The 57,671-nt window shown below is 38.5% G+C and carries 58 protein-coding genes, 1 tRNA gene and 1 pseudogene; 37 read left to right on the top strand and 23 right to left on the bottom strand.

Going from position 1 to position 57,671, the window contains the following annotated elements:
* Window positions 1-6 precede the first annotated feature (6 nt).
* From sufD to D3P12_RS00290, 4 genes are all read left to right on the top strand, one after another.
* The gene (gene sufD, locus D3P12_RS00305; protein ID WP_118193112.1) at window positions 7-1,308 is read left to right on the top strand and encodes a Fe-S cluster assembly protein SufD; all 1,302 of its coding nucleotides are present in this window, start codon (window positions 7-9) and stop codon (window positions 1,306-1,308) included.
* 10 nt (window positions 1,309-1,318) lie between these two features.
* Window positions 1,319-2,542, top strand: coding sequence for an aminotransferase class V-fold PLP-dependent enzyme (locus D3P12_RS00300; protein WP_118193111.1), 1,224 nt, complete (start codon window positions 1,319-1,321; stop codon window positions 2,540-2,542).
* Window positions 2,543-2,560: 18 nt separating this feature from the next.
* Entirely contained in the window at window positions 2,561-2,980 is a 420-nt protein-coding gene (locus D3P12_RS00295; protein ID WP_118193110.1) for a SufE family protein, read from the top strand.
* A 107-nt stretch (window positions 2,981-3,087) separates the two neighbouring features.
* Entirely contained in the window at window positions 3,088-3,558 is a 471-nt protein-coding gene (locus D3P12_RS00290; protein WP_118193109.1) for an Lrp/AsnC family transcriptional regulator, read from the top strand.
* Here D3P12_RS00290 and ung read toward each other — a convergent pair.
* A complete protein-coding gene (ung, locus tag D3P12_RS00285) occupies window positions 3,555-4,220 on the bottom strand; it encodes a uracil-DNA glycosylase (RefSeq protein ID WP_118193108.1) in 666 nt (221 codons plus the stop codon). The genes D3P12_RS00290 and ung overlap by 4 nt on opposite strands.
* A gap of 123 nt (window positions 4,221-4,343) precedes the next feature.
* On the opposite strand from ung, the gene D3P12_RS00280 reads away from it, so the two are divergent.
* Window positions 4,344-4,880: a DUF2892 domain-containing protein gene (locus D3P12_RS00280; protein WP_118193107.1), complete on the top strand. Its 537-nt coding sequence runs from the start codon at window positions 4,344-4,346 to the stop codon at window positions 4,878-4,880.
* On the opposite strand, the gene D3P12_RS00275 is transcribed toward D3P12_RS00280, so the two are convergent.
* Entirely contained in the window at window positions 4,877-6,667 is a 1,791-nt protein-coding gene (locus D3P12_RS00275) for an ABC transporter ATP-binding protein (protein WP_118193106.1), read from the bottom strand. The two genes, D3P12_RS00280 and D3P12_RS00275, sit on opposite strands and share 4 nt — an antisense overlap.
* A 117-nt stretch (window positions 6,668-6,784) precedes the next feature.
* Between D3P12_RS00275 and D3P12_RS00270 the strand changes: the two genes are divergently transcribed.
* The 7 genes from D3P12_RS00270 (at window position 6,785) to D3P12_RS00240 (ending at window position 12,276) form a co-directional block, all read left to right on the top strand.
* Window positions 6,785-7,879, top strand: a complete 1,095-nt coding sequence (locus tag D3P12_RS00270; protein ID WP_118193105.1) for a Glu/Leu/Phe/Val family dehydrogenase — start codon at window positions 6,785-6,787, stop codon at window positions 7,877-7,879.
* Window positions 7,880-7,918: 39 nt separating this feature from the next.
* Window positions 7,919-8,866 (top strand): transcription antitermination factor NusB, encoded by a 948-nt coding sequence (nusB, locus tag D3P12_RS00265; RefSeq protein WP_118193104.1) that lies wholly within the window; start codon window positions 7,919-7,921, stop codon window positions 8,864-8,866.
* Between the two features lie 43 nt (window positions 8,867-8,909).
* On the top strand, window positions 8,910-9,362 hold the full coding sequence (locus D3P12_RS00260) for a DUF1573 domain-containing protein (RefSeq protein WP_118193103.1): 453 nt from the start codon (window positions 8,910-8,912) through the stop codon (window positions 9,360-9,362).
* A 17-nt stretch (window positions 9,363-9,379) separates the two neighbouring features.
* Window positions 9,380-9,691, top strand: a complete 312-nt coding sequence (gene yajC / locus D3P12_RS00255; RefSeq protein WP_118193102.1) for a preprotein translocase subunit YajC — start codon at window positions 9,380-9,382, stop codon at window positions 9,689-9,691.
* 89 nt (window positions 9,692-9,780) lie between these two features.
* Window positions 9,781-10,728, top strand: a complete 948-nt coding sequence (locus tag D3P12_RS00250; protein ID WP_118193101.1) for a YbbR-like domain-containing protein — start codon at window positions 9,781-9,783, stop codon at window positions 10,726-10,728.
* 1 nt (window position 10,729) lies between these two features.
* Entirely contained in the window at window positions 10,730-11,332 is a 603-nt protein-coding gene (gene coaE / locus D3P12_RS00245) for a dephospho-CoA kinase (protein ID WP_118193100.1), read from the top strand.
* Window positions 11,329-12,276, top strand: coding sequence for an MBL fold metallo-hydrolase (locus D3P12_RS00240; RefSeq protein ID WP_118193099.1), 948 nt, complete (start codon window positions 11,329-11,331; stop codon window positions 12,274-12,276). Before coaE ends, D3P12_RS00240 begins: the two co-directional genes overlap by 4 nt.
* On the opposite strand, the gene D3P12_RS00235 is transcribed toward D3P12_RS00240, so the two are convergent.
* Together D3P12_RS00235 and D3P12_RS00230 are read right to left on the bottom strand one after the other, a co-directional pair.
* Complete coding sequence (locus D3P12_RS00235; protein WP_118193098.1) at window positions 12,273-13,013, bottom strand: ZIP family metal transporter; 741 nt, start codon at window positions 13,011-13,013, stop codon at window positions 12,273-12,275. The two genes, D3P12_RS00240 and D3P12_RS00235, sit on opposite strands and share 4 nt — an antisense overlap.
* Window positions 13,010-13,588 carry a phosphatase PAP2 family protein gene (locus D3P12_RS00230; RefSeq protein ID WP_118193097.1) on the bottom strand — a complete coding sequence of 193 codons (579 nt, stop codon included), beginning with the start codon at window positions 13,586-13,588 and terminating at the stop codon, window positions 13,010-13,012. Before D3P12_RS00230 ends, D3P12_RS00235 begins: the two co-directional genes overlap by 4 nt.
* Window positions 13,589-13,798: 210 nt before the next feature.
* Here D3P12_RS00230 and glmM point away from each other — a divergent pair, with 210 nt between their 5' ends.
* From glmM to D3P12_RS00215, 3 genes are read left to right on the top strand one after another with little or no spacing between them, the layout of a single operon-like run.
* Window positions 13,799-15,184, top strand: coding sequence for a phosphoglucosamine mutase (gene glmM / locus D3P12_RS00225; protein ID WP_118193096.1), 1,386 nt, complete (start codon window positions 13,799-13,801; stop codon window positions 15,182-15,184).
* 16 nt (window positions 15,185-15,200) lie between these two features.
* Window positions 15,201-16,343, top strand: coding sequence for a cysteine desulfurase family protein (locus D3P12_RS00220; RefSeq protein WP_118193095.1), 1,143 nt, complete (start codon window positions 15,201-15,203; stop codon window positions 16,341-16,343).
* A gap of 58 nt (window positions 16,344-16,401) precedes the next feature.
* The gene (locus D3P12_RS00215) at window positions 16,402-16,623 is read left to right on the top strand and encodes a hypothetical protein (RefSeq protein WP_118193094.1); all 222 of its coding nucleotides are present in this window, start codon (window positions 16,402-16,404) and stop codon (window positions 16,621-16,623) included.
* Between the two features lie 55 nt (window positions 16,624-16,678).
* On the opposite strand, the gene accD is transcribed toward D3P12_RS00215, so the two are convergent.
* Window positions 16,679-17,521, bottom strand: coding sequence for an acetyl-CoA carboxylase, carboxyltransferase subunit beta (accD, locus tag D3P12_RS00210; RefSeq protein WP_118193093.1), 843 nt, complete (start codon window positions 17,519-17,521; stop codon window positions 16,679-16,681).
* A gap of 139 nt (window positions 17,522-17,660) precedes the next feature.
* Between accD and fbaA the strand changes: the two genes are divergently transcribed.
* The 3 genes from fbaA (at window position 17,661) to D3P12_RS00195 (ending at window position 20,141) form a co-directional block, all read left to right on the top strand.
* Window positions 17,661-18,740, top strand: coding sequence for a class II fructose-bisphosphate aldolase (fbaA, locus tag D3P12_RS00205; RefSeq protein ID WP_118193092.1), 1,080 nt, complete (start codon window positions 17,661-17,663; stop codon window positions 18,738-18,740).
* Window positions 18,741-18,862: 122 nt separating this feature from the next.
* On the top strand, window positions 18,863-19,060 hold the full coding sequence (locus D3P12_RS00200; RefSeq protein WP_118193091.1) for a cold-shock protein: 198 nt from the start codon (window positions 18,863-18,865) through the stop codon (window positions 19,058-19,060).
* 133 nt (window positions 19,061-19,193) lie between these two features.
* Window positions 19,194-20,141 carry a fumarylacetoacetate hydrolase family protein gene (locus D3P12_RS00195; protein ID WP_118193090.1) on the top strand — a complete coding sequence of 316 codons (948 nt, stop codon included), beginning with the start codon at window positions 19,194-19,196 and terminating at the stop codon, window positions 20,139-20,141.
* A gap of 14 nt (window positions 20,142-20,155) precedes the next feature.
* On the opposite strand, the gene murI is transcribed toward D3P12_RS00195, so the two are convergent.
* Both murI and D3P12_RS00185 read right to left on the bottom strand, forming a co-directional pair.
* The gene (gene murI, locus D3P12_RS00190) at window positions 20,156-20,986 is read right to left on the bottom strand and encodes a glutamate racemase (RefSeq protein WP_118193089.1); all 831 of its coding nucleotides are present in this window, start codon (window positions 20,984-20,986) and stop codon (window positions 20,156-20,158) included.
* Window positions 20,979-22,403 (bottom strand): glycoside hydrolase family 125 protein, encoded by a 1,425-nt coding sequence (locus D3P12_RS00185; RefSeq protein ID WP_118193088.1) that lies wholly within the window; start codon window positions 22,401-22,403, stop codon window positions 20,979-20,981. Before D3P12_RS00185 ends, murI begins: the two co-directional genes overlap by 8 nt.
* A gap of 147 nt (window positions 22,404-22,550) precedes the next feature.
* Between D3P12_RS00185 and aroQ the strand changes: the two genes are divergently transcribed.
* A complete protein-coding gene (gene aroQ / locus D3P12_RS00180) occupies window positions 22,551-22,976 on the top strand; it encodes a type II 3-dehydroquinate dehydratase (protein ID WP_118193087.1) in 426 nt (141 codons plus the stop codon).
* Here the strand turns inward: aroQ and D3P12_RS00175 are convergent.
* Together D3P12_RS00175 and D3P12_RS00170 are read right to left on the bottom strand one after the other, a co-directional pair.
* Window positions 22,973-23,998 carry a glycosyltransferase family 2 protein gene (locus tag D3P12_RS00175; RefSeq protein ID WP_118193086.1) on the bottom strand — a complete coding sequence of 342 codons (1,026 nt, stop codon included), beginning with the start codon at window positions 23,996-23,998 and terminating at the stop codon, window positions 22,973-22,975. The genes aroQ and D3P12_RS00175 overlap by 4 nt on opposite strands.
* On the bottom strand, window positions 23,991-24,881 hold the full coding sequence (locus D3P12_RS00170; RefSeq protein ID WP_245977353.1) for a lysophospholipid acyltransferase family protein: 891 nt from the start codon (window positions 24,879-24,881) through the stop codon (window positions 23,991-23,993). The genes D3P12_RS00175 and D3P12_RS00170 overlap by 8 nt, the downstream gene beginning before the upstream one ends.
* A 54-nt stretch (window positions 24,882-24,935) precedes the next feature.
* On the opposite strand from D3P12_RS00170, the gene D3P12_RS00165 reads away from it, so the two are divergent.
* Together D3P12_RS00165 and D3P12_RS00160 are read left to right on the top strand one after the other, a co-directional pair.
* The gene (locus tag D3P12_RS00165; protein ID WP_118193085.1) at window positions 24,936-25,541 is read left to right on the top strand and encodes a WbqC family protein; all 606 of its coding nucleotides are present in this window, start codon (window positions 24,936-24,938) and stop codon (window positions 25,539-25,541) included.
* A 60-nt stretch (window positions 25,542-25,601) separates the two neighbouring features.
* Window positions 25,602-26,234, top strand: coding sequence for a hypothetical protein (locus tag D3P12_RS00160; RefSeq protein ID WP_157970230.1), 633 nt, complete (start codon window positions 25,602-25,604; stop codon window positions 26,232-26,234).
* Here D3P12_RS00160 and D3P12_RS00155 read toward each other — a convergent pair.
* Window positions 26,231-28,447, bottom strand: a complete 2,217-nt coding sequence (locus D3P12_RS00155) for an FUSC family protein (RefSeq protein WP_118193083.1) — start codon at window positions 28,445-28,447, stop codon at window positions 26,231-26,233. The two genes, D3P12_RS00160 and D3P12_RS00155, sit on opposite strands and share 4 nt — an antisense overlap.
* Before the next feature lie 388 nt (window positions 28,448-28,835).
* Between D3P12_RS00155 and D3P12_RS00150 the strand changes: the two genes are divergently transcribed.
* The 6 genes from D3P12_RS00150 to D3P12_RS00125 all read left to right on the top strand — a co-directional run bounded on the left by D3P12_RS00150 (window position 28,836) and on the right by D3P12_RS00125 (window position 36,264).
* On the top strand, window positions 28,836-31,406 hold the full coding sequence (locus tag D3P12_RS00150) for a phosphoenolpyruvate carboxylase (RefSeq protein ID WP_118193082.1): 2,571 nt from the start codon (window positions 28,836-28,838) through the stop codon (window positions 31,404-31,406).
* Window positions 31,407-31,454: 48 nt separating this feature from the next.
* Window positions 31,455-32,006 (top strand): hypothetical protein, encoded by a 552-nt coding sequence (locus tag D3P12_RS00145; protein WP_118193081.1) that lies wholly within the window; start codon window positions 31,455-31,457, stop codon window positions 32,004-32,006.
* Window positions 31,996-33,027: a Gfo/Idh/MocA family oxidoreductase gene (locus D3P12_RS00140; RefSeq protein ID WP_317124647.1), complete on the top strand. Its 1,032-nt coding sequence runs from the start codon at window positions 31,996-31,998 to the stop codon at window positions 33,025-33,027. Before D3P12_RS00145 ends, D3P12_RS00140 begins: the two co-directional genes overlap by 11 nt.
* Window positions 33,028-33,136: 109 nt before the next feature.
* A complete protein-coding gene (gene ppk1 / locus D3P12_RS00135) occupies window positions 33,137-35,215 on the top strand; it encodes a polyphosphate kinase 1 (RefSeq protein WP_118193080.1) in 2,079 nt (692 codons plus the stop codon).
* Window positions 35,212-36,090, top strand: a complete 879-nt coding sequence (locus D3P12_RS00130; RefSeq protein ID WP_118193079.1) for a Ppx/GppA phosphatase family protein — start codon at window positions 35,212-35,214, stop codon at window positions 36,088-36,090. The genes ppk1 and D3P12_RS00130 overlap by 4 nt, the downstream gene beginning before the upstream one ends.
* Window positions 36,091-36,179: 89 nt before the next feature.
* Window positions 36,180-36,264 (top strand) — tRNA-Ser (locus D3P12_RS00125).
* A gap of 100 nt (window positions 36,265-36,364) precedes the next feature.
* On the opposite strand, the gene arsB is transcribed toward D3P12_RS00125, so the two are convergent.
* From arsB to D3P12_RS00095, 6 genes are all read right to left on the bottom strand, one after another.
* Window positions 36,365-37,396 (bottom strand): ACR3 family arsenite efflux transporter, encoded by a 1,032-nt coding sequence (arsB, locus tag D3P12_RS00120; RefSeq protein ID WP_118193078.1) that lies wholly within the window; start codon window positions 37,394-37,396, stop codon window positions 36,365-36,367.
* 3 nt (window positions 37,397-37,399) lie between these two features.
* Window positions 37,400-38,014 carry an arsenate-mycothiol transferase ArsC gene (locus D3P12_RS00115; RefSeq protein ID WP_118193077.1) on the bottom strand — a complete coding sequence of 205 codons (615 nt, stop codon included), beginning with the start codon at window positions 38,012-38,014 and terminating at the stop codon, window positions 37,400-37,402.
* A gap of 19 nt (window positions 38,015-38,033) precedes the next feature.
* Window positions 38,034-38,498, bottom strand: a complete 465-nt coding sequence (locus tag D3P12_RS00110) for a DUF6428 family protein (RefSeq protein WP_118193076.1) — start codon at window positions 38,496-38,498, stop codon at window positions 38,034-38,036.
* Window positions 38,499-38,568: 70 nt separating this feature from the next.
* Window positions 38,569-38,901, bottom strand: a complete 333-nt coding sequence (locus D3P12_RS00105; protein ID WP_118196909.1) for an ArsR/SmtB family transcription factor — start codon at window positions 38,899-38,901, stop codon at window positions 38,569-38,571.
* A gap of 440 nt (window positions 38,902-39,341) precedes the next feature.
* Entirely contained in the window at window positions 39,342-39,638 is a 297-nt protein-coding gene (locus tag D3P12_RS00100) for a HigA family addiction module antitoxin (protein ID WP_118193075.1), read from the bottom strand.
* Between the two features lie 502 nt (window positions 39,639-40,140).
* Window positions 40,141-40,365 (bottom strand): hypothetical protein, encoded by a 225-nt coding sequence (locus D3P12_RS00095; protein ID WP_118193074.1) that lies wholly within the window; start codon window positions 40,363-40,365, stop codon window positions 40,141-40,143.
* A gap of 182 nt (window positions 40,366-40,547) precedes the next feature.
* Between D3P12_RS00095 and D3P12_RS00090 the strand changes: the two genes are divergently transcribed.
* The 6 genes from D3P12_RS00090 to D3P12_RS00070 all read left to right on the top strand — a co-directional run bounded on the left by D3P12_RS00090 (window position 40,548) and on the right by D3P12_RS00070 (window position 44,229).
* Complete coding sequence (locus D3P12_RS00090) at window positions 40,548-41,009, top strand: ASCH domain-containing protein (protein WP_118193073.1); 462 nt, start codon at window positions 40,548-40,550, stop codon at window positions 41,007-41,009.
* A 9-nt stretch (window positions 41,010-41,018) separates the two neighbouring features.
* On the top strand, window positions 41,019-41,786 hold the full coding sequence (locus D3P12_RS00085; protein ID WP_118193072.1) for an SDR family NAD(P)-dependent oxidoreductase: 768 nt from the start codon (window positions 41,019-41,021) through the stop codon (window positions 41,784-41,786).
* A gap of 58 nt (window positions 41,787-41,844) precedes the next feature.
* On the top strand, window positions 41,845-42,018 hold the full coding sequence (locus D3P12_RS00080) for a hypothetical protein (RefSeq protein WP_157970229.1): 174 nt from the start codon (window positions 41,845-41,847) through the stop codon (window positions 42,016-42,018).
* Between the two features lie 272 nt (window positions 42,019-42,290).
* A complete protein-coding gene (locus D3P12_RS00075; RefSeq protein ID WP_157970228.1) occupies window positions 42,291-43,184 on the top strand; it encodes a hypothetical protein in 894 nt (297 codons plus the stop codon).
* A 7-nt stretch (window positions 43,185-43,191) separates the two neighbouring features.
* Window positions 43,192-43,335 carry a hypothetical protein gene (locus D3P12_RS15420; protein ID WP_165438714.1) on the top strand — a complete coding sequence of 48 codons (144 nt, stop codon included), beginning with the start codon at window positions 43,192-43,194 and terminating at the stop codon, window positions 43,333-43,335.
* A 15-nt stretch (window positions 43,336-43,350) separates the two neighbouring features.
* A complete protein-coding gene (locus tag D3P12_RS00070; RefSeq protein WP_157970227.1) occupies window positions 43,351-44,229 on the top strand; it encodes a hypothetical protein in 879 nt (292 codons plus the stop codon).
* Window positions 44,230-44,699: 470 nt separating this feature from the next.
* On the opposite strand, the gene D3P12_RS00065 is transcribed toward D3P12_RS00070, so the two are convergent.
* The gene (locus D3P12_RS00065; RefSeq protein WP_118193068.1) at window positions 44,700-46,001 is read right to left on the bottom strand and encodes an ApeA N-terminal domain 1-containing protein; all 1,302 of its coding nucleotides are present in this window, start codon (window positions 45,999-46,001) and stop codon (window positions 44,700-44,702) included.
* Window positions 46,002-46,058: 57 nt separating this feature from the next.
* Window positions 46,059-46,547 (bottom strand): hypothetical protein, encoded by a 489-nt coding sequence (locus D3P12_RS00060; protein WP_118193067.1) that lies wholly within the window; start codon window positions 46,545-46,547, stop codon window positions 46,059-46,061.
* Window positions 46,548-46,600: 53 nt separating this feature from the next.
* Here D3P12_RS00060 and D3P12_RS00055 point away from each other — a divergent pair, with 53 nt between their 5' ends.
* Both D3P12_RS00055 and D3P12_RS15535 read left to right on the top strand, forming a co-directional pair.
* Window positions 46,601-47,029, top strand: a complete 429-nt coding sequence (locus D3P12_RS00055; protein ID WP_118193066.1) for a hypothetical protein — start codon at window positions 46,601-46,603, stop codon at window positions 47,027-47,029.
* Window positions 47,030-47,493: 464 nt separating this feature from the next.
* Window positions 47,494-47,607 (top strand): annotated as a pseudogene (locus D3P12_RS15535) (histone H1); the annotation flags it as partial.
* A 119-nt stretch (window positions 47,608-47,726) separates the two neighbouring features.
* Here D3P12_RS15535 and D3P12_RS00040 read toward each other — a convergent pair.
* The 4 genes from D3P12_RS00040 to D3P12_RS00025 form a co-directional block, all read right to left on the bottom strand.
* The gene (locus D3P12_RS00040; protein ID WP_118193064.1) at window positions 47,727-49,775 is read right to left on the bottom strand and encodes an ATP-binding protein; all 2,049 of its coding nucleotides are present in this window, start codon (window positions 49,773-49,775) and stop codon (window positions 47,727-47,729) included.
* An 8-nt stretch (window positions 49,776-49,783) separates the two neighbouring features.
* The gene (locus tag D3P12_RS00035) at window positions 49,784-50,248 is read right to left on the bottom strand and encodes a hypothetical protein (RefSeq protein WP_118193063.1); all 465 of its coding nucleotides are present in this window, start codon (window positions 50,246-50,248) and stop codon (window positions 49,784-49,786) included.
* Window positions 50,248-51,171, bottom strand: coding sequence for a hypothetical protein (locus tag D3P12_RS00030; RefSeq protein WP_118193062.1), 924 nt, complete (start codon window positions 51,169-51,171; stop codon window positions 50,248-50,250). The genes D3P12_RS00035 and D3P12_RS00030 overlap by 1 nt, the downstream gene beginning before the upstream one ends.
* An 87-nt stretch (window positions 51,172-51,258) precedes the next feature.
* Complete coding sequence (locus D3P12_RS00025; RefSeq protein ID WP_157970225.1) at window positions 51,259-52,440, bottom strand: hypothetical protein; 1,182 nt, start codon at window positions 52,438-52,440, stop codon at window positions 51,259-51,261.
* A 289-nt stretch (window positions 52,441-52,729) separates the two neighbouring features.
* Here D3P12_RS00025 and D3P12_RS00015 point away from each other — a divergent pair, with 289 nt between their 5' ends.
* Window positions 52,730-52,966 (top strand): winged helix-turn-helix domain-containing protein, encoded by a 237-nt coding sequence (locus tag D3P12_RS00015; RefSeq protein WP_394341510.1) that lies wholly within the window; start codon window positions 52,730-52,732, stop codon window positions 52,964-52,966.
* A 234-nt stretch (window positions 52,967-53,200) separates the two neighbouring features.
* Here the strand turns inward: D3P12_RS00015 and D3P12_RS00010 are convergent, their stop codons facing one another.
* Window positions 53,201-53,998, bottom strand: coding sequence for a penicillin-binding transpeptidase domain-containing protein (locus D3P12_RS00010; protein ID WP_118193059.1), 798 nt, complete (start codon window positions 53,996-53,998; stop codon window positions 53,201-53,203).
* A 317-nt stretch (window positions 53,999-54,315) separates the two neighbouring features.
* Between D3P12_RS00010 and D3P12_RS00005 the strand changes: the two genes are divergently transcribed.
* Window positions 54,316-57,671 (top strand): type IIG restriction enzyme/methyltransferase (locus tag D3P12_RS00005; RefSeq protein ID WP_157970224.1); only part of this gene is annotated, 3,356 nt, incomplete at its 3' end.

Raw genomic sequence — 57,671 nt, 5'->3', positions numbered from 1 at the left:
AAAATAATGATTACACAAGTTTCCAGCTCTTTATATCAACAACTGATCAATTCAGACGATGTTCTAATTTCACCGTCTGTGACTTTTGAGCAAAGACGTAAAGATGCTTTTGAGCGATTTAAAAGTATAGGGTTCCCTTCGGCGAAAGCGGAAGAGTGGAGATATACAAATATACAGCCGTTGTTAAATGATACGTATCAGATTGATGCGCACTTGCCTGGGCGATCTGTGAACCTCGATGTAGCTAAGGTCGATGGTTTGGACGCTTACAGGATTGTAGTGGTGAACGGCGTCTTCCGGAAAGATCTTTCGGATACGATTGATGAATCAGGGGTATTTGTTTCTTCTTTTAATGAAGCTGCTGATGAGGATGTCTTGAAAGAGCATTTTGCAGCGCACGCTGATAAATCGGACAACCCATTCGTGCCACTGAACACCGCCTTAGCCAAGGATGGTTTTTTTGTGCACATCGTGGGAGGGAATGTAGTTCAGAAGCCGATCCATATTATTCATGTTGGCGCAGCAGACTCGCAGACTTTCTTTCAGGCTCGTAATTTAATTGTACTGGGCAAAAGTGCTGAGGCGGAGATTATTGAGACCTTCATTAATGAGCAGGGTTCTGCAAAAATATTCGCTAATACGGTAACTGAGATCGTTGTGGAAGAAAATGCGAAATTGGAGCATTACTATTTGCAGCAATCTGAATCTACAGGCAATTACAATAATCATACAGAAGTTATTCAAGCGAAATATAGTCTGTACAACAATTATAACTGCACATTCCCCGGTGCGTCTTTCGTACGCAATACGATTAATGTGAGATTGATCGACGCCGATGTTGAAAGTCACCTGTACGGGATTACATTGCTGTCGGATAGTGAGTTAGCAGATAATCATACAATTGTTGACCATCTGAAGCCAAATTGTGAGAGCTACGAATGGTATAAGAATATTCTCCAAGATGATTCGACTGCGGTGTTTAACGGAAAGATTTTCGTTCGGGAAGATGCTCAAAAGACAAATGCATTTCAGCAAAATAATAATTTGTTATTAAATCCCAATGCGACAATCAATACCAAGCCTCAGTTGGAAATCTTTGCAGATGATGTAAAATGTAGCCATGGTTGTACCATTGGACAGTTCGATGATGAAGCAAAATTTTATTTACAAGCGCGCGGTATTGGTGAAGACCAAGCGAAAACTTTGTTGGTTCATGCATTTGCGTTTGACGTGACGGAACGATTTAAAAATGAAGTGTTAAAGCAGCATGTAAACCATCTGGTTGAGCTTGGACTGAAACATGCTTAAGGAATAAGTTTTGACAGAGTACGATATTCATAGTATTAGAAACGATTTTCCGATTCTGAGAAGTCTTGTGAACGGTAAGCCATTGGTCTATTTAGACAATGGTGCATCTTCACAAAAGCCTCAGTCGGTAATTGATGCGATAGATCATTACTATACGAGCCAGAATAGTAACATTCATCGTGGTGTGCATCATTTGAGTCAGATAGCAACGGATGCTTATGAAGTTACTCGCCGTAAATTGCGTGCGTTTATCAATGCGGCGCATGAACACGAGGTAATCATAACCAAAGGTACAACGGACAGCATTAACTTGGTCGCTTCCAGTTATGGCAATTCGTTTATTAACGAGGGCGATGAGGTGATCATTTCGGAGATGGAGCATCATTCGAATATCGTTCCGTGGCAAATGATTTGCGAAACAAAAGGAGCGGTGTTGAAGGTTGTCCCGATTAACGATGCGGGAGAGCTGGATATGGATGCTTATCGTGATATGCTGAATGAACGAGTGAAAATAGTATCCGTCACGTATATTTCTAATACATTGGGGACGGTTAACCCTGTTAAAGAGATTATTGATCTTGCTCATCAACACCAAATTCCTGTATTGTTGGACGCTGCACAGGCTATACACCATACCGTTGTTGATGTACAGGAACTCGATGTTGACTTTTTGGCTTTTTCTGGTCATAAAATGTACGGACCAACGGGTGTTGGGGTGCTTTATGGTAAAGAAGAACTGCTAAATAAGATGCCTCCCTACCAAGGCGGAGGAGACATGATTAAGGATGTTACCTTCGAGAAAACAACCTATAATGAACTTCCTTTTAAGTTTGAGGCTGGTACTCCAAATATAGAAGCAGGCATTACTCTGGCGTTTGCGATCGATTATATTAACTCGATTGGTTTGGAGAAGATTGCACAATATGAGCATGAGCTGTTGGAGTATGCAACTAGTCGGTTAGAGGCCATCGATGGGTTAAAGATTATTGGTACGGCAAAAAATAAGTCAGGCGTAATTTCGTTCATTGTTGAAGATATCCACCCTTATGATATTGGGGTCATTCTGGATAAATTAGGAATTGCAGTCCGCACCGGACATCACTGTACGCAACCGCTGATGGCGAGATATAATATTCCTGGAACTGTCCGGGCTTCTTTTGGGTTATATAATACCAAAGAGGAAATCGATGTGCTGGTAGCGGGCGTGAAACGCGCTGTTACCATGCTGTCTTAATGCTTCTACACAACTATTATGACAATAAACGATATTCAAGACGAACTAATAGATGACTTTTCTTTTTTTGAGGATTGGATGGCTAAATATGAATACATCATCCAACTTGGAAAGGAATTGCCGTTAATTGATGAAGTGTACAAGAAAAATGAGTATTTGATTAAGGGATGTCAATCACAAGTTTGGTTGCACGCTGATCTGGTTGACGGGAAAGTGATGTTTACTGCTGATAGTGACGCTGTTATCACCAAAGGCCTTGTTAGTCTGATGGTCAAGGTCTTGTCTAATCAAAAACCTCAGGATATCGTAGATACAGACCTGTATTTTATAGATAAAATTGGTTTAAAGGAGCACTTATCCCCGACACGTGCAAACGGCTTGGTATCTATGGTAAAGCAAATGAAGATGTACGCTTTGGCAATGAAAGCTCAGGCTTAAATAGAATTTCGGGTTTAATAATCGCAGTTTCCTAAATAAGTGGGTGCTTGGATAAAGCGTTGCTGGTCAAATTTGTTTATCTTAGCTAATAAAAATCTTTTAGAAATATGCCTTATCATCCGGATAAAGTTGATTTACAAATTTTACGCCTGTTACAGGAAAATGGAAGGATAACCAACCTCCAATTGTCATCCCATATAGGTTTATCGCCTGCCCCGACTTTGGAGCGTGTCCGAAAATTGGAGAACTCAGGGTATATAAAAAGCTATCACGCATTAGTTGATGAAGAGCTTCTTGGGCTGGGAATTAAGTCGTTTATCCAAATATCCCTTGATTTCCATACGCATAATGCGATCCCGGAATTTGTAGAGACAATCAAGAATATTGAAGAGGTAACTGAATGTCATCATGTGACGGGGCAATGTGACTTTATCTTAAAAGTATATGTTAAGGATATAAAAGCCTATGAGACGTTGATTATGGAAAAAATATCTAAGATCCCTTTTGTTAAAACTTTTCATACGATGATGATCATGTCTACTAGCAAAAAGGAGCCGATCGTGCCCATGGAGTACTAAGTTGGTATTTGCCAGTCAATCGCTTTTCTCCCATTTTCGATTAAAATCCGATTAGTTTCTATGAAATGGCGACAGTTCAGGAAACCCCGATAAGCAGAGAGTGGGGATGGGTGCACGGATTTTAGCACATGGTGCTTCTTGCTATTGATTAAAGCCTCTTTACGTTTTGCCGGACTTCCCCATAATAGAAAAATGACATTTTCTTTTTTTTCGGAGATCGTTTTGATAACGCAATCGGTGAATTGTTCCCAACCGTTGCCATGGTGAGAGCCGGCCAGTCCTTCACGTACGGTTAAGACCGTATTTAATAACAATACGCCCTGTTCAGCCCAGTATGAAAGGTTACCGTGTGATGGGATAGTGAAATCGGGATAGTCATTTTTTATTGCTAAATAAATATTTCGTAAGGACGGGGGGATTTCAACCTGTTTTTGAACTGAAAAAGCTAATCCGTGCGCTTGTCCACGGCGGTGATATGGGTCTTGCCCAAGAATAACGACTTTTATTTCATCAAAAGGCGTTTTGTCGAAAGCTTGAAATATTAGTTTAGCAGGAGGGAAGATCGTCTTGCTTTTGTACTCACTTTTCAAGAAGCTTCTTAGCTCGTTCATGTACGGTTTGTGTAGTTCAGCTCCGACAGCCTGCTCCCAGCTTTTCTCCATAGTTGTTGTTTAAAGTATAAAAGTAAGAGATTCTCTTTATATAAAGAAGGTTTGTTTTAACCGTGAAATAACTCGATATTTGCAGCAAATAACAGAAGATTTAAATCGTATAAGAGTAATAAAATGCCTAATCTGATTCGTTTGATAGCTGCTTTTGCATTGTTAGGAGCCTCGGTGACCTTGTTCGTATTTGGACATTGGGGATGGGGGATATTGGTTCTACTAGTGGCTATAATCGTTGGTGTGACGTTTTTCTTCAACGAAAATATGCTTATTGCGCAGTTTTACCTTCGGAAAGAAAACATGGAGAAGACAGCCTATTGGCTAGGTAAGATTACCAACTACGAAAAGCAGCTTATTCGAGGTCAGCATGGGTATTACTTCCTGCTCATTGGACTGATAGAATCGAGAACGGCCCCGCTGAAGTCAGAAAAATACTTTAAGCGTTCTTTGTCGCTGGGGCTTAAAATGAGTCATAATACAGCTATGGCATATTTGAGTCTAGCAGGGATTGCGATGGCAAAACGGAATAAAAGAGAGGCCAATCGGTTCCTTCAAGAAGCTAAACGAGCGGATAAAAATAAATTGCTGGCAGAGCAGATTAAAACAATGAAGGATCAGATGGGGCTAATGGATAGAACGCAAACGCGTTTCCGTTAAGTCGCAATTGCTTCTTCGTCTAATTTCTGTTTTTCATACAGTTCGAAATATTTTCCTCCCAGTCCGATGAGCTGATCATGGTTTCCTTGTTCTACAATTTTACCAGCTTCAAGCAGAATGATTTTGTCAGCATTTTTAACGGTCGATACGCGGTGTGATATTAGGATACTGGTTTTTCCCTGCATAATTTTCCCTAATTGATTAAGGATCTCTTCTTCGGTTTTGGTGTCTACAGCAGATAAACAATCATCGAAAATCAGAATTTCTGGGTCCTTGATTAACGCTCGTGCGATCGATATTCTTTGTTTTTGTCCACCAGACAGTGTGATTCCCCTTTCACCTATCTCTGTCTTGAAACCGTTCTCGAAATTCATAATATTGTCGTAGACTGCAGCAGATTTCGCGGCCCATTCAACTTTTTCCATATCCTCGTGATCCAGTCCAAATGCAATATTCCGGGCGATTGTATCTGAGAAAAGGAAAACATCTTGTGGTACGTAGCCAATTTGCTCGCGATAATTTTGCAAATCATACTTTGCTATGTCAACACCGTCGATCGAAATTTCACCTGCATTTAAATTATACATCCGCATTAGAAGAGCAGCTATTGTAGACTTTCCTGAACCCGTTCGTCCTAAGATAGCCAAAATCTCACCTTGTTTAACCTCGAAAGACACGTCGTCTAAGGCAGTTATGCCAGTATCCGGATAAGTAAAAACAACGTTATTAAAATTGATTGTTCCTTTTAGTTTCTTTTTGTGACCACTTTTATTGTATATATCTGGCTCGGTTTCAAGAAATTCATTTATTCTTTTTTGAGAAGCGGCCGCCCGTTGGATGAGTGAGTTTACCCATGCCAATGCCATAGCAGGGAATGTTAATTGGTTTACATAGACAATGAATTCAGCAATATTTCCAGAGGAGATCGTGCCTTTTATAACTTCTTGTCCACCAACATAAACTGTCAGGATTGTACTTAAGCCAACTAATAATAAAATTAAAGGAAAAAAAATAGCCTGTGCTTTGACTAATGAAATGGAAACGTCTTTGTACGTGTTGCTTTCATCGAGAAAATCCTTGGCCTTTTTTTCTTCCCGATTATAACTTTTAATAACCCGTATACCTGAGAATGTTTCCTGAACAAAGTTAGATAGAACAGAAAGTTGTTTCTGAATATTTTCGCTACGGATGTTGATAATCTTATTGATGAATAGAATGACAACGGTGAGCACCGGAATAGGCAAGAGTGCATAAAAAGTAAGTGTTTTATTAACTTGAAGCATGGCAATCACCACCATGATGGTCAGTACAATTGTGTTAATCGCATACATAATAGCCGGTCCAAGATAACCACGTACGCGACCCACATCCTCCGTTGCTCTGTTCATCAAGTCGCCGGTATTATTTCTTCGATAAAACGCCATGTCTAATTTTTGATAGTGAGCATAAATCTCATTTTTAAGATCATACTCAATATGCCGTGAAGTCAAAATGATCGTTTGACGCATAAGGAACAAGAAGAGTCCACGAATAAGTGCTAGTACGAAGACGGTGACGCCAAATAACAACAAGCTGTAGCCGAAAATCTTATAAATTTCTTGCTGTCTTTCGAAGCCATCGAAAATTTGGTATAAGCTGATGTTTTCTTTAACCAGATCAAATGCGACACGTATAACCTGCGCGGGCAGAATTCCAAAATAGTTGGAGGCTATTACAAATAATACTCCAGGAATCAGTCGCCATCGATATTTGTAAAAGTATTTATTCAGGTATGACAGATACTTCATAGAATACAAAAATATGAATTATCCTTCAATCATTTGTTAAATACCTAATACTTGATTTATAGCTTAATATTCTATAAAAATTATTACTTTTGGCCTCATGGGATCACTTCTGTGGAAATGAGTACTGATAACAAAACAAATAGCGACATCTTTAGTCTTTTAAGCCATTTTCATCATCAAAAAATTGCTTTTTGCAGTGATGAAGCATTAGGCCTCAAAGCGATCATTACGGTTCATGATACCACATTGGGACCGGCAATAGGGGGAACCCGTATTCTGGAGTATAAGACAGAACAAGATGCTATCAATGACTCGCTGAGGTTATCGAAAGCGATGACCTATAAGTCGGCGATTACAGGGGTTAATCTTGGTGGAGGAAACGCTGTTATTATCGGGAATAATTCCCGGATAAAGACTGAAGCGCTATTACGACGTTTTGGCCAGTTTGTTCATGAACTTAGAGGTACGTACATCACATCGTTGGATATCGGTACAACACCCCGCGATATGGAGATTATTAAAATGGAAACTCCTCATGTTGCTGGTTTACCTGCTTCAGTTGGGGGCAGTGGAGATTCTTCGCCTTTTACCGCAAAGAGTGTGTATTTTGGAATCAAAGCCGGAATTAGGGAGATGTTTGGAAATGATAGTCTGGCGGGCCGAACGATCTGGGTTCAGGGTAGTGGGCAAGTTGGAGAAGGCTTGGTTTCGCTATTAAGGAAGGAAAATGCTAAAGTATATGTTAGCGATATCGTTGTAGACAGAATGGTATATGTTGCCAATCGCTACGGAGCAGAAGTAATCAAAGCGAATAATATTTATAATATGGACGTCGATGTTTACGCTCCTTGTGCTTTAGGTGGAACACTTAATGATGATACCATACCTAAACTGAAATGCAAAATTATTGCCGGTTCTGCAAATAATCAATTGAAGGATGAAGATAAGAATGGGAAAATGCTTCTTGATAGAGGGATTTTATATGCGCCAGATTATTTGATTAATGCAGGTGGGTTAATCAGCTGTTATTCTGAATTAGCTGGTTATTCAACTTCACGAACGCTGGAGTTAGCAGAGAATATATATGAAGCTACCCGGTCGGTCATTCGCAAGTCTAAAGAAGAGCAAATTTCTGCTCATCAGGCTGCCAATAAAATAGCAGAAGATAGAATCAATTCAATAAAAAGTATAAATAACCACAGAAGACGTTAGAAGGTTAAATTTCCAAAAAAAAAATCGTTCTTTATAACAATGCTAAATCGCAGACATCTACGCATCAAGGTCTTACAGACGCTATATGCTTATCAACAATCCGAAGACAAAAACGTCACCAAGTTTGAGAAGGCTTTACTGAAAAATGTCGATCAGGTAAATGAGATGTATATTTGGTTACTTAATCTTTTGGTTGATGTAGCCGACTATACAAGTATTGACGCAGATGAGCGGTCTCGAAAGTTTTTACCTACCGAACGTGATCTGAATTCAAATTTGCGCCTGCAGGATAATCTTTTTATCGATACACTCCGTAAAAACGAGAAGTTCATCGATCAAAGTAAAAAGTATCATGTTTCATGGTCCTTCGATCCTGAAATTGTAAGACAGATATTTCATAAGCTTCGTGACTCTGAACAATATCAGGCGTATCTTGATCAGCCATCTCATAGCATCGCCGAAGATAAAGATATCATCAAGTATATTTTTAAAAAGATCATCTTGAAGTTACCCATTGTTGATCAGGCTTTTGAAGAGAAGTTCATCAACTGGCAGCTTGACAAGGAGGTGCTTCAAGCATTGGTAGCAAAAACGTTTAAGAACTTTGCTTCACACGATCCTCACCAAAACAAATTGGCTGATTTAACTCCGAACTGGGAGGAGGACAAAGAGTTTATCATTGATCTTTTTGTTTTAACCGTTCGCCATTCAGAAGAATATGCAGAGATGGTGGGGAAGAAGACAAAAAACTGGGAAGCCGATCGTATTGCTTTAATGGATACACTAATCATGCAGTTGGCAATTTCTGAATTACTGAACTTTTCTTCTATTCCCGTTAAAGTAACGATTAACGAATACATTGAAATGTCCAAGATGTTCAGTACCCCAAAAAGTAATACATTTATCAATGGAATACTTGATAAAATCTTAGGCGAATTAAAAAGCGATGGAAGAATTCGTAAATATGGCCGTGGATTAAACGAATAAATTTATCTTTGTAATGAAACACTTTTAAAATAACTCAGTAGTTATGAAAAAAAGAATAGAATCTTTAATAATGTTGGCGCTAGTGTCTTTATTTGTTATATCATGTAGCAGTAATGCTAGCCCGAATGCAGATTCGTCAGATCAGAAAAGTATCAATGTGGAGTCTGCTGAGACCAATACCGCGGATTATGCAGTCCTAGAAGTAGAAAATGACACCTACGACTTTGGTGTGGTAAGTGAAGGCGACAAGGTGAAGCACGAATACGTGTTTACGAATACGGGAACAACCCCCCTCATTATTAATTCGGTTAGAGCGTCGTGTGGGTGTACGACTCCAAATTATCCAAAAGAGCCGATTAAGCCCGGTGAGCAGTCAAAGATTGAAGTTGTATTTGATACAAGCAATCAACCAGGCATGCAGCATAAGGTCATAACGATGTTGGCGAACACAGAGGACTCACAGACAATTTTTCATTTGAAAGGCGAGGTAAAATAAATTAAGTAAATATAAATATGATAACAGGAAACATTTTGCTGCAGGCAGCACCAGGCGCTGGGTTGACGGGTTTTTTGCCCATGATATTGATCATTGTGGTTTTTTATTTTTTTATGATCAGACCACAAATGAAGAAATCAAAAGAACATAAAAAATACATAGAGGCATTAAAGGTTAACGATAAAGTTGTAACTACTGCAGGTATTCATGGTCGTATTATGGAGGTAAATGATACGTCGATTTTATTGGATGTTGGTAACGGTGTTAAAATTCGTTTTGATAAAAATGCAGTGTCGTTAGACTCTTCGAAGGCAGCTAACGCACAATAAGTCTGAGATCTTACTTTAAACGCTTAACGAATGGTCATACCAATAACCGTTTGTTAAGCGTTTTGACTTTTTATATCCTATTCAGAGATATGGCAATTTTGAACTTAACGAAGGCACAAAGACAGAAAGTACGAATATTCATTATTTGTATATGTGTTTCTGTGTTTTCTTGGGCTTTATTTGCCATGTCCAATAAATATACGTATCGGATTCCAGCAGCTATGCGATATGTTAATGCTCCTGATAACAAAGCGTTTCATCCCCTACAATCAGATACGGTAGACTTGCAGGTGGAAGGCTCCGGCTGGCAGGTTTTTTTTTCGAGGCTTCGACTTCAAGCACAAGAAATTGATGTAGATCTAAGCCCATTGAAAAGTCGGGACTGGGTGGTTTTCACTAATCAAATGGGCTTTATCAATAGGCAGTTTTCAAGTAACCAGCGTATAGTCGCTATTTCTCCGGATACCTTACATTTTGACTTCTCCAAACAGACGGTCAAGAAGGTGCCTATCAAGTTCGCTTCTGATATGAGCTTTCAGAAACAATACGCTATTATTGATAGTGTGACATTGAACCCTCAGTATGTAACGGTGACCGGTCCCTTGGAAGACCTTGCTAGGATTGATGAGTGGGAAACTGATACTTTTCGAAGAAATAATATCAATTCAGATATTTCGGGGCGACTTTTCCTGCAACAGAAGAAGCAAGCCAATATCAATGTTTACCCGAATATAGTCGAGTTCAACGTTCCGGTGGGAGAAGTGACTGAAAAGGTTTTGGAAATACCGATCCGAGTTGAGAATGGAGATGAATTTGCATCGGTGAGGCTGATACCATCGAAGGTTACAATAACAGTTTTAGTTTCGTTGAGAAATTATATGGATATCCTTCCGAGTTCGTTTGAAGCGGTAGTCGATCTTGAGAGCTGGAAGAACAACCGTGCAGAGAGTTTACCTGTTATCATAACACAATTCCCCGAGTTTTGCGAAATCGTGAAGATCAGTCCGCAAAATGTTGATTTTATTATAAAAAAGTAACATGCTTAAAGTAGGAATAACAGGAGGCATTGGAAGTGGAAAGACAACTGTATGCAAAATCTTTGAAGTTCTACGGGTTCCTGTTTTCTATGCAGATGATGCTGCAAAATCTGTCATGAATACCGATCCTGAGTTGATTTCTGCTTTGAAATCAGAGTTTGGTAATGAAATTTATTCAGATGAAGGAATTTTAGATCGGAAAGCTTTGGCTAGCATTGTATTTAATAATAAAGAAGCCTTAGCGAAACTTAATGGATTAGTACATCCCGCCGCAATTCAGGCATTTGAGGATTGGAGCGGGGTACAAGGTAGTCCATATGTTATTAAAGAGGCTGCTATACTTTTTGAAAGTGGATCCTATAAAGACTGTGATTATACCGTATTAGTATATACTCCTCAAGATCTCCGTGTCAGGCGTGTAATGGAGCGCGATGGCGTCACTGCGGAGCAAGTGCTGACGAGAATTGACAAGCAAATGCCAGAAGAACAGAAAAGGGAACTGGCGGACTTTGAAATTGTCAATGATGGGAAAAGACCCTTACTGCCACAGGTTTTAGAACTACATGAATATTTCCTCAGGACTGAAAAGGGTATTCACGAATGAAAGATATTCTATCTGACTTCTTGGTAATGACCAGTAAGGGGTTATATTGTACGGTTGGAGATTTCTATCTCGACCCGAATACCGCTGTGGAAACAGCCATCATATCACATGCGCATGGAGATCATGCTTGTCGAAATAATTTGACCGTCTATTGCACTCCTCCGACAAAATCGTTTATGGTTTCCCGCTACCGAAAAAATGCGGCATACAAGTTTATCGTATTTGATTATTTATCAACTTTTGACATCGGAGATGTAAGGGTTACTTTTTATTCAGCAGGGCACATTCTGGGTTCAGCACAGGTCCTGTTGGAATATTCCGGTGTTCGTTATCTTTATACCGGTGACTATAAAGTTCAGAGCGACCCAACCTGCGCACCACTAGATTACGTTCGTGCCGACGTTCTGATCACCGAGAGCACGTTTGCAAATCCCGATACAAAGCATCCCGATGTAGCGACAGAAATTAAGAAATTAAACGGTTTTTCTGACAATGTGCTATTAGGTGCTTATGGCTTGGGAAAAGCCCAACGACTGAATTGTCTGATTAATGAACATTGTCCGGATAAGACAGTACATTTACATTATTCGATCTTGCCGATACACAAAATCTACGAGCAGTATGGCGTTGAGTTTTTACGATACAAACCTTATGAGCGTAAGGCATTGAAAACAAACTCTCAAAATCAAATTTACATGGTGCCACCACTGACATTTAACAGTTATTTTCGTGCTGTTAATTTGAAGAAAGTCTTTGCTTCGGGGTGGGAACATCTGCAACGAAATAATGATCTTTCTTTATATATTTCTGATCATGTTGATTGGCATGAGATTCTGGATTATATTAGTCAAGTGGAACCAGAAGAGATCTGGACCCTTCATGGTGACGGTAAATTTTTAGAAGAATATTTTCGCGATAGAATCGTTGTGAAAATTCTCAATTAATGAGGGTGTCCGACGATTAAAAAGTTTAGTAGCGATATCAATACTCCCATGAGAACAGCAACAATTTTCTGTCGATTAAACCGGTGGTCTTTCGTTGATGATTCAAAGAGAATTGTTGTAGAAATGTGCAAAAATATTCCCACTACGATGGCCATGATCTTGTCAAAGTATTGATGGATATCAATAACCGAGTGGTTTTTAATATTCTCACATAATATATATCCAAGCGGTGACATGGCGGCGAATATAGCCAATGCTATGATGATACTTCGATTGGCAAGATCAGCGCGTAGCAGTAGGGTTCCTAATGCAAATGCAGCGGGTATATGATGGATAGCAATTCCAAAAAGCAGATAATTTCCGTGGTCTCCGGCTAATGGCATTCCTTCTAAAAATGCGTGGAGGCAGAGGCTAGCCATAACACCAACTGGCATTACATGTTTTTCGGTATGGGTATGATCGTTCAGCTTGTGCTGGTGAAGGTGCCCGTGTTCGATCCCAGCAGAAAATTGTTCCAGAAGCAATTGGAATAGGAATCCACCAAGAACATATAAGCCAATTGTTTCATCCCCACTACTATATATCCCTGGTATCAGATGTAAGATCGTGATAGCAAATATGTATGAGCCACTGAAAGCAAGAATTAACTTAAGGAGTTTGGTATTATCTTTCTTTACAATGAAAACCGAAAGTCCGCCGAAAAAAGCAGAAAAGAATAGGACGCTTATAATGATCATACTTCCGATCGCTGTAATTTGGGTTGGATGAAGAAATATAACCACGATGTAAAGAGACCAATAGCTGTACCCAAGATAGCACCTATCAGTATATCTCCTGGGTAATGGACACCTACGTAAATTTGGGCAAAGCTGATCGACGCTGCCCATAGTAGAGAGAGCCAAACGATAGGTTTCCATTTTCGTCTAAAAAGCATTAGAATAAACACTCCGATAGCAAAGTGATTTGTAGCGTGTGAGGACGGCATACTATAACCACTTCCGCATCGAACCCTCGTTGTGACTTGCTCTTTAAAAGGGACATCGTTGCACGGTCGCACACGCATAACTTCGGGTTTGATTATCGAAGCAGATGTAAAATCACCCAGACCGAAAGTTGCCAACAGCAGAAGGATCATGATGATTCCCTTCTTTTTGTAGTTTCGAATCGCGAAAATAATAAAGAATAGATATAAGGGAGCCCAAGTATAGGGATTCCGTAAAATGGGCATCAGGAAGTCAAAGAATTGATTTGCCAATCCTTGATTGACAGATAAGAAAAGTTGTTTGTCGATTTCTATTAATTGTTCAATCATGGTTTTTTCGACTTGGTGATGATAAGCTGTGAGGATGAAGGTACATATCTTTCATATTTTATAGAAAGTATTTGTGAAGAAGCATAGATTGTTTCTTAATTCAATTAAGTTGCAAATATAAATAAATGTGTGGATGTTTGTTTCAATAAGCCATAAAAAATTCCTTCACATTCCTTACTTTTACAATTTTAAATAAAAGACATTATAAATATGACACTGATTAAATCCATTTCTGGTATACGAGGTACGATTGGCGGTCGCCCAAACGAGGGCTTAAGTCCATTAGATATTGTGAAGTTTACTGCTGCATTCGGAAGGTTGATCTTTCAGAACTCGGGTAATAAGAAAATTGTAGTCGGTCGAGATGCCCGTATTTCCGGGGAAATGGTCAGGAATTTGGTAGTTGGTACGCTGCAAAGTGTAGGGATGGATGTGATTGACCTCGGTCTTTCTACAACACCAACGGTGGAGATAGCGGTACCTAAAGAAAAAGCTGGTGGAGGAATTATACTCACTGCTAGCCATAATCCTGCACAATGGAATGCTTTAAAACTATTGAATGAGAAAGGAGAGTTTATCGATGATGAACAGGGAAAGAAAGTTCTCGATATTGCAGAGACCTTGGACTTCGATTTCGCCGAAGTATATGATTTGGGTAAGGTTACTGCGGACGACTCATACTTGCAAAAGCACATCGATGAAGTTTTGTCCTTAGAGCTAGTCGATGTAGAGGCTATTCGCGCAGCCAATTTTAAAGTAGCTGTTGACGCAGTAAATTCTACAGGTGGTATCTTCGTTCCCGCTTTATTAAAAGCGTTGGGCGTTGAGACAATCTACGAAATTTATTGCGAGCCCAATGGCGATTTTCCACATAATCCAGAACCCTTGGCAGAAAATCTTACTGCATTATCGTCCTTAGTTGTTGAAAAGCGTGCTGACCTAGGTATAGCCGTTGATCCGGATGTTGATAGGTTGTGTTTTGTTATGGAAAACGGAGAAATGTTTGGTGAAGAGTACACGCTTGTGGCCGTTTCTGATTTTATTCTTGAGCATAAGCCAGGTAACACAGTTTCAAATTTATCTTCTACACGGGCCCTTAGAGACGTAACTCTAAAACATGGAGGTAAATATTTTGCTGCCGCCGTAGGTGAAGTGAACGTAGTAACAAAAATGAAAGAGGTAAATGCCGTTATAGGTGGTGAAGGAAATGGCGGTGTAATATATCCTGAAACCCATTATGGGCGCGATGCGCTAGCGGGTATCGCTTTGTTTCTAACCCATTTGGCAAAAAAGAACCTTAAAATATCGGAACTTCGAGCAACTTATCCGGCCTATTTTATGTCAAAAAATAAAATTGAGCTGACCGAAGGAATGGACATCGATCGTATCTTGACAGAAGTTCAAGGGGTCTATCAGAATGAAAACTTTAGTACGATAGATGGCTTAAAGATTGATTTTGAGAACGAATGGGTGCATCTTCGCAAGTCAAATACTGAACCTATTATTCGAGTTTATTCAGAAGCTCCTACATTGTCGCAGGCAGAGGCTATCGCAGAAAAAGTTATGAACAATATACGGTCTCTAATTGGGGACTAATTCATAAATTTGCAAAATGCGAATATATTTTGATAACGCAGCTACAACAGCCATCGATCCTGTCGTGATACAGGAGATGGTTGATGTAATGCAAAATGCGTATGGGAACCCTTCATCTATTCATGCACACGGCCGTGAAGTAAGAACACTGATTGAAAAAGCTAGAAAAACAGTAGCCAGTCTACTGAAAGTATCTCCGGCTGAGATATTTTTTACTTCTGGTGGGACAGAAGCTGACAATATGGCTATCCGGAGAGGAATTGCGGATCATGGTATCACGCACGCAATTAGCTCTCCTATCGAGCATCATGCAGTTCTACATACCTTAGAAGACTTAGAGAAAGAAGGTAAGATTAACCTAACTTTGCTTGATGTTGATTCTCGGGGGAACATAGATTTTGATCAATTAGAAACCACTCTTCGTAACAACCCGAAGGCATTTGTTTCTTTAATGCACGCGAATAATGAAATTGGTACCTTATTGGATATTGAGCGTGTATCAACGATATGTCAGCAATACGATGCTTTATTTCATTGCGATACGGTACAGACAATGGGACATTATAAGCACGATTTAAGTAAAGTTCATATTGATTTTGTAACCTGTGCAGCTCATAAGATTCATGGTCCGAAGGGTGTTGGTTTTCTCTACATTAACCACAATGTTAAAATCAAACCTTTACTATATGGTGGTGCTCAGGAGCGTAATATGCGCGGCGGTACCGAAAATGTTTATGGAATCGTTGGATTGGCTAAGGCTCTGGAAATAGCTTATCAGGGTATGGATGAACATCGTTCGTACATCCAGAATCTTAAATCGTATATGCGAGAGCAAATTCTAAAGCATATTCCAGGTTGTTCTATAAACGGAGAACCTGAGGCTGACAATAGTCTCTATACAGTGCTTAATGTGTGTTTTCCTGAGATGGAAATGGCAGATATGCTGCTTTTTAATCTTGATATCGCAGGTATTTCAGCATCTGGTGGTAGTGCGTGCAGCTCAGGATCGGATATTGGTTCGCATGTATTAACTGCCATAGGTTCTAACCCAAGTAGACCTTCCATTCGCTTTTCCTTCAGTAAATACAATACTAAGGAAGAAGTAGATCTTGTCGTGTCAAAATTACGCGAAGTTTGCTTGGCTGAAATGTCAAAATAAAAATACAAACAAATTAGATTTCACATCGTTCTTCTTATATACTAAAGTTAGGAATGATATGAAAGATAATAAAGAGAAAAATCCTGAAAAGGACAGGAAGAGAAATTTGGAAGATCAGATAGATACTGGTATTACCAAAGACTATGACGAAATCAATTCTGCAGAGGCGGACTCTAAAGATAACGTGGCTGGAGATATCCAGTCAGAAATACGGAATAAAAGACATGGCCGGGATCACGGAGATCCTTTGACTGGATCTACACCTAAGACGGACAGTTAAAAGACTTTCGTTTTGTAGAGTTTCGTATAGAGTTCCGAAGTTAGTGAAATCGCATCTATCTTACCATTCGTAAGAAAGATGCGATTTTACTTTTCATGTCTTTTCTATTAGCTATAAAATCAAGAAATCCATGTTCTAATACAAATTCTGCGGTTTGGAATCCTTTTGGTAAGTCCTTCTTGATCGTCTCTTTTATCACTCGTGGCCCTGCAAAGCCAATTAAAGCACCAGGCTCTGAAATGTTTATATCTCCTAGCATAGCATAAGACGCGGTTACTCCACCCGTTGTCGGATCTGTAAGATACGATACATAAGGAATTTTTGCTTGGCTCAATAAAGCTAGTTTTGCAGATGTTTTGGCCATCTGCATGAGCGAGAACGCTGCTTCCATCATTCGGGCGCCTCCAGACTTTGAGATAAGTACAAAGGGGATTTTTTTCTCCATGCAATAATCAATCGATCGCGCAATCTTTTCGCCAACCACCGAACCCATTGATCCGCCAATGAAAGCAAAGTCCATACAGGCAATAACCACATCTTCTCCTTCCATTTTTCCATGTGCGCAACGTATTGCATCATTCAAGCCTGTTTTCTTATAACTATCTTCCAAGCGATCAGTATACTTTTTGGTATCTTCAAAATGAAGAGGGTCACCCGATCGAAGATTGGCAAAAAGTTCTGTAAACGAGTTGTCGTCAAATAAAATAGAGAAATATTCAGCAGATCCAATCCGCAAGTGAAAGTTGCAATACTGACATACGTATTGATTTTCAATTTGCTCTGACTTTAACAGTGGTTTCTTACATGAAGGACATTTTTTCCATAAACCGTCTGGAGCCTCTTTCTTATTTTCTGTTGCTGTATTGATACCAACTTTATTGCGTCTGAACCAAGCCATTTTCTACATTTTCAATTTGGTGCAAATTAACGAAAAAAAATAGAAATAGAATTTCATTTACTTTAGGTCTTTATCGATACCCGAACTTTTTTTGTTAAATTCGTAAAGTTTAATTCATTTCTATTAATTTTTATTTTTAATGAGCTTAAAAAATTATAAAGGAGTATTGCACGGTGATGCGGTACAAGAGCTGTTCGCAATAGCTAAAAAGAACCAATTTGCGTTACCTGCAGTAAATGTTATTGGCACGAATTCCATTAATGCGGTAATGGAAACAGCTAAAGCGGTTAACTCCCCTGTCATTATTCAACTTTCAAATGGCGGCGCACAGTTTTATGCTGGTAAATCTTTAAATAACGATAACCTGCAAGCATGTGTACTTGGAGCTGTATCAGCCGCCAAACACGTGCATCTTTTAGCTGAACACTATGGTGTGGCAGTTATATTACATACGGACCATGCGGCTAAAAAACTTCTTCCTTGGATTGACGGACTATTAGATCACGGAGAGGAATTCTTTAAACAAAATGGTAAGCCACTTTTTTCGTCTCATATGTTGGATCTTTCTGAAGAGTCTTTGGAAGAAAATATTGAAATATCCTCTAAATATTTAGAGCGTATGAAGCCTCTTGGGATGACGATTGAGATTGAATTGGGCGTTACGGGAGGTGAAGAAGACGGGGTGGACAATACCGATGTAGATAGCTCTAAACTGTATACTCAGCCTGAAGAAGTAGCCTATGCATTTGAAAAGCTACGTGCTATCAGCGATAAATTTACAGTTGCAGCAGCATTTGGTAATGTTCATGGAGTATATAAACCTGGTAATGTGAAATTGCAACCGGTCATTTTAAATAATTCACAAAAGTTTATTCGTGAGAAATTTAATATTTCTGAAGAAAAGCCAGTTAATTTTGTATTCCATGGAGGGTCTGGATCTTCTCCTGCGGAGATTAAAGAGGCTTTATCGTATGGAGCAATCAAGATGAACATCGATACAGACATGCAGTGGGCCTTCTGGGATGGTGTTCGTGATTACTATCAAGAAAATGAAGATTCTTTACAGAACCAGATCGGAAACTCGAAAGACCCCGATGCTCCGAATAAGAAATTTTACGACCCACGTGTTTGGTTACGTAAAGGAGAAGAGTCTTTTGTTAAGCGATTGAAGCAAGCATTTGAGGAATTGAATTGCTTAGACGCAAATAGTAAATTATAGTTTATTCAAATTCGTTTTATTTCACCATTTTTATATCTTTGATATAATTAACGCAGTTCTAGACTGTTATATCAAAAATATACCGGTTTTGAGTGCAAAGTAAGCAGTATAAAATTAATTTAATGAAAACCGGAAAAGTAAAATGGTTTAATGCCCAGAAAGGATTTGGATTTATTATTCAGGAAGATGGTCAAGATATCTTCGTGCATTTCAAGGACGTAATCGGTGGAATCGATGTCTTAAATGACGGAGATGAAGTCGAGTTCGAAGTAACTGAGGGTCGGAAAGGACCACAGGCTGTGAATGTTAAGAAACTATAATTACAAATAAACGCATTCTGAAGAGAAGGAGATTGTTGTCTGACAATCTCCTTTTTTGTTGCCCTTATTCAAGTTTCCACATTCAAACAAAGATTCAGTATAACTGTTACATTTAAAAGCAAAAATCAAGTCTATGAAGTTTGTTTCCTATTTAGATGTCGACAGTCCACGCTTGGGTATCATCGTCAAAGACCAGCTTTATGATATCCACTGTATCAACCCTTTTCTAAGTGAGGGTATGCTCGGCTTTCTTCAGCAAGAAAATAAAGGGATAGACTACGCTCATTTAACTGCTGAAGAAATCGAAAATGGTCAGTACGTTCAAAAGGCACTCAATAATAAATCCATTGTTGCTCCTCTGCCCAACCCTAAATCTTTTCGGAACGTGTTCAATCAAAATCCGAAAGATCAACCATTCCCCATCTTGTACTTCGGCAATCATCAAGCTATAGCAGGAGAGGGTAACATCGACTGCATGCAGTATCATTTTGGGAAATTAGATTTTGAACTCGAGATCGCTGTCGTTCTTAATAAAGAAGGAAGGAACATCCGTGCTGAGCACGCTGATTATTACATCGGAGGCTTTATGATCCTAACTAATTTTGTTTCCAGAGGCATTCAGGATGACGAAAGTGAATATAGTGATATTTCAGCAAAGAGTATGGATTTTGGTATTGCTACCGGGCCTATGTTGGTAACTCCGGATGAGTTAGAGGAATATAGAACTGGGAAAGAAGGCCATATTGGCAATCATTATCAGTTAAAAGCAGAATGTATTGTTAAGAACGAAACAGTTTGCGAAGTGAACTCTGCTGATTTACCATGGACATTTGCTGAAATAATCGAACGGGCGTCCTATGGAACAACACTTTATCCAGGAGATATTATCGGATCTGGTAAGTTGCCCGGTGCCAGTTTTCAAGACATAAATTCTGGTAATAAAAAGGAGAACGATGCCTATAAAGAACAGTGGTTACAACCTACCGATCATATTATGGTCCGTGTTGAAGGTTTAGGAGAACTTAGCAACAAGATGTGTTTAAGTGCAGCCGAGATATCGCTGACAGATGAAGAAGGGTAAAGACTAGGTGCCTTTTAAACGAATATTTGTGTTGAATAAACTTCTTTCCCAAAGAAGATCCCACCCTTTTCATTGAAAATACGTGGGTTTTCAGTCGTATAGAATTTCTTCGTACCTCCTTTGGTTAATCTGGTGTTAAGTTCATGATGCCTTGTCAAGTACTCTTTTAAGCTTTCAGCTACGAGTTCGCCTTGTTCGATGACTGAAATCTGTGATGGTGTGAATTTTCTGATTAAGGGGTATAATAGTGGGTAATGAGTACACGCTAAGATAATCGTGTCGATGAGAGGCGATTGTTTTAACAATTGATCAATATGTTTTTTTACAAAATAGGCAGCTCCCGCTGTATCGATCTCATTGCTTTCCACGAGGGAGACCCATATCGGACAAGCTTCTTGGTAGACCTGTATTTCGGGGAAAAACTTTTCGATTTCAATTCGATACGACTCCGATTTAACAGTTCCCGGTGTTGCTAAAATCCCGACGTGCTTTGTTTTTGTAAACTCACCAATTCGTTCCGTAGTAGGTCGGATAACCCCTAATACCTTTTTTTCCTCCGGATAAACCGGAAGATTTGTCATTTGGATAGTTCTTAATGCTTTCGCTGAAGCCGTGTTGCAAGCCAGGATAACAAGGGGGCAGTCCATCTCAAACAATGCTCTTGTGCACTCCCAGGTATACTGATATACAGTCTCAAATGTTCTTGTACCATATGGAACGCGGGCGTTATCTCCCAGGTACACGTAATCATATTCAGGTAGTAGTCTAACGATTTCTTTAAAGACCGTTAGACCACCATATCCTGAATCGAATACCCCTATGGGGCCTTGTCTACTATTAACCATTTAATAGATGCGGTTTCTCTTTGTAGATCTTCCAAAGTAATTCACCAAAGAGCGTGTTCGTCCATGCAAACCAGCTTCTGGTAAAATTAGAAGGATCGTCTTTATGGAAAGACTCGTGCATAAATCCGGTTCCCGCATTACTAACACGAAGCATATCAATACATTTTTTTATCTCATTCTCATCACTAGTTGTCATTGCTCTCATAACGATGCTCATCGGCCAAACCATATCCAGACCTATATGCGGTCCTCCGACGCCTTCAGCAACTTTCCCCTTGAAGAAAAATGGGTTATTAGGAGATAGAACATAATTTCTGGTACGCTGATAAACAGGGTCATTTACGGTTACTGCATCTAAATAAGGTAACGAAAGTAAGCTCGGAACGTTAGAATCATCCATCATCAGGTAACTGCCGAATCCGTCTACTTCGAAGGCATATATCCTTCCGTGAATAGGATGATCTACAATACCGTGTTTCTTGATAGCTGCTTCCACTTCATTCGCTAAATCGAGCATTTTTGTAGCTGTCGCCTCGTCCTTCGCAATCGTTTTTAGCATCTCAGCAGACTCTCGCAGACTGATTACAGCGAACGCATTCGATGGGATAAGGAATGAAAAAACACTCGCATCATCACTTGGGCGGAAGCTAGAACAAATTAATCCTACGGGCTTAACCGGATAACCATATCCATCCATAGGCAATGTGTCCGTTGCTCTTGGCGTCTCCCTTTCAAACTTATAAGGGCCCAGATCTTCTTTGCGTTGTTGCTCAATAAATGTTTGTAAGGTTTTCTTTTGTGCGCTTACCCATGTGTCGTCGAATGGAGATGTATCACCACTTGTTTTCCAATAAGCATAGGCCAGACGGATTGGGTAACACAATGAATCAATTTCCCATTTTCTCTCGTGTATACCCGATTTCATATCCGTGATATCGTCTTTCCAATCACCAACACGATCCGCATCTTTATAAAAAGCATTCGCGTAAGGATCGATGTTGATATTTGCAGATTGGCGATTGATGACACCAGCAATTAAATCTTGTAATTTTTTATCCTCTTTCATAAACGGAAGGTAGGGCCAAACCTGTGCGCTACTATCACGAAGCCACATAGCGTCGATATCCCCTGTAATTACATAGGTATCAGGTCTGCCGTTTAATACCTGATAATCGACCGTGGTGTCTAAGGTGTTTGGGAAGCAATTTGAGAATAACCAAGCAAGTTCTTTGTTTTTTACTTTGCTTTGGAATTCTTTAATTACTTTTTCAATAGCGTCACTCTTAAAATGGCGTTTCGCTACTGGCGGACGCATATCTTTAAATTGTTGAGCTTTACCTTTTGCAAAACTTAGGTTGCCAGCCATGACACCGGCTGATAGGAGTGCAGATTGTTGCAAAAATAGTCTACGTTTCATAGGCGTTTAATATTTCAATGTCTTATGTATGTGCAATAGATTATATTTTTGGTCTAATATGCAAAAAAAGAGTGAAACTGACTTAAGAAATAAGAAAATGCTTGTTATCTTTGATAAAACATCGCCTTCGATAAAAATATCCTCAGCATGAAAATACAAATCATTAACGGTCCTAATCTGAATTTGCTTGGAAAACGCGAACCTGAAGTTTATGGGAGCAAGTCTTTTGAGGACTATCTTAATGAATTATCAGCAGCTTTCCCTCAACACGAAATTTTTTATTTTCAAAGTAATAGTGAGGGCGAAATTATTGATAAAATTCATGAAGTGGGGTTTGATGTAGACGGCATTGTTTTGAATGCCGGTGCTTTCACCCATACGTCATTAGCCATCGCTGATGCCATTGCGAGTATCTCCAGCCCAGTGGTTGAAGTGCATATTTCAAACGTTCACGCAAGAGAGGCGTGCCGTCATCATACTTTCATGGCCAAAAACTGCCTTGGGGTAATCAGTGGCTTTGGTTTGGAGAGCTATCGCTTAGCTATACAGGGTTTGGCGGTAGCAAAGCGTTAAGAGAACTTTCGTTTATCCAGATCATGAAATCTTTTTTTGCCTTGAACGAAAAAGGCCCAAACAATTAGCCCTCGGTAAATCTCACTTACCTTAAACGGGTCTCCAATTTCTGATCTCTTCTTTTTCATTTTGCTGTAGTTCCGGAAAAAATCGACGTGTGCTTTGCTAACGGCTCTTGCATCGCCAAACTTGCCTGATACGGCAAATCGTAATAAAGCTATTAGGTCCAGCCACAAGCGAATAAAAATCGTTGTTTTTGGAAAGCGCGCGTTTTTAAGAATCATAAAGAGATTATTCCGGAAATTTAAGAATGTTTTCTGCGGATTGGTTTTATCAAGTGTTCCTCCACCAACATGGTAAACCTCAGATTCGGAACAATACCAAATCTTATATTTTTTTCTTTTTAACCTCCAACACAGGTCGATTTCTTCCATATGAGCGAAAAAATCCGGATCGAATCCTCCAACCTCTTTCCAACAGTCTTTGCGGATAAATAACGCCGCTCCCGTTGCCCAAAAAACTTCCTGCGAATCGTCGTATTGTCCCGTGTCTAGTTCAACCGTATCCATTATGCGACCTCTGCAGAAAGGGTAACCATATAGATCGATGAATCCGCCCGCCGCGCCAGCATGTTCAAACGAGGTTTTTAATGACCATGAACGTATTTTAGGTTGAGCGGCCGCAATCATCGGATCCGCTTCCATCGCTTCAATCATCGGTTCAATCCAATTGTCGGTAACTTCTACATCGGAGTTCAATAAAATAAAGTAATCTGCTTCAACTTTTTCCAAAACACGATTATATCCTTCCGCGAACCCGTAATTTGTATCGTTCTCAATAATTCGGATTAAAGGATAATTCGTCTTTATAAATTCGATTGAATCATCAGTAGAACCATTATCACCGATTATAAATTCCAAATTAGGATAGGTGCTATTGTAGACAGAAGGAAGAAAACTTTCAAGATGAAATCTCCCGTTCCAATTTAAAATCGCGATCGCTACACTGGGATATTTATGCATGAGGTTTATGTTTCCAACGTTTATGTGACCATAACCAAAGTTCAGGTTTTTTTTGGATTATTTTCTCCAAAAACACAGAATGTATATCCGTTATCTGGCTGTCGGGGCATTCTGCTGGTTTATCAACCAGATTCGTGAATTCACAAGTATAATACCCTCTTTTAATACGATCGATGTGACAATAGATTATCGGATAATTCAGTTTTTTAGCGATTTTCTCAATTCCAAGATACATCAGTGTAGGCTGATTTAAAAAAGAGATAAAGTGTTTTGATTCACTACGTAGCGGAGTTTGATCAGCCAAGAATACACTGGTATGCGACTGGTTCTGAAATTCCAGTATTTTTCTCAGCGTTTGCTTCATAGGTACCATAATCGCACCAAAACGCTCTCGTATCTTGTTGTAAACCTTTTCAAAGACCTTATTAGTAAGTGGTTTGTAAACGATCAATGAAGGGTAGGACGACATCAAGGATAAAGCATGGATGCCCCATTCCCAGTTGGCGTAATGTCCGGTAACCAGGATAACTGGTTGTTTTCTATCCAAGTAATTCAAAACTACATCTTTATTTAGAAGCTTCAGGCGTTTTTTCGACTCGTTGACTGACATGCTCGTCATTTTTATATTTTCTACGATTAAATCAGCCAAAAAACGATAAAACTTCTTTTCGACCTCAACTAATTCATCTTGACTCTTATCAGGGAAGGACTTCTTTAAGTTCGTAGAAACTACTTCGCGTCGATATCCAACGATATAGTATAAACCAAGATAGAGAATATCAGACAGGACATATAGCAACCAAAAAGGGAGTAGAGAACAGAGGTAAATAAAAAATGACAATATTCGGGATTGCACGTCCATGTATTCTTTAAATCGGGGCAAATATCTTTTTATTTATTTATTTTCGCAGAAAAAATAACTTAATATTACGAATATATGGAAAAAGGTGTTCTTTTACCGCTGTTCTATCTAGGGCCGATTGAGTATTTCAGTAAAATTAAGGAGTCGCCTGAGGTGAATATTGAAAAATTTGAACACTTCCCGAAGCAAACCTATCGCAACCGTGCTTCTATCCACTCTCCTAACGGAAAGCTTGATTTAACTATACCCATCCGCAAAGGGTCGCGTGTACATACCAAAATGAAGGATGTACGCATCAGCTATGACGCCGATTGGCAGCGTCTGCATTGGCGGAGTTTGCAAACCTCATATAGAAGCTCTTCTTATTTCGAATATTACGAAGATGACTTTGCACCATTTTACCATCAAAAAATAGAGTTTCTTTTTGACTTTAACTTGTCCTTATTCGAGCTGTGCCTTAAACTTTTGAAACTCAACCCAACACTAGCCTATACAGAAGAATATATACAGACACCCAGTAACCTGCTAAATTTTCGAGACACAATCAGTCCGAAAAAGCAGAGCGATTTTATTTCCAAACCGTATTTTCAGGTATTCGAAGATCAACATGAATTTTTACCAAACCTTAGTATCGTCGATCTTCTTTTTAGCCAAGGACCGCAAAGTAAACAATTTTTGTAGCCAACTGGCAGCAAAATGGCAAACAATGGATTTTAGTTGGCGTTTATAATAGAAATTTGTATGAGAATGTTTTTTATTATTGCTTTTGTCTTTCTTATTGTTCAAGCAAAAGCTCAACATGAAGCCGATGCACCTCAGTCAGGTAAAGTGTTTGTTGCCAGTGGATTGGGTTTTGGATTTCCCGTCGGGGATATCAATCAGACACTTTCTCCAAAAGTGTCCAATGTATTAGGTCTTAATATTCCATTGAAGAGTAAGCGATACTTTCTGTATCCCGTTGTTGATTTTTTACGCTTTTCATATAACGAATCAATTACTGACGCCGAGTTTGGTTATAAGCTGCAAGATGGTACATCCAATTTATATGGACTATCGGTTATGCCAGGTTTAAATCATTTCTTAGGTTCTCTACGTTTATATGCATATGCAGGGCCATCTTTGCATTTATTGTACGAGCCCCGGGTATCAGTCGCAATCCCCGATGCGGAAGCGACGATTGAAAATATCACGTCTTTGACCGGCGGTCTACGTGGTGGCGTCGGCGCACACTATAGGTTTGGCGATTTTTACCTTTTTATTGAATCAGCATATATTCGTAATTTTCAAAAAATACAAGGCAATCATTTGAGCGTGGTCACATTACACGGCGGTTTGAAAACAGACGTTACCAAGCTGGTTGACAAGATCTTTTAATTTTTGATGATAGGCGGGTGGTCGGCCACCAACTCTTTAATTTCTTCTGCGGGTGCTGTTTCGTGTTCAGGAAGTATTCCAAGTACAATATCCGAACTCCGTCGTAGGTCATCTGTAATGCGCCTCAGTTCTCGCGTCTGTGATATAAGGAAAGTTTTTTCCTGGGTGTTAACCTGGTCTGTTAGCAGGTTTTCCGGTAAATTGATCTCAGCAGGTATGAACGGGTCTTTACGGTCATCTTCAAATAGACCGATCAGGTTTTCCATTTTTACAGCCGTCCGTTTCAGGTTTCTTACCGGCCTTCCACTAATATCCGAATGATCGGTAGACCTTACTGCGTCGATCAGATTTGCGGTATGGGAAGTGAATAAATGGTTAACAACAATAAATTTATTCAAGCTTTTCGAGTTTTTCTGCTTACTTTTAGGCTCTGTAATCATTCGCTGATAAGCCGAAGCCATGTTTGCACTAGCAACATACACTTCTTTTCTAGCCAATTTGTAATCTGTTTCGGTCAGCTCGCTGTTGACTAATGTCTCCGGGATTTTTATGAAATAATTATAGTTAGCTATAAGGAGCTTTTTCATATATTTCTGAATCTGCTCGCCCTCCCAACTAGGCAGAATAATATAGCTGGATATAAACGCAAGACCACACCCAATGAAAGTTGCAAAGATACGTTCACGCGCGACATCAACTGTCCCTTCGCCCAAAAAGCTAAACATGATCAAAAGATAAGGTGTCATAAAGATGACTCCTAAGATATAGTTTATTCGTATTATGCTATAGGTCAATACCATGAAGACAAGCAACATAAAGAAACGAGCGGTCGGGTCTTTTACCCAAATTAGCAAGATAATCCCCACACCACCCCCTACGATGGTGCCAACTAATCTTTGAAAATTCCTTTCTCGTGTTAGGCTCCAACCTGGTTTTAAAATAACGAGGATCGTTAAAAGAATCCAGTTGATATGTTGTCCAAAGTTACTGAGGTATGCTAAAACAAAAGCTACAACCATCACGACAGATGTTCTTATGGCATGCCTGAAAATATCCGATTTTAATGTAAGGTTATTACGAAAGATTTTCAGGTCGATTGTGTCGTGCGATACAAATTTGCTGATATCACCAATATTGCGTTGAGTATCTACTTCCTTGCTCTGGAAATACGTGTACAAGGTTTGCGTTCTCCTGGAAATACTCCTTATATTAATCAATACCTTCTTAAGGAAGAATGTATTCTCATCCTCATTTGTCGTTGTATTATCAATAACCTCTTTCAGGTTTTCCAGATCACTTTGCAGGTTAAAGAGCATTTTAGGTCGGCTATTTGCCGCTAAAAAGTAGCCGAAATTGTGTAACTCATTAGACAGGCGTATTAATGTAAACCTGATTTCTTTTAATGCTTCCGTATCGCCAAATTTGCCCCTTATTTCGTCATAATTGAATTGGGTCGACATGGCCTTTTCAAAAAGGTCGATGATGTCTGAAAATACTAATATCAAGGTCCGCCCAATAGGTGTCGGGTCCTTAACTATCAATTTACTTTTAAAAAGAATCTCCCTTAGACTATGTAGATGGGTGTTTATTTTTATTTGCTGATCTATTAGCTTTTTGTACGAATTATTAATATCGCTTGTCGGATCATAGAACTCTGATTTTATTTGAATAAATGTGGCAACCTCACGGACCGTTTCAGCCAATTCTTGTTGCGCAAGCCGATAAGGCATGACTTGCGTCAATGAAAGACTGAGTAAGGCGTACCACCCACTACCGAGTGTGATAAATGCAGAATATTCGATAATATTATGACCCCCATCGGGCGGTTCAATGTTCAGGAAGATGATCAGCATGGCTGTCGTACCTACGGCTGCCGCCCTTGGACCATAGGCTGCGAGCATAGAAAACAAGAAGCAGAAGACCATGAGCTCCAAAACGAGCAAGATAGGATGTCCATTCACAAACTGCGTTAATAGCGTCATCAAAAATACCAGGAGCAAGGTCGCCAAAAGTGCATTGCGCCGATGGGCAGCTGGTCCGGGCGTATCCGCAATACTTGCATACAAAGCGCCCAGCGAAATTGCAATACCCGTTCCTAAATCTCCAAAGTAGAAGCCTACTAAGGCTGGTATGATTGTCCCGAAAGATATCCGTAAACCGTTTGCAAAATCCTGACCGTGCAAAAAGTGTAAGAAATCTGCCTTTTTTATCATGTTGAGCCCGTTTGGGGAGACTAAGATGTGAACCTAATTTATTCAGTTAGTAATAAACAAAGATAAGAAAACAAAGTCAGCAGCCACAACATACAACTTAAAAGATAAACCCAAGTAAACCTAAATAAGTGCGAAGTTGAAGCGTAAAGTTAAACAACAAACAGAATGATTTGTTTATCGAGTTGAGAATTAGATAAGTGGAACAAAATCTGATCCTAATATCTAGTTGTTAAATTTTTATTTATTGTTCGTTATTGGTGATAGTGTGACAAGGAAATGTTGAATAATAAATCAAATAAACAATCCAAAAGGTTTTTTATTTGATTTATTTCAATTAACTTCGAAAGTTGATAAAGCCGATAACGCCTAGAAAAAACACAGATATCGTATGAGAATTGAAAAGCAAGAAACAGTTTACCAGAACGAGGTACTTACTCGCTTTGAGTTATATAATAGCTTATTTCAGACATTACCTTTCCAAAAGATCAAGTATACAGGGGCATTGCTTCCATTTTTTACATTACATTGTGAGCGGGAAGTAGAAAACCAAGTAGACCCGAAGACCATCATCGAAGATTTCTTTGAGAAATACGGGCAGTACCAACAGGATATGGACGCGGTGGATCTCTTATTTCGGATTATCCAATACATTGAGAGGCGTGTTGTTTTGTTTGATGCCATAGAAGATGCGGCCTTTGTCAAGACTGGGCGTTCTGAAGACGCCTATTTACTAGGTAGTTTGGTTAAGCAAGCAGCTGCTAACGAAACCTTGAACGAAAAGATAATCGAAAAGTTAAAGAACTTTTCGCTACGACTGGTATTGACGGCTCACCCGACTCAATTTTATCCGGGTGAGGTTTTAGGGATTATTACCGATCTGACAGAGGCACTTAAAAAGAATGATCTCGATAATATCGTATTGCTTCTACAGCAATTAGGTAAAACACCTTTTATAAAGAAAGAAAAACCAACACCAGTGGATGAGGCAATCAGTTTGGCCTGGTTTCTGGAAAATGTTTTTTATCCGGTGATTTCAACAATTCGGAAACAATTGGGGAACAACTTCGAGAGTCTTGAGTCTAAGGATCAAATTATCCAGTTAGGCTTTTGGCCGGGAGGTGACCGTGATGGAAATCCTAACGTAAGTGTCGAAAGTACAAAGGAGGTATCCGCACTTCTACGAACTATTTTGTTTCGCGCATATTATCGTGATTTTCGTGTTCTCAAACGTCGGATTACGTTCCGAGGGGTAGAGAAATACATGAGCAATTTGCAGCAAATCCTTTATGAAAACAGCTTCAACCCCTCTCCGGAACCCGAAAACGTAAAACCTTATATCATTGAAAACCTTGAGTCGATTCGGGATGTATTGGATGGTCAGCATAACGGTTTGTTTACTGAATTGGTAGATGATCTTGCGTTGAAGGTAAAAACCTTTGGTTGTTATTTTGCAAGTCTGGATATTCGTCAAGACAGCAGCATTCTCCGCAAAGCACATCAAGTAGTCCGGGATCAAACTTACCCGGCAGAATTAAACAAGGATCGGTTTGATGATCTGTCCGAACAGGAGAAGAATGATTCTCTTCAATTTAGGGAAACCAGCATATCATTGACTGATATTGAAGATCCATTGGTTTTCGATACGTTTGAAGTTATAAAGTATATTAAACGAATGCAGGAAGCTGGCGGTGAGTTGGCCTGCCATCGTTTTATTATTAGCAATTGTCAATATGCTTCTGATATATTGCAGCTAATGGAGCTTTTCTTGGCCAATGGGTGGACGATTGAGGAATTGCCGATTGATTTTGTTCCGCTTTTTGAAACAGTAGATGATCTGGAGCGTGCCGCAAACGTGATGACGACGCTCTATTCTCATCCGGTTTATCAAAAGCATATTCAGAAGAGAAAAGGTCAAACGATCATGCTCGGCTTCTCAGACAGTACCAAAGATGGAGGATATCTTAGAGCGAATTGGTCCATATATAAGGCAAAAGTAGAACTTACAGCTGTGTCCAGAGAGCATGAAGTGGATTTAACATTCTTCGATGGAAGGGGAGGGCCTCCTGCCAGAGGTGGTGGTAAAACACAGGCGTTTTATGCGTCGATGGGTACTGAAGTTGAAAATAACCATATTCAGCTCACTATTCAAGGGCAAACGATCAGTAGTCTATATGGTTCTTTCGACACTGCACACTACAATATCGAACAACTATTGCAAGCTGGCCTGGCTTCGACCCTAAATCCGAGACCCGGAGATACCTTAAATGACAGCGAAAAGTCTTTGATCGAATCAATGGCAGAGGTGAGTCATAAAAAATTCCTTGACTTGCGGCATCATCCGTTATTCTTAGAATATCTAGAGGAAAAGAGTCCGTTAAAGTTCTTGTCAGAGATCAATATCAGCAGTAGACCAGTTAAGAGGAACGGAAACAGTAAGTTACGTTTAGAAGACCTTCGGGCAATTAGTTTTGTAACTTCCTGGAGCCAACTTAAACAAGGGATACCTGGTTTCTATGGTGTAGGCTCAGCACTGGAACATGCAGAAAAAACGGGTAAGTGGGATGCTGTTCAGGCACTTTACAGAAGCTCTGGTATGTTTAAAACCATTATAGACAATTGCTCTATGGCCATGTCGAAGATTAATTTCAATATCACCTCTCACTTAGCGGAAGACGAAAAATATGGAGAATTTTGGAAGGTAATGAAAGAAGAATATGACCGTACCAAGAAGTATCTTGTTAAAATAAGCAATGGTGATACCTTAATGGATGAATTTCCAGTTGATCGGGAGTCTATTGCTATGCGCGAGCGAATCATATTGCCGTTAGTTGTTATTCAACATTACTCGATACAGAAATTAAGCGAAATAGACGAAAGTGACCCTATGCATGAGGTCTATTCAAAACTAATAACACGTACAATTTTCGGTATTGTCAATGCAGGAAGAAATCTGGCTTAGGTAAGTTGAAATAAATAACTAAATTTACCCATTCAAAATATTTATGTAATGAAACAGCCATCTTTTTTTTATTCCGGTCTGCTTGCTGCAGCCATCTTTATGAGTTCTTGTGGAGATTCAAATAAATCTTTTCGCTACGGCAATTATACGAAAGTAGATACTGAAGCGTACAAAGCTATTAATATTGTTTATGAAGAGTCGCTTTTTCAGGAATATGCAGCGCTCAATCTGAATCCAAAATCAGAAGAATTGGCTACAAAGTACAAGAACTTAGCTAATGAGGTTGCCAGCTTGGCTATTGAATCAAACCTCATTTTACCTGAGTTTGCAGAAGACCATTTTGATGTAAAAGCAGGTATTTCGACCGGGGCGCCTGTGATGACCGTTGCTCCAGCCTCTCTTGATAGTTTAGCGACAGACTCTGCTATGGTAAATCAAGCTCCAGTAGGATCTACTCCAGCGCTATCAGCAGAAAAAATAAGTGAAAAAGTGAAGCATTCTCAAGAAGAAATTGCTCATCAACTGGAGAACATAACCAGAAATACCAATACAGTCGTTCAAGACTTCGCGGTTGAAAAATTAAAAGAGTTTGGACATTAATAAACCCATAAAAACCGGACTGCTTTCTTACGGTATGTCCGGTAAATTATTTCACGCTCCTTTTGTTGCTGAAAGTGATCGATTTGAATTTGTTGCTGTTGTAGAGCGTAGTAAAAAAGAAGCTCAAAAACGGTACCCAAATGTCAAGTCTTATGACGCTGTCGATGAGTTGATTAATGATCCTCAGATCGAACTGGTCATCATTAATACGCCGAATAATACCCATTACGAATTCACAGCCCAAGCGCTAAAAGCAGGGAAAGATGTGCTCGTGGAGAAGCCTTTTGTTGCAACGAGCGCCGAAGCGAAAGAGCTTTTTGAACTCGCTCGATCATTAAACAGGAAGCTATTGGTTTACCAAAACAGGCGTTGGAATAGTGATTTCCTTTCAGTAAAGGAAGCGGTGGAGAGCGGTAAGTTAGGCAATCTGATCGAAATGCATGTTCGTTTTGATCGTTACCGTGCAGAGATTGGACCCAAAGCATTTAAAGAAGAACCAATTCCGGCAAGCGGTATTGCCTATGACTTAGGGTCTCATATTATTGATCAAATCATTCTCCTATTTGGCAAGCCTGATAAGACCATGAAGATTGGCACAAAAAATAGAGAAGGCACGCAGGTAGAAGATTATGTCTTATTTATCCTTTCATATAAAACAGGGCTGCAGGTTTTTGTGACAACTAGCTATCTGGCTGCAGACCCAACGATAGCCTATGTTCTTAACGGAAGCAAAGGGAGCTTCAAGAAAGACCGTTCTGACGTTCAGGAACTGCAGTTGATTGACGGGGTCAAACCTACCGACCCGACTTATGGTATAGAGCCGGAAGACAGTAAAGGGAAGCTAACATACTTTACTGACGATAATGAAAAAATTGTCGAATATCCTACTGCGGATAGGGCGAATTTTATGGATCTGTTTGAGTGCGTTTATCACAGCATACGAAATGGTAAAGCATATCCGGTAAAAGAAGAACAAATTATTCAGCAATTAGAAATCCTCGAACAACCTTTCTGGAATTAAGAAATTCTGTCTTATTATATTAAATTGCATACAGTTAATATTAACTTAACAAATACTTTATATTGCATTGCAATATTTGTATCAGACTTAAAGTGGGCGTTAATATCATATGCAGCAAGATTCAGAATTAAATGAGAGTAGTATTCCTTTAGTTAACAGAGAGCTAAGTTGGTTACATTTTAACGAAAGGGTCTTACAAGAGGCGGCTGACCCCAGTGTCCCACTTATTGAAAGGCTACGTTTTCTCGCTATTTTTTCATCAAATTTAGATGAATTCTACCGTGTTCGCGTTGCAACTTTGAATAGGCTTGCTGATGTAAATGTCAAGGCCAAAGAATTTTTGGGATACAATCCAAAAAAAATCCTCAAGCTGATCAAAGAGCTTGTCGTAATCCTAGAACGGCGTTTTGATACCCTATATGACGAGATTATTGACCTTCTTGCAAAAGAAAAGATTTTTATAATCAATGAGATGCAGCTGAATGTTGCTCGCGGACAATTTGTCCGGGAGTATTTTATAGATTCTGTTTTGCCTAAGCTCGTTCCCGTTATGCTGGACTACGGTAAAATCCGTAAACCTTTTCCCGATCTGCGAGATAGAAGGATTTATTTCTTAATCAAATTTCAGTATAAAAAAAAGACAGGCTATTCACTTTTAGAAATCCCCTCCAGAGTCATTTCACGCTTTTTGATTCTGCCTAAAGAAAGAAACTTAAATTTTATTATACTCTTAGATGATATCATCCGATATTGCTTTGATGAGTTGTTTTTCATATTTAAATATGAAAGCATTGAGGGTTATACGATTCAGCTTACCCGGGATGCTGAACTAGACCTTGATACCAACGTTGATGATAAGTTCATTAACATCCTTTCTTCCAGTTTGAAAAAAAGAGAAAAAGGGAAACCCATGCGCTTATTGTACGATGCAGATATGCCGCAGGATATGTTAGATTACCTTGTTGAGAAAACAGATCTTGACCCTGATGCACTTATTCCCGGAAACAGATATCATAATTTTAAAGACTTTATTGAATTCCCAAACGTGGGCGGTAAGGAGCTGGAGTATAAACAACTACCGGCTTTAAAGGTGGCTGGTTTTGATTTGCAGAAGAGCCTCTTTGATCAAATGAAGAAATCGGATTACCTCGTCAGTCTTCCTTATCAATCTTATGACTACATTATCCATTTTCTGCGTGAAGCAGCGATAGACCCGAAAGTAGTCAATATATCGATTTCACTATATCGAATGGCTGAGAATTCCAATGTAATCAATGCACTAATCAATGCTGTGCGAAATGGTAAAAAGGTTTATTGCTTTTTGGAGCTAAAGGCTCGGTTCGATGAAAAAGCGAATATCGACTGGGGGGAGAAGCTTACTGATGCAGGAGTTAAAGTATATTATGGGCAAGCAAACTATAAAGTCCATGCCAAAGTCTGTTTAGTCGGTCGGCGAGAACAAAAGACCGTCAAGTATTATGCCACGTTAGCTACGGGCAATTTTAACGAGAAGACCGCTACCAGATATTGTGACCACAACCTGTTTACCGTTAACAAGTCGATCGTAGATGATCTCAAAAGACTTTTCTCTGACCTACGCCATAATAAGTATAATGATGATTATCAATCGATTATAACTTCTCCATTAGAGACCCGGTCTAAGCTAGATCAGATGATTGAGCGGGAGATAGAACATGCAAGAAACGGGCGTGAAGCATCAATGATTTTCAAGATGAACTCATTGACAGACGAAAATGTGATACGGAAACTATATGAAGCGAGCAATGCTGGCGTCAAAATTGATCTTATTGTCCGGGGCATGTGTTGCCTTGTGCCACAGGTTCCTGGTTTTAGTGATAATATCCGTGTTCGTAGCATTGTGGGTCGTTATCTTGAACATGCACGCATTTGGATATTCCACAATAATGGAGAAGAGGAATATTTTCTAAGCTCTGCCGACTTTATGAACCGAAACCTGGACAGGCGGATAGAGGTGACTTTCCCAGTGTTTGATGAAGACATACAAGGAGAAATTAAGCAAATTATTAATTATCAATTGAGTGATAACACCAAGGCCAGAGAGATTAATGTCAATAATGACAACCGCCATATCCGGCGAGATTCGGGACGTCGTTATCATGCTCAGTTAGACACATATTTATATTTAAAAGACAAGATAAGCTCATGAGATACGCAGCAATCGATATCGGATCGAATGCCGTTCGTCTGCTAATATCAGACATATCAAAAAGCGGTAATGAATACAGTTTTAATAAAGACACACTCGTTCGGGTGCCACTGCGTTTAGGTGATGACGCCTTTCTGGATCACAAGATATCAGATAAAAAATCAGAATTATTGGTGAAAACTATGATAGCTTTTCGCAACCTGATGGATGCGTATGAGGTTAAAGATTATATGGCCTGTGCTACCTCGGCCATGCGCGAAGCAAAGAATGGTCAAGATCTGGTGAAAAAAATAGAAGCAGTGGGTATTGACCTGAAAATTATAGATGGGGAAGAAGAAGCCAAGATCATTTATTCCAATCAATTGGTTAACAAGTTAGATTCTCGTAAAACCTACTTGTATATAGACGTTGGCGGAGGTAGTACAGAGCTCTCTATCTTGAATAAAGGCAAAGTAGAAGCGTCTAAGTCCTTCAATATCGGTACCATCAGAATTCTAGACAATCAGGATAAGGAAGAAACCTGGGTTGACATGAAAAAATGGGTGCGTGATCATACAAAAGAATTTAAGAATGTTGTTGGCGTTGGTTCAGGTGGAAACATCAATAAACTTTTTTCCCTTTCCAATGAAAAGCCCGATAATTTACTTAGTTATGAAAAGCTTAAAGCCCTATCAGACTATCTGAATAGTTATTCGCTTAAAGAACGTATTCAGGTACTTGGTTTAAAGCCTGATCGTGCAGATGTAATCATACCTGCCTGTTTAATTTTTATCAGCATAATGAAATGGGGAAAGCTAAAAAAGATTGCTGTTCCGCGTATTGGTCTGGTTGATGGGGTGATTCAGACGCTGATTGATAAAAATCTCAAAAGCTAATATGCAATAAATGAATTGTTTATCTTCAAATGTTAAAAAAATGTGTCTTAATCTTTGTAGAATAGCTTAAAGTATGTACTTTTGCCCCCGGAGAGTTGGCAGAGTGGTCGAATGCGGCGGTCTTGAAAACCGTTGTCTGTCACAGGACCGGGGGTTCGAATCCCTCACTCTCCGCCGAAAACAGAAAGCACTGAAAACCAGTGCTTTCTGTTTTATAATAGAGCTACGAAATTACTGTGGCAAACAAGGTGTTTCGCGAATGACTCTTAGTGATTTATGTGTAAAATCGCCTTTTTAACAACAAACTTGCCCTCACCAACAATATCAGTACAGGCACTTCTACAAGTGGGCCAATAACGCCAACAAATGCTTGTGGTGAATGGATGCCAAATACTGCAATAGATACGGCTATCGCTAATTCAAAATTGTTGCCTGTGGCCGTAAATGCGATGGATGCGTTTTTGTCGTAAGGTACATTTAATGATTTGCTAATAAAAAAGCTCACAAAAAACATCAGCACGAAATAAATGATTAACGGCACAGCAACCTTTACAACATCCATTGGCAACTCCAATATCTTGTCGCCCTTCAGGCTGAACATCAATACGATGGTAAATAATAACGCATACAAGGTAATGGGCGAAATTTTGGGTATGAATTTTCTATTGTACCATTCTATGCCTTTTGACTTTACAAGTGCATAACGGCTAATAAAACCTGCGAAAAAAGGAATACCCAAATAAATCAACACGCTTTCGGTTACATCTTTCATTGATACGCTTACATTGAAATTGGCTAAGCCTAATTTGTTCGGCAACACATTGATGAACAGCCAAACAAAGAAGCTGTAACTTATTATCTGAAAGATACTGTTCAGTGCGACCAATAATGCGGTATACTCCCTGTTCCCTTTTGCCAAGTCACTCCACACGATGACCATTGCGATACATCTTGCCAAGCCAATAAGTATCAGACCTGTCATATAGTCGGGTTCGTTGCGTAGGAACAGTACGGCTAAACCGAACATCAATACCGTACCGATAACCCAATTCAGCAATAAAGATATGCCGATTACTTTGGTGTCCTTAAATGCTTTGGGCAACAACGAATAATCCACCTTAGCCAATGGTGGGTACATCATCAATATTAGACCTATTGCCAAAGGGATATTGGTCGTACCCACGGACAGGGCATCGGTAGCACTGGAAATGCTCGGAAAGAAATGCCCAAATCCTATACCTGTCGCCATCGCAAGGAATATCCACAAGGTAAGGTAACGGTCAAGAAATTTTAGTTTTGGTTGCATCGGCTAACTTTTAATCATCGAAAAAACATAGAACATCTCCCGTGCTATCTGCAAACTCCGTTTGGCATATACCTGTGGCTGTTCGGGTGTGCCGTCCGAAATCTTGGGGTCTTCAAATGTGATGGGTATCCGTTTTTCGGCACCTGCAATGAAAGGGCATCCGCCGTCTGCCTGCGAACAAGTCATAATGGCGACAAATGCCGATGCAGGATTGAAAGGACTATCGTATTTTTTGGAAAACCCAATGATAGGCAACGCATCATCGCTGTATTTTATGGCATATACAGGATTATCGGTTTCCGCAATCTTGAAAATATTAAATCCTTGATTGGTCAATGTTTCCGCTACTTTCGGGAACAGTGCAGTTTCTTCCGTGCCGCCCGAATAGCAATGCACATTCGGGATATTGAAGTATGCACCTGCCACCTGCGCCCATACCTGTGCTAAATGACTTCTACGTGAATTATGGGTACAGATAAAATTGAGGTCTATATTCGCTCCGCTATTTGCTTTTTGCTGTACAAAATCGATCAGCGGTTGTAAAATGGTTTGGCGTTCTTCGTTTATGGTTTGGACGTCAATAATCCCCTTTATGGTTTCAGCTAAATTCTTGTACATGACCTTTGGTCTTTAGTGTTTAGCAACATCCCGAATTAGGTGTACAGCAAGCGCTATTAAGTTCCGATAGTTTTACTTTTTGTTTCGCCCTAGTGACACCACAGGCATCGCTTGCCAAACAAGCCGTCTGTTTGTTTATTAGGATGAAATGCTGGCCGTCAAAATCTAAGTCAAACTTCCCAATCGTTTCTCCCTGATATTCTACTTCTATCTCGGCATCTTCAATACCCAGTTTTTCTTCAGACAGCTTGATAATGTTCAATAGTTTGGTCGGCTTCAATCTATGTTCGTAGTCGTTGGCATCCCAAAGTTGGAAGTTTACCACTTTCTCTGTACGGACTACACCACCGCAATCAATAAAATGTTTGGTAATCTGTCCTATTTCCGTCACATGGAAATGTTCGGGAACAGGTGTTCCGTTCTCTAACTGAAATTCAACATTGCCCAATGTTGGCAGGATTTCTTTGATTTTTGATAGTTTCATAAAAGTAAGATTTGAAAATTTACATTAATTTACACATTGCAATATTACGATGATAGGATTCAAAAAAATATTATGAACAGCAATTGGTTACCTTTACCTCTTGATTGAAAAAAGCATTAAATTCCGATTGGATTTGCTTCCATAATTTTTCATCAATGCAATAACAAACAGATTTGCCCTCAATCGTTCCCTGGATAATACCTATGCTCTTTAGTTCTTTTAAGTGTTGTGAGATTGTAGCCTGCGCCAGTCCCAATTCATCAACCAAATCATTGCAGATACAGGCTTTCTGATTGATGATATACTGAAGAATGGCAATTCTTGCCGGATGTCCTAGGGCTTTAAACAAAGCAGCCAATTTGTTCTGTTCATTTGTGAACATTTCTGTTTTAGTAATCCCCATATCCTTGATTTTTAACATCGCAATATTACGATAATATTTTTAATATCCAATATTATTTTTTGCTTATTGATGTCTGCAGGTAAATGAGAGAAGGACGGTTGTTGTCGATTAAAGACAGTTTGATTAAAATATGATGATCTGCTTATTCTAGCAGGTTCCTTGCATTTGATATTGACTCGTAATCCTCCAAAAAGTTCGACATTTGTAAAGCTCCCCCTAGCCAAGTGGAAAGGGAGGCAAAATCCGGTCGAAATTCTGGTATGCACTTTTTCCTCTATTTCTTTCCTTTCATTGTTATATCGTTGATGGTAATAGTGGTATATTGACGTTCAAAAAGCATCAATAATTGAACAAGGGGTTCGACTGGGGTCCCTGACACCCCGCCAACCTGAATATAAAGCCCGACGACAGTCGGGTTTTTCTTTTTAATAAGTAACCAGCTATTCTACAAATACTACTTGCTTAATATTCTCAAACTCTTCTTTCTTTTCATCCAGTGTGGTACGGATATCGTAATCATCCTGAATACCCAGCCAGAATCTCACAGAATTGCCAAAAAATCGGCTTAGCCGTATAGCTGTGTCCGCAGTGATCCTGCGTTGGCCTTTTATGATTTGGGATACACGGGTTTGAGGTATATTTGTATCCTTGGCCAAGCGGTACGGGGTGATGTTCATGGGGAGCAAGAACTCTTCGTTTAATATTTCACCGGGATGTATATTAGGTAATCTTTCCATCGTTTAATCCTTTCCGTTTAATGGTAATCAATAATCTCTATATCAAACGCGTTATTATCTATCCACTTGAAGAAGATAAGTATTTTGTTCGAATTATAAAAGTTGGACAGTAATATCGGTTTTAATGGGTTCACTTCATCCCCGCAACAACGAAATCATTTAGTATCAAAACCCTATAAATAGCAGTATTTATAGGGTTTTTGCTTTTATAAGCCTTCCAAAATATTTCAGATTCTCTATTTCGTGCGAGCCCCCAGCGAGCCCCTAAAATTTGGTCATCTAGGGTCTTGCTCAAATGTACAGGTTTGCACCTATACACACCTCGCTATCAGATGAACATCTTGACATCAGGAATAGCCAATCACATTAGAAAAATTCATGAGCGCCTACCTCGGAAAGAAGTCAGAAAAAGAAAGGACACTGATCCCCATATTCCAGAACCACAGCAAAAGAGTAAGATCACTTATAGGGTTGAATATTCTGCGGGCACATACGAGCGTTATCAAGTAAGTTTAAATATATGCATTTTAACGGCGATAATCACCGTTACATGATATCGTGCGAATTTCGCTGCGTTCTCCCTCGTTCGCTGAAATTTCGGATCGTTATGAAAGCGTTCCTTATCAACGCCTCCTTTCTGTCTGGCCAAATAGCCATCCTTGCTTTTGTAAAAGGTAATATCCCAGATAATACCTTTCAATTTAATAATACCTGATTGTCTTGCCATATCACACTCACTTTTAAACTCACCTTTGCTGCAGCTAATCAGTGATTACGGGTTAAAAATTGGTATAATAAAGCCAAATTAAAAGCGTAGACGTACCAAATGGCGGTATTGAGTCAATATGGTCATATACTTCCTAAGTATATTTCGTAAATTGCAATAGCTCATAGGTTAATTAGAGAAATATGATAGATAGTTTTTGGAAAGAATTTCAAAATGAAATGCCAGAATATAACGGTTTAGAAACGCCACAGTCCTATTGCTTTTGTGACAACCAAAAGGATGCAAATGAATGCGCCGAACTCGTAAGTAAAAGTATTAAACAAGCTACCACACATTCCTTACGCGGGTTGCAAATCAATGAAGAAAAACTACCTGCAGTCGGAGATATGGCTATCGTGACCGATTGGCATGGGATCCCCAAAGCAATCACCAAAACCATTAAAGTCGAGATTGTAAAGTTTAAAAATATCACAGCGGAATACGCGTTTATTGAAGGTGAAGGAAATAGAAGCTTAAGCTATTGGCAAAAAGTGCATTGGGATTATTACACACGAGAACTCAGTGATCATGGCTTGCAACCGTCCGAAGATATGGAGCTTGTCTGCGATATTTTGAGACAATTTGGCCGAAGAAATAAGCAATAACTATAGTTGATGAAAACCGCAATAGTAATTGGAGCAGCAAGTGGTATCGGTAAAGGCCTTGCGAATGCGATGAGTGATCTTGGTATTAAAGTAATAAATGCAGACACTGCATATCCCATGAATAAGCAAGGCGATGTAGCATGGCATGTGGATGCTACAAACCAGGAGTCTATAAGGGCTTTAACGAATAATTTACAAGAAGATCATATAACGGTTGATTACCTAGTAATAACCATAGGTGCTATAGACGAAGGACAGGTGTCCGATTACCCAGTAAAAAATCTATCATGGATGTTAGATGTCAATCTTTTAGCACCATATCGTTTGATTCAGCATTTTCTGCCGTTTCTCAAAAACAGTAAAAGCCCTAAAATCCTATTGACAGGATCTGCTGCTGGGCTAGGATCCTTCGAAGATACCTATGGATTGATGCCTTATATTGTGAGCAAACATGCAGTGATGGGGTATTTTAAAGCGCTTCATTACGAACTATCTAGAGATGGAGTCGAGGTCAGTCTTTTTCTTCCAAATCGTATAAAAGGCAGGTTGAGCGAAAATTCAGCACTAATGCGTGAGACATTTCTAAATGAGAATAATACAATAATTAAAGGTGCGCAACAGACAAATATTGAATTAATTGAACCTGATGAAATTGCTATAGAGGTAGTCCAAAAGTTTTTGGCTGGAAAAACCTATATCTCAAATAACCCGCAAATGATGATTGATAAACTAGAGAGGGAACTTATTCAGATGAGAAAGGATTTATTGGGTGGATAATAACCATTTAAGTTTTTTCTTTGCCGATTCGCTTTCTCCAGTTGAGAAAGAAAGCGTTATGAAACTTTGGAATCTAGAATATCCAGCGAAGTTATCCTACGATCGGATAGATGATTTTGACACCTATATCAATGGGTTAGAAAGTCCCACACATATTCTTGTTAGATTAAATAATGAAATTGTTGGTGGGCAACAAAATTTGTTCGCAATCAGGAAAAATGGTTTGCAATAATCCTTTCGAGTGAAATCCAAGGTCATCGTATCGGTCGAAATTAATGTTGGATTTAAAAGAGAATGAAGAAATACTTTGCGGTTGGGTTATCGACCACAATGACGATCGTAAAATTAATGGTGAACTTTACTTAATCTCATAGAATTTTGATAAATGTAATATTAATATTATTTTCAAAAATCAATTATCAACCGGAACCTTTGAACTATAGATCATCCAAGAAAGGATGAACTGGGTATTGACTACAAGAAAGTTAACTAGCGTTCAACGCCATGAAAGCACCTATGATTTTGATTTGCCTCCTTTGCACCTTGAATGTTGCCCATGGGCAACATCAAGATGTACAAGAAAGAAAAACTTTAAGGATAAAGATCACTGTCCCTGCCCAAAACGATTTCGGGGATGAGCACATCGAAAAGGTTGGTTTCTCACTATTTGGGGAAAAAGTTTCTTTCGTTTGGGTACATCCTAGCATGGATGACACGGCCTATCTTAACAGGGAATTTTTAAAAGACGCCTTTATGAAGCAGATGTTTTTCTTTGATCTAGGTTTTGAAGCGGATAGCTTGGTTTTTGCCAAAAAGTTTCCCCGGATAACCATGCCGACTTTGCCAAACATCGAGGCTTATGATCAATATCAACAGAAAATAGTGGACAGTTTGTACCGACTTTCGTCTATGGACTTATACAGGGATAGCACGGAATATAGATTTACCCCTGCCTCGCAGTACTCACTAAAAGAAAGTCGTGATGCATTACGTAAAGGAGGTTTCGGCTTCGGCAACCCCGCCGGGTATCTTGGTGACATTCAAAAGTTGGCGGATGATATTGCCCGCGAGGTAGCTTCATCATCCTTCAAGGTGTCGTTTGATTCGGTGCTTGTTTTTCAGAGTGCCGTCCGCAGGTTAGATAGGCTATTGGAAGGAGGGGAGATTTTTGAACTGGAAGGCTTGATCTACGGTACACCGTCCTTCTTTTCAGAGATTGCAGCCAAGCACCTGCAGGCAGAGGAAAACAGGTTCTTTGAAGATGGGGGTACAAAATGGAGACCAGCTCATGGTGATTTATCGCGTAATACCCGGGTTAAGATCTATGTGCGGTTGGAGCAGGATGGGAAGGTCACGATCAAGTTGCCCAAGTACTTGGGCAATTGGACGGGGGATTGATATAAACATGTACATAAGTTTCAATATGACAGAAGCAGAGTCCTATCAGCCCTATACGGATCATCCAAGAAAGGATGACCCGGGTATTGACTACGAGAACATTAATTACTCGCCACCTGTTGGAGGTGGCAGTATATTACAAGAAAGTTAACTAGCGTTCAACATCATGAAAGTAGCTATGATTTTATTTTGCTTCCTTTGCACTTTGAATGTTGCCCATGGGCAAAGTCAAAGTGCAAAGGAAGCAAAAACTTTAAGGATTACAGTTCCTGCCCAAAACGATTTCGGGGATGAGCATATCGAACAGGTTATTTTTAGCTTAAATGACGATACGGTTTTTTCTGTCCGTGTATATCCTAATAAAGATGATACTGCCTATCTGAACCGTGAATTTCTGCACAACGGTTATCCTCGACATGCGTTCTACTTTGATATGGGTTTCGAGGCGGACCGGCTTGTTCTTGTCAAGAAGTTCCCGGGAATAAAAATGCCGGTTTTGCCGAACACGGAGATGTATAACGTTTATCAACAAAAAAAAGATGATGTTCAGTATAAAATTGCGTCGATAGATTCTTACAGAGATAGTATGACATACAGGTTTTACTCCTATTCGGGACCGGAAGATATCAAAAAACCAACGAAAGGGGGTACCGGGTTTGGCCATCCGGCACGTTATCTAGGTGATATACAGAAGTTAGCAGATGATATTGCCCGTGAGGTAGCATCATCATCCGTCAATATACCGTTTGATTCGGTGCTTGTTTTTCAGTCTATTGTCCAGAGGTTCGATAAGCGAACCCACGGTGACAAAGTGTTTGTGCTAGAAGGTTTGATATTTGGTGATTCATCTGTCTTTTCAGAGATTGCAGCCAAGCACCTGCAGGCAGAGGAAAACAGGTTCTTTGAAGATGGGGAAACAAAATGGAGGCCTGCTCATGGTGATTTGTCACGGAATACCCGGGTCAAGATCTATGTGCGGTTGGAGCAGGACGGGACGGTCACGATCAAGTTGCCCAGGTACTTGGGGAATTGGACGGGGGATTGAGATAAACATCTTTATTTATTATAAGCAAACTAATTAGGGTGAAAATATCTATCATTGTAAATTCGGTTCGATCTAAATTGCGCTATGCTGTAGGAGATATAGCAGCGTGAAATGTGTTTACAATTTTTGAGTAGAACATATTCATGGAAAATTACACGTCCAGTAAATCACATACTGATATTTCAAGAGAACTTGCTAATTTTTTAATGATGCTTGTATTCCATTGAATTCTCTTGTGTCTAGTTGCTTTCATTCAAGAGTTCTCTTATATCCATTCTGAGCAACCTAGCAATCTTATAAAGATCTCCAATTGGTGGCTATCTTTTATTGTTGCGCCATTTAGAAATAGTGTCCCTTAGAATAATCCAATATTTCAAGTCCAGATAAATGATCTTTCTTCCAGCGAATGCAGTGTGAATTTCAATACTCTTTTCCGATATGTATTTGTCAATAAAACGCATATCTCCGACTTATGTCCGGTCACGGTAAGCGTTCATGATGGAGATTATTTCAATCTGATCAAATCCCGTTTCACGTAGCACGCAACAAATTAGTATTACTTTCAAGCTTTGTGTAAGTTCAAATAACTCAATTCCGTCAGCAACATGTACGTTCGGCTTTTTGTTGAAAAAATGCGAATAGTAATGCCGGGAGTTAACTACAATAGCCAAATCAAGAGACATGTTTTTAATGAGCTGAACATAATTAAACTCATTACGCAAATATTCTAACTGTTCAACCAATGTTATGCGTTTACCTTTCTTAGGTATGTTAGGTCTGAACCTTGTTGCATAACCTTCCAATGCTTGCACAACAATAAGAAAATCTCCCGTATTGAATATGTTCTTTTCTTTAATGCTTTCGATTAAATGTTTCAGGATCGGAGCCATCTGGGCATCGAAGCTGAACCATTTCCGAATTACACTATCAAAAGAATTTTCAATCAAGTTGTGCGTAAACAAAAAGTCTTTGTTAGATGTATTTGCCTCTACCTGATCGTGTTGATTAAAATATAGGTATATCGGATGGAAAATCTTTTCTCCATTGTTCAATTCTTGAAATTCGTTCGGTGAGCAGAACTGGATGGTTTGATACCCAATTGTGTTCAGTGTACCAAGTGTAAGAAATGATTTGAATTTAGATGTCTGCTTTAATAATGTCCAAAATGATTCCGTGTTTTTTGAAATAATATTCAATAAATAAGATTGCGCAATAATAAGTTGTTCTTCATGTGATGTTCCGGGCGGAGAGCAGGCATACTCTAATTTAAGATCAAAACCATTACTTAGCTGAACTGAAATTTCATTGCTATCGTCGCGATCAAATTTTAGATCAAAACCATGCATCCTATCATTCTTAAACGGAATAGAATAATTGACACAATAATGATTTACCCATTTTGTCAAATAGGACAATTTTACCGTTATTTTGTTGAAAATCTCGTCAGTCCAATCGCTCAAATGAATACCTTGAAAACAGTACTGAACAGTGTACTTCTGCATGGGAAAGGAACAACTGAAATTCAGCGATCCGTATGTGTTGCAGTTCAGAAGTGTTATATGTTTAGCATCTGAGCTTTCACCCCAAATGACCTCTTTGCATTTATCATCTCCATTTGCCAAAGCCGCCATGTAAGCGTGTGGGTCATGGAAAGAGCCAATCAGTTCGAGCACTATTTTTTTATTTGGAAAGTAATAAAGCGTTCCCGCCACCCTATTATCAGGTTTAGACGGCAAAAACCAATACTCTTTTATTTCAATTTTATCAACCATAATTATTACTTAGCTTCCTGATGAGTTCTTTAAGTAGCGTATATTCTGAAAACAGATTTAACTCGTTGCATTTTTAATAAAATTAACATCAGCATCGCTAAATGCCCCCCATTCTCCAAATGCGCGATTTTGTCGTGAATATTTACCAGACAATACATATGAATTATACTCTTTCTCTAAAAAAGCCACGATTTCGTCTAACGATTGAGTCCCGCCAAATACATTATCAATGAGGGTTATCGCTGGTATATCGTTGTGACTACTTTTGAAATAAGGTTCAATTACATCAGCTCTTGATTGAAGTCCGAAAATATAAGCTTCAATCGTACTGCAATATTTTAAGCTAACGCAATAATCGGGCTGTATGTCATTGGTAACAGATCGGAACAATTCTTTAATTGAGTTTTCATTCGGTTTTGCCCCTTCAGTTATTATGCTTTTTGCGCCGATCAAAAAAGGAATACTTAGACCAGAGTTATCCTGGATGCAAACCCAATTATCTAACAATCGATACCAATACGGAATAGGAAGTTCTGTTGAGGCCATATTTAAAACACTTGTCTGTTCAATATATAAATTTCTATATTGATTAGAGAATTATGGAATTATTAGAGTTTGTCTGGAAAGTAAAAAAATCTTTAATGCGTGAAGAAATCAGAAGCTGCTACATAGGCTTCAATGATTTTCCAGCGGGGGCTTGCATGGATAGTTCAATATTGCTAGGCATATTATTGAACAAAAATGGATATGGGATATTTGACCTTGTATCCGGATGGTCGAATACGGAACATTTTTATACACATGCCTGGCTTGAAGACAGAGAACATCTAATTGACATAACCGCTGACCAATTTAGCATCTGCCGTTCGCAATTACCTGTACTCATTTTAAATGATAAACCAAGTTTTTACAACTCATTTGACATCCATTTTAAAGAGGCGGTATTGAAATATACGAGCATCCCCGATTTAGGCTTTTTTAGAGCATTAAGCCTGGTTGAAAACGAACTTTTGAATAAGCCTATTTAAACATTTTTGATCCCAATCAACTGATTTACCGGAAAATATCATCCAGTTTCCAAAGTAAATCCAACGCTTCCGGCCACCCAGACTTTACATAAATGTTCAGCAAACTCATAATCTCTGCAAAAGCATCGGGCTCCAACAACATAGCCTTATGATCTGCAAGTAATCTCTCGGTGAACTTTACTACCTCCCCTATTGCAGAATGGTCAAACGTATAATTTGTTCCCGCTGCCATCTTTGTAACTTCTGTGGTCGATGCCAAAGCAAACTGAGCATCAAAGCGTAAAGCCTCACTCATTATTTCAATAAAATAATGTGCGCTGTGGCCCTGCATGTGTCCGCCACCCAACTTTCTGGATATATTAAGAATTTTTTTCAGTAGTGGTTTTGAGAAAAAGTAAAATCGTTCCTGATCTTCACGCGATATTTTAAGACCCTGTTGCGGAACACGACCACCTACCTGCATTGAAAAAGGGAACAAGGCCGCAGGTACAAGGCTTAGGAACGCTTTACAGCAAAGCAAGGCATTGGCACAGGACATCAGAAATGAGGTAACCGCCAAGAAGAATGCGGGGAAATAACAGTATGTGTTAATTTAAGTGGTCGTACAAATTAAGTGGTCGTACAAAAAGCCCTTATCATATGTGTGGTAAGGGCTTTTTTTATTATGATATAATAATCATCGGCAAATAAATTGAGGTTATATTTCCACTTTTTGCACAAATCTTCCATTGCCCTCAATTTTAGTAAATTTTAATCCTTCTGTTGCTTCTTCAAAATCCTTTATAGAGTTTTGAAACGAAGCGAATACGATGCTTTGAGCATCTTCATTAATACTAAGTTCTTTTAAGAACGCATGAAAATCTATTGTAGAGGCAGATTGTTGCTGTGGTTCGTCAAAAATTAATAATTTTGGATGGTTGCCTCCCAATCGCTTAGATGTTTCAAAAAGTGCTAGATAATAAGCCCACATACATCTTATGTGATCACTTCCAGAGCTGTCAAATCTTATGTCATAGCTTTTCGGCTTTTCATTTGGCAATCTAACTTCAATAACTGGCAAGTACTTATCTGTCGAAATTTTTATAGCATTTTTATCTTTACTCTGATAGTTAAAGTCTTTAAGTAATTTCAAGAATGTATCCTGTAATAGCTGGATTTTTTCTCGGTCTAAGACAGAAAAGAAATCACCTGACAGATCTGCCTCTCTTTGTTTTAATTTTTCCCACTCTTTGGATAGCAATAATAATCTATTTTTTAGTGACTCTATTTTTTCCAGAAGTTCAACATAAAAGTTGACCAGACGTTTCGTATTAATCTTTCTTTCTATTAGTTCCTCAGAGGGCAGCCTTTCATCAGATACTAAGTCTCTTTTAATATTTCTTATTTCTTGACGTATTTCGTTCAATCTGTTATTATACGCAGCTAAAACATTATCTTTTTCTTGAATCTTGGTGCGTTGGCTGTTTATAAAAGCCTCAAGCATTTTGAGTTGGGATGATAAAAAGTTGATATTATCAGAAATTTGCATTGGGACTTGATCGACGCCCTCTGGCAATAGGGAATCATTTATACCCTGCCCACAGGTAGGGCACAAGTTGTTAGCGACTTGTGCATGTACATCACCACCAAGTTTAAGCATCTTCTCGGCAGATTTATTTTTATCCAAATCTTCTTGTACAGATTTTCTTTGCTGGATATATTGTCTAAACTTTTCTTTTTCGTGTAAAAGTTCGTCCGATAATTGGTGATATCTAAAGCCAATCTTTAGTAAGTTGTCGTTTAAAAGATTTAAACGAGTTTGATTTTTTTCCAAATTTTCGCCAACAGTAACCTCTGTTTGTTGATTTAATTGATCAAATTCGTCTGTTAATTCTTCTATTAACTCGGGAACCAAAAAGTATTTGTCGTTTCTAAATACTCTAAAATAGATTTCATTAATATTATTGATAATCACAGGAAAAGCTTCCAATCCAGCAACCTCAGCATTTCCTTTCTCGGCCAAATTCTGAAAATCATCAAACAAGATAGTCCATTTTTCCTGTATTAAGCGCTTATTAATGTTTAAGCTAATTCTGGATTGCTCATTCTGAAATACATCCAAGTTTAACAGAAATTCAATAACTCTCTCTTCCGCATTCTTAACCCCATACCAAGGAATTGTAGCAAAGAAAGATGACCAACCAGATTTCTGTTCAATGATGAAAGCAGGAGCGATAAGAGGCATATATAATTTGGTACTGTTACCGTTGGTATCTATAACATCTGGTAAATTCCAATTCAAAAATTCCTCAAGAAATGCGTGAAAACCATAAACTTCATCTGATGCAGCACCTTTATCATGGACATACATCTGCCTTAGTTCATAGGTATCTTCATTTTTAGTTATTTGTGGTCCAAATGTGACGTCGATTAACTGTGGCTTTCGTTTTTCGTTGACAACACTTCGTTTTACAGTAATGGTTTGTTGCCCATTAAATACCTCTAGCGAAATTGCGGATTGTATAACTTCAAAACTGCTTTCCCCATCAATCACGACATCTTTAAGCACTGACTGCATAGTTTTATCATTCTTCAAACCTATCAGCTCCTCGAATCCTAAAGCATATAAGATGGATTGAAAGACTGTGCTTTTTCCACTTGTATTATTTGCCCTAATGATATTTAAACCACTTTCAAAAGGGATAGTCACACCGTACAATCCATTTGTAGTATTTATTTCTAGCCTTAAAGCATTTAAATGAAGCATATTATATTTTATAAAAATTTACTAGAAAGATCCTTAATCCTTTGTTCCGATATTCCGTTTTTGCCTATTTTTTCAAGAAATACTTTCTCATCCTTAAACAGCTCCTTGTCCTTTTTCATTAGTTTGTAAAGTGCTATACCATTGTCCGTTAAGGAGTATCCGCCATCATTGAGGCTAACAAAACCTTCTGCAACAGCATAAATCAATGCTCTGTTTACAGTAGGCTCTACTCCCCAAATATGAAAGTCGCTTTTAAAATCGTTATTTATCCATTGTTGCACCTGCAATAAATTCCTTTGGCTTTTGATAGCCCAACATAAAAAATGTAACTTCATCAAAGAGGCTTTGTTGGAACGGCAGGCTAAAAATAAAACCAAAATTACATGACCAATTTTGTATAGAGGCCTGTAGTCTGCAGGGATAGCAATATTACGTTTGGTAAAGCTTAGGTGTCTAATAAAACTTGTCGCCATTATTCAAAGTCTAACGGGCAACGCAATAGCCAATCTGCAATTGCACCATTTGTCAAATTATCAATTGTCATTTCATTTAGATAGCTAAAATTGGCAGTTAATTTTTCTTTAACTAGCTTCCTTAATGATTTATACAATTGATTGTTGTCGTCTGCCGGAAACATGCAAAGTTCCTCTACCTCTTTTTCAATTTGAGATAATAGAATTAAGAACTTTTCATAATCGTCTGGATGTAGCTGTTGCCATCTTGATAAGATGGTATTCTGATCTAAAAAACTTTCTATAGTAGCATCAGTCAGCTTATTTACCTTTTGATCTACTCCAGCAGCCCCTTGAACAAACCTTTTCGAATGTTTCCTGATCGCATTTGCGACTAGATCAATTTCTTGGTCTTTCCATTTAATAATACTACCATCCTCAAGTTTCTTTTTGTCAATAAACAGCTTTTGACCTTCGGCATTTAAAGCCACCGGAATTTCTTTAGCAAAATTATCTATGTCATGAATAATGACTTTAAAATCCGGATCGATAAAAGGAAGGTTTAGATTTTTTATTTCTTCAGTTTTAGTGTTACAATGAAGCACCAAATCATTCATCCTGCTCTCAGGAGTAACAAAAATCCACTCTTTAATCAAGACACCATTAAGGAATTTTCCAAGTTTTTTCTTGTAGAGATTTAACTTGTTTAAATCAGTCGTAATTTTATCCCGCTGCTTTTCATACAAATCTTTCGAGGAAAGATTGTTGTCAGGGCAGTAACATTGAAAAACTTTGCCCTGTTTAGTAAATCCTTCAATACCACAGTCACCTGATGATGCTGGTATAGATTGGTAGTGTTCAGACTCATATTTGAGCCTAAAGCAAATCTGCATTATTGCTTCCCAGGAGTCGCCATCATAACGTCCGTATTTAGTATTATACACGTTAAATATTTAGTAAATATGAAAGTCGTTAATAAAATATAGCATATAAGAATAATACAAAAAAATGAAATATAAAAATAGTATTTGCTATTTATAGTAGTATGACGGCATTTGAGCCGTTTTCTCTTCGATTGTATTTAGATAAAACAAATCTCTATTTTTTTCTTCCAAACCAGGAACGGCAACAGTTTTGGAAATATCCGGTATTCTGCCATGTAAAAAATCATTACGTGATCTTAGAACTTCCATATCTCTTTCCAGCAATGTAATTCCCAATTCTTTAAATGGTGCTTTTAGACGTTCACCGTTGGTAACTTGATTGATTTGTTCTATTCTTACTTTTAATACGGCTAAATCATCATCGGGTAGGCAGTCAAATTCATCAAGAACTTTTAGTAACTGTTTTCGTAGCAGTTTGGCTTTTGGTTTATCCTTGATTGGCGCCAGTTTAAGTTTGTCATCTCCTATAATTAGGTCAGACAATGTTTCTAGAACGATAGCATAACCACCTGGCATAAATAACAGTGAAGCGACACTTGATTCCAGTAATAGTATAATTGCAGCAGTAAGGTCCAAAGATTGATATAACTTATTCGTCAGGTTGGACAATTCTTCAAAGCTAACAGTCCGTAACATTCTTTTTTCATAAAGCCGTTCAGCAACGGTACTTTTATCATGTAACAAGCTGTAAGGATTTGTATGTATTGGACTATAACCGCTCTTGATGGTGCTACGAAATGAACAATAATAATAATCGTTGATTTCTTTCATTTCTTTTTTCCTGTAGGCAAAGAAATATCCACCATCGCCAGCTAGATAACCGGTTAGATAGCCCAGAGCATTCTTCAAGGCAAACGCTTTATCACTGAACGTCTCATAATTCATTTTTACTTCGCATTCTATAGCAAAATAATGCTGATCACGACCTTCATTGGTAAAAGTGTAGGCAATAAATTCATCTCCATCTATCATCGCCTTTGTAGCAGAGCGTGACCATTCCAATAGATCGCTTGTGTAAGCAATTTCATCAACTTGATAGTGAAAATCCAATTTGTATTTAAGCGGAATAACCAACCGATAATAATAATCTCTTTTTTTGGAATAACCCTTAGTATAAAAAAAGTCAACATCACCTCTGATACTGGGCGGACTGTATTGCAACAACCAGACATATTCAAAATACCAGTTCTGTATCCGATGTCTTAAACAGAATTTTTTTGTGTTTTTGCCCGACATCCAGCCTTTTGCCCGACCGATAAGTATTTTCAAACTCTACCTTAAAAGCTTTCTTGTGGGGACTTAGCTCAGCTTTGATATTATTTAAAGGCGATCCAATTTTTTGCATTGTGCCTTTAGCTTCTTCAGACCATTGCCGTATGGTTTTCAGCACGTCAACGTGATATAGGATTTTTGAACGTCTCTCCATATTCAAATATAGCTTTTTGAAATTGAGCGGGATAGCCGCTTCGCTCGTTCCTCACTTCAGCCGCTTTCCCGCATATTCACTTTTGGCTCGGTCTTGTTTGCTGCGCAGGAATGACAATTGACAATAAACAAAGTGAACATAGATCTGACTAGAACTGAAACCCGTTTGCTGCTCATTTTCGCGTTGTCTCCTAATGAGACTATAGAAAGAAGCCGGCTACAAAAAGAGATATGGGAAGATAAAGGTGTTATTGTCGGGCGCAGCCTGGATATATTCATATCAAAACTTAGAAAAAAGCTGGAATTTGATCCGAGCGTCCAAATCGTCGTTGTGCGTGGCAAAGGATATAAACTTCAAATTGGCACTTAGGTAGAATATTACCCAGATACCATATCAGTAAACACGGATAGGGTCATGTCGTTTGTAGGTAGTATCATATGACAGTCTCATTACACGTTTTCATCCCGATAGTGCTATGTTTGTGATAGCATAATTTAGGTTTATAATTGGTTAGCAAAGATCCCCATTCTCCCCGTTTGGGGATCTTTCATTTTATACTTTCTGCCATGGATAGAATCCATTGCTATCAGTTCATCGCGATGATTATTCAATAAACCCCAATCCTTTCAATATCTGTTTTGTGATTTCGATACGGCATGCTTGGAAATTTTTACTCTTGTCATTTTGGTTTTTAACTATTCGTGTTGCAAAAAAGTAAATATTTTTATTCCGCTCCACATATCCAACCCACCAACCGATGTCTTTTCCATTCCGTTTTCCCCATCCGGTTTTGGAATAGATGGTATAATCATCAGTTTTTTCAGTGACCATTACCCTCTTTAGAATTGCTAAATTCCGCTTTGAAAACGGCAGGTTACTTTCATAGGCATTGATAAGAAAGTTAACCTGATTTTTAGGGGAAATTAGCAACGGACCAAAGTTCCAGAAGTCAGCTTCATCAGACACTTCTTTATTACCGTAATCACAAGCTCGAAGGTATTCTAGATATCTTTCTTTCCCCACTTTTTTTGCTAATTCTATAAAGACCCAACCAGCTGAAACCTCAAAAGCTTCTTTAACGGTCATGTCCTTATATGTTGATGGACGGTATCCGTATACGGCAGTATCTATTGTTCCGACCCATTTCACCATGTCATTTTCATCTTTAATAACACCCGTTTCCAACGCAATCAGCAGATTTATAATCTTAAATGTAGAAGCAGGCACTTCTTCCAGCTCCGAATCCGTACTGTCATTTAATACCCATCGATTCTGGTTGTAGTCGAAGATTGTAATGCTGCCAGCAAATCCGCAATCGTGGAATGGCTTTTGAATATCAATTTGGCAAATGGCTATAATTGGAAGAAAGAAAATTAAAGTAAAGAGGAATATTTGCTTCATAAAGATTCAATCAATCTTCTAAATTAAGTATTTTTTCCGGTGTTCAAGTGCTAATGTTTGGTTTCAAAATGAATGCATTTTGATAAACTGATATCCTCGAATACATTATTTGCAATGTTATCCACACTTAGTTGTACTACCTCGGCTTGCGTAGTCTGTTTATGCTATGGGTCCCCACCTAAATCTCCTATTTTCCGATTGTTTAAGAGACAGTCCATACCGACGGCAAAGTCCGTATACAGAGTAGAAGGAGTGTTCAAATTGGTAATATATCTTTGAATGTAGTACATTTACCAAACTGAACAATCTGTATTTAAATGAAGGCCAATCAACTCGACCCGCGTAAAGCGTTAAATCCTGCGTATAAGAAATACAAACCACTTCGTAAGGACATAGCTGCATTCGTCAATAACTTGGAAACATGTATTGCAAGCATTAAGTTAAGCGACGAGCGGAACGAAAGCGAAGAGCACTTGAAATCTCCAATAAAGCGCTTTTTCGAAAATACGTTTTACTCAAAAAACGAAATTAATACAAAAGAGAGGATTGATCTAGCAATCTATTTGGGTAAAGACGCATCGTCAAATGTTGGTGTGGCTTTAGAGGCGAAAAGACCAAGTAATAAATCGGAATTCATTTCTCCAACTGCTCTTAATAAAAAGGCTCTACAAGAACTTTTGTTATATTATTTAAGAGAGCGAGTTGATTATAAAAATAATAACATCAAACACTTGATAGTTACTAACGGGTTTGAATGGTTCTTTTTTAAGGCAGAAGATTTCTACGATTTATTTTATAGCAATAAACGGTTAATTAAAGAGTATGGGCAATTTAGAGATAAGTTAAAGGATACTTTTAAAAATGAGTTGTTTTATAATGAGATTGCCTATAAATACATCGAAGAAGTAAAAGAAGCTCTTCCATTTGTTTATCTAGATTTCAGGTCGAAAAGCATTTCAGAACTCAATGATAAGGAAACCGCTACGATCTATAAAATATTTTCGGATGTCCATTTACTTGGAAAGAGCTTTGGCAATGATAGCAATCATCTAAACAAATCATTTTATAATGAGCTATTGCACATTATTGGGCTTGAAGAAGTAAAAGAAAATTCTAAAAGAGTTATTCAAAGGAAGGCATTAGAATCTAGGGATTATTCCTCATTACTTGAAAACACCATATTCACTTTAGAAGATCGTGGCTATTTAAATAAAGTGAAATATATTCCTAATGGAGAAGAGAAGTCATTCACCGTTGGCTTAGAATTATGTTTAACGTGGGTGAACAGAGTGCTGTTCCTGAAGCTTTTAGAATCCCAACTTCTAACCTATAACAATAACTCTTCAGACTATAAATTTCTAAATTTTAATTTTCTTGACGGGTTTGATGAGCTAAATGATCTCTTTTTCTCAGCATTAGCAAAATCTATCAATGAAAGACATCCTAAATATGCGGATAAGTTTAAAAACATCCCTTATCTAAATAGTAGCTTGTTTGAACACAGCCCTTTGGAATATCTAACATTTGATATCACGGCTTTGAAAGACGAAGAGATGGAGGTGTTTGGGACAACTATTTTAAAGGATTCCAAGGGAAACCGACTAAAAGGTAAGTTAAATACTCTAGCATATCTGTTTAAGTTTTTGGATGCTTATGACTTTTCAACTGAAGCAGGGATTGATATAGAGGAAAAACACGAAAATAAAACACTTATTAATGCATCGGTTTTAGGTCTTATCTTTGAAAAGATCAACGGTTATAAAGATGGTTCTTTTTATACACCTGGAATGATCACGATGTTTATGTGCAGAGAAACTCTTCGAGAAATCGTGGTTCATAAATTTAAGGAAAAAATCGATGATAGGATTGAAACGTTTGAAGATGCGAAAGATTACTGCAGAAAGTACTTTAAGAGAGAAAACATCCGAAAGTTTAATGATATAATAGACAGTATCAAGATCTGCGATCCCGCAGTTGGCTCAGGGCATTTTTTGGTTTCTGCTCTAAACGAAATGATTGCTATAAAGAGTGAGTTGCGAATTCTAGCTGATGAAAATGGAAATCCTCTGCCTTGTGATATCCAAATTGAAAATGACGAGTTATATATTTCTGATGCAGTAGGAGAACTGTTTGAATATCAACGCAACAATCCCCATAGCCTTAGAATTCAGAAGTCATTGTTTCATGAAAAACAAAAGATTATCGAGAATTGCTTGTTTGGTGTAGATATTAATCCAAACTCCGTAAATATTTGTCGTTTGCGGTTATGGATTGAATTATTAAAAAATGCATACTATACCGATAAAGGAGAACTGCAAACACTACCTAACATTGATATCAATATTAAGCATGGTAATTCTTTGATTAGTCGTTTCAGTTTGGATGACAGTTTGAAGTCTGCCTTTAAGAACAAAGATGTTAGCTTTACCATTGATGATTATAAACAAGCTGTAAGAGATTATAAAACAACAAATTCAAAGGATAAAAAGCATGAAGTAGAAGAAATTATTGAAACAATCAAAAATAATTTCAAGTCTACGTTAGACAGTAAAATAAAAGAGAAGGTATCCAAAGCAGTTGGGGACTATCAGAAAGAAGAGCAGCGTTTGCAAAACCTTTTATTGTTTAATGAGAAACCGAAAAAGTCCGAAAAGGACAATCTCAAAAAGTTAAAACTGAAAGCAGATAAGGCTCTTAAAGCAAAAGAAGAAATATTAAATAATGTAATTTATAAGAATGCATTTGAGTGGCGTTTTGAGTTCCCTGAAGTGTTGGATGATGATGGAAACTTCACAGGCTTCGATGCAATTATAGGAAATCCACCATATATACAACTTCAGAAAATGGGTTTGGAGAGCGATGCTCTACAAAAAGTAGGATATGAAACATTTGCTAAAACAGGGGATATCTACAGCTTGTTTTATGAGTTAGGGCATCGACTATTAAAAGACAGGGGGCTTTTAACATTTATTACTTCTAATAAATGGATGCGTGCAGCTTACGGAGAAAGCTTACGTCGGTTCTTTGTGGAAAATACTGATCCCCAAATATTGATTGATTTTGGAGGTGCACAAGTCTTTGATACTGCAACTGTCGACACTAATATATTGATGTTTGCCAGGGATAAAAATAGACAGCAAACTCGAGCTTGTGTAGTGAAAGAGAAAGTGTTAAATAATTTGAGCGATTATTTTAGACAGAATGCGAATCTGACGTACTTTAATAATTCAGATAGTTGGGTAATTCTTTCTCCTATCGAAAGGCGAATCAAAGATAAAATTGAAGCGATAGGAACACCGTTGAAAGATTGGGATATTCGTATTAATTATGGCATTAAAACAGGGCTAAATGATGCCTTTATTATTAATGGACAAAAGCGAAAAGAACTAATTGAACAGGACCCAAAAAGTGAAGAAATTATAAGACCATTATTAAGAGGGCGCGATATTAAGCGATATTCATATGAATTTGCAGATTTATATTTGATCGCTACTTTTCCATCGTTAAAAATCGATATCGAATGCTATCCTGCTGTAAAGCAACATCTTATTGATTTTGGATATGACAGATTAAAACAAACAGGCGACAAAGGAGCGAGGAAAAAAACTAATAATAGATGGTTCGAAACTCAGGATTCGATAAATTATTGGGAGGATTTTTCTAAACAAAAAAT

Origin of the sequence: Pedobacter indicus, from assembly GCF_003449035.1 — a bacterium.
Taxonomy (GTDB): Bacteria; Bacteroidota; Bacteroidia; order Sphingobacteriales; family Sphingobacteriaceae; genus Albibacterium; species Albibacterium indicum.
The sequence above is the reverse complement of the archived record's forward strand: the minus strand, read 5'-3'. Positions and strand labels throughout refer to the sequence as shown.

Bases quoted from the DNA above. Each gene is read 5' to 3' on its own strand.
- D3P12_RS00270 (WP_118193105.1), top strand. From the start codon at position 6,785: ATGAGTACTGATAACAAAACAAATAGCGACATCTTTAGTCTTTTAAGC.
- murI (WP_118193089.1), bottom strand. From the start codon at position 20,986: ATGGTTAATAGTAGACAAGGCCCCATAGGGGTATTCGATTCAGGATAT.
- D3P12_RS00220 (WP_118193095.1), top strand. From the start codon at position 15,201: ATGCGAATATATTTTGATAACGCAGCTACAACAGCCATCGATCCTGTC.
- D3P12_RS00230 (WP_118193097.1), bottom strand. From the start codon at position 13,588: ATGATTGAACAATTAATAGAAATCGACAAACAACTTTTCTTATCTGTC.
- yajC (WP_118193102.1), top strand. From the start codon at position 9,380: ATGATAACAGGAAACATTTTGCTGCAGGCAGCACCAGGCGCTGGGTTG.
- D3P12_RS00065 (WP_118193068.1), bottom strand. From the start codon at position 46,001: ATGGTTGATAAAATTGAAATAAAAGAGTATTGGTTTTTGCCGTCTAAA.
- D3P12_RS00055 (WP_118193066.1), top strand. From the start codon at position 46,601: ATGGAATTATTAGAGTTTGTCTGGAAAGTAAAAAAATCTTTAATGCGT.
- D3P12_RS00260 (WP_118193103.1), top strand. From the start codon at position 8,910: ATGAAAAAAAGAATAGAATCTTTAATAATGTTGGCGCTAGTGTCTTTA.
- accD (WP_118193093.1), bottom strand. From the start codon at position 17,521: ATGGCTTGGTTCAGACGCAATAAAGTTGGTATCAATACAGCAACAGAA.
- ppk1 (WP_118193080.1), top strand. From the start codon at position 33,137: ATGCAGCAAGATTCAGAATTAAATGAGAGTAGTATTCCTTTAGTTAAC.
- D3P12_RS00115 (WP_118193077.1), bottom strand. From the start codon at position 38,014: ATGTACAAGAATTTAGCTGAAACCATAAAGGGGATTATTGACGTCCAA.
- D3P12_RS00235 (WP_118193098.1), bottom strand. From the start codon at position 13,013: ATGATCATTATAAGCGTCCTATTCTTTTCTGCTTTTTTCGGCGGACTT.
- nusB (WP_118193104.1), top strand. From the start codon at position 7,919: ATGCTAAATCGCAGACATCTACGCATCAAGGTCTTACAGACGCTATAT.
- arsB (WP_118193078.1), bottom strand. From the start codon at position 37,396: ATGCAACCAAAACTAAAATTTCTTGACCGTTACCTTACCTTGTGGATA.
- coaE (WP_118193100.1), top strand. From the start codon at position 10,730: ATGCTTAAAGTAGGAATAACAGGAGGCATTGGAAGTGGAAAGACAACT.
- D3P12_RS15420 (WP_165438714.1), top strand. From the start codon at position 43,192: ATGTACATAAGTTTCAATATGACAGAAGCAGAGTCCTATCAGCCCTAT.
- ung (WP_118193108.1), bottom strand. From the start codon at position 4,220: ATGGAGAAAAGCTGGGAGCAGGCTGTCGGAGCTGAACTACACAAACCG.
- D3P12_RS00240 (WP_118193099.1), top strand. From the start codon at position 11,329: ATGAAAGATATTCTATCTGACTTCTTGGTAATGACCAGTAAGGGGTTA.
- D3P12_RS00195 (WP_118193090.1), top strand. From the start codon at position 19,194: ATGAAGTTTGTTTCCTATTTAGATGTCGACAGTCCACGCTTGGGTATC.
- aroQ (WP_118193087.1), top strand. From the start codon at position 22,551: ATGAAAATACAAATCATTAACGGTCCTAATCTGAATTTGCTTGGAAAA.
- D3P12_RS00100 (WP_118193075.1), bottom strand. From the start codon at position 39,638: ATGGAAAGATTACCTAATATACATCCCGGTGAAATATTAAACGAAGAG.
- sufD (WP_118193112.1), top strand. From the start codon at position 7: ATGATTACACAAGTTTCCAGCTCTTTATATCAACAACTGATCAATTCA.
- D3P12_RS00185 (WP_118193088.1), bottom strand. From the start codon at position 22,403: ATGAAACGTAGACTATTTTTGCAACAATCTGCACTCCTATCAGCCGGT.
- D3P12_RS00090 (WP_118193073.1), top strand. From the start codon at position 40,548: ATGATAGATAGTTTTTGGAAAGAATTTCAAAATGAAATGCCAGAATAT.
- D3P12_RS00165 (WP_118193085.1), top strand. From the start codon at position 24,936: ATGGAAAAAGGTGTTCTTTTACCGCTGTTCTATCTAGGGCCGATTGAG.
- D3P12_RS00040 (WP_118193064.1), bottom strand. From the start codon at position 49,775: ATGCTTCATTTAAATGCTTTAAGGCTAGAAATAAATACTACAAATGGA.
- D3P12_RS00155 (WP_118193083.1), bottom strand. From the start codon at position 28,447: ATGATAAAAAAGGCAGATTTCTTACACTTTTTGCACGGTCAGGATTTT.
- D3P12_RS00145 (WP_118193081.1), top strand. From the start codon at position 31,455: ATGAAACAGCCATCTTTTTTTTATTCCGGTCTGCTTGCTGCAGCCATC.
- D3P12_RS00075 (WP_157970228.1), top strand. From the start codon at position 42,291: ATGAAAGCACCTATGATTTTGATTTGCCTCCTTTGCACCTTGAATGTT.
- D3P12_RS00130 (WP_118193079.1), top strand. From the start codon at position 35,212: ATGAGATACGCAGCAATCGATATCGGATCGAATGCCGTTCGTCTGCTA.
- D3P12_RS00035 (WP_118193063.1), bottom strand. From the start codon at position 50,248: ATGGCGACAAGTTTTATTAGACACCTAAGCTTTACCAAACGTAATATT.
- D3P12_RS00110 (WP_118193076.1), bottom strand. From the start codon at position 38,498: ATGAAACTATCAAAAATCAAAGAAATCCTGCCAACATTGGGCAATGTT.
- fbaA (WP_118193092.1), top strand. From the start codon at position 17,661: ATGAGCTTAAAAAATTATAAAGGAGTATTGCACGGTGATGCGGTACAA.
- D3P12_RS00095 (WP_118193074.1), bottom strand. From the start codon at position 40,365: ATGGCAAGACAATCAGGTATTATTAAATTGAAAGGTATTATCTGGGAT.
- D3P12_RS00215 (WP_118193094.1), top strand. From the start codon at position 16,402: ATGAAAGATAATAAAGAGAAAAATCCTGAAAAGGACAGGAAGAGAAAT.
- D3P12_RS00010 (WP_118193059.1), bottom strand. From the start codon at position 53,998: ATGAAGCAAATATTCCTCTTTACTTTAATTTTCTTTCTTCCAATTATA.
- D3P12_RS00070 (WP_157970227.1), top strand. From the start codon at position 43,351: ATGAAAGTAGCTATGATTTTATTTTGCTTCCTTTGCACTTTGAATGTT.
- D3P12_RS00060 (WP_118193067.1), bottom strand. From the start codon at position 46,547: ATGGCCTCAACAGAACTTCCTATTCCGTATTGGTATCGATTGTTAGAT.
- D3P12_RS00160 (WP_157970230.1), top strand. From the start codon at position 25,602: ATGAGAATGTTTTTTATTATTGCTTTTGTCTTTCTTATTGTTCAAGCA.
- D3P12_RS00295 (WP_118193110.1), top strand. From the start codon at position 2,561: ATGACAATAAACGATATTCAAGACGAACTAATAGATGACTTTTCTTTT.
- D3P12_RS00150 (WP_118193082.1), top strand. From the start codon at position 28,836: ATGAGAATTGAAAAGCAAGAAACAGTTTACCAGAACGAGGTACTTACT.
- D3P12_RS00175 (WP_118193086.1), bottom strand. From the start codon at position 23,998: ATGCATAAATATCCCAGTGTAGCGATCGCGATTTTAAATTGGAACGGG.
- D3P12_RS00290 (WP_118193109.1), top strand. From the start codon at position 3,088: ATGCCTTATCATCCGGATAAAGTTGATTTACAAATTTTACGCCTGTTA.
- glmM (WP_118193096.1), top strand. From the start codon at position 13,799: ATGACACTGATTAAATCCATTTCTGGTATACGAGGTACGATTGGCGGT.
- D3P12_RS00250 (WP_118193101.1), top strand. From the start codon at position 9,781: ATGGCAATTTTGAACTTAACGAAGGCACAAAGACAGAAAGTACGAATA.
- D3P12_RS00085 (WP_118193072.1), top strand. From the start codon at position 41,019: ATGAAAACCGCAATAGTAATTGGAGCAGCAAGTGGTATCGGTAAAGGC.
- D3P12_RS00275 (WP_118193106.1), bottom strand. From the start codon at position 6,667: ATGAAGTATCTGTCATACCTGAATAAATACTTTTACAAATATCGATGG.
- D3P12_RS00200 (WP_118193091.1), top strand. From the start codon at position 18,863: ATGAAAACCGGAAAAGTAAAATGGTTTAATGCCCAGAAAGGATTTGGA.
- D3P12_RS00080 (WP_157970229.1), top strand. From the start codon at position 41,845: ATGAAACTTTGGAATCTAGAATATCCAGCGAAGTTATCCTACGATCGG.
- D3P12_RS00280 (WP_118193107.1), top strand. From the start codon at position 4,344: ATGCCTAATCTGATTCGTTTGATAGCTGCTTTTGCATTGTTAGGAGCC.
- D3P12_RS00105 (WP_118196909.1), bottom strand. From the start codon at position 38,901: ATGGGGATTACTAAAACAGAAATGTTCACAAATGAACAGAACAAATTG.